The following is a 56,296-nucleotide window of genomic DNA, read 5'->3' on the forward strand; positions in this document are numbered from 1 at the left end:
TGATGGCCTGGAGGTCGCGCACCAGCGCGGGGAACGGGTGCGGGCCCGCCGCAGTGCCGAACACGTAGTTCGTCGTGTCGACGGACGCGACCCAGTCGCGCATGGCGTCGTTGATCGCATCCTTGAGCGTCGCCGAGCCGGACTCGACGGCCACGACCTCTGCGCCCAGGAGTCGCATCCGCGCGACGTTGAGTGCCTGGCGAGCCGTGTCGACGGCACCCATGTAGATCGTGCAGTCGAGCCCGAAGAGCGCCGCAGCAGTCGCGGTCGCGACGCCGTGCTGGCCTGCGCCGGTCTCGGCGATGACTCGCGTCTTTCCGATGCGCTTCGTCAGCAGGGCCTGACCGAGCACGTTGTTGATCTTGTGCGAACCCGTGTGGTTGAGGTCTTCGCGCTTGAGGATGATGCGGGCGCCGCCGGCGTGCGCTGCAAACCGCGGCGCCTCGGTGATGATCGAGGGGCGACCGGAGTAGTCGCGGTGCAGCCGGGAGAGCTCAGCCCAGAATTCATCGTCGGCTTTCGCCGCCTCCCAGGCGCTCGACAGCTCGTCGAGAGCCGCCATGAGGCTCTCCGGGACGAAGCGGCCGCCGAACTCCCCGTAGTAGGGGCCGGAGGCGTTCCGCAGCGATGTGGTGTCTGGGGGCAAGGTGCTCATGCGAGGTGGAAGGTCTCCAAAGTAGTTTCCGGGTTGCCGCCCGTCACGAGCGCCTCCCCGATGAGAACGGCGTCTGCGCCGGCGTCGCGGTAGCGACGCACGTGAGCTGGCTCGAGGACCGCCGATTCGGCGACCTTGACGACATCGTTCGGGTAGAGGGGAGCAAGCTCCCCGAAGAGCTCCGGGTGGAGCTCGAAGGTCGCGAGGTTGCGAGCGTTGACGCCGAGGATCCTTGCGCCGGCGTCGAGACCGCGCAGCAGCTCGTCCTTCGAATGCGCTTCGATGAGCGCCGTCATGCCGAGCTGCTCCGTGAACTCTGCGAGGCGGACGAGCGTCGACTGGTCGAGCCCCGCGACGATTAGCAGGGCCAGGTCGGCCCCGCACGCGCGGGCCTCCAGCAGCTGGTACTCCTCTGCGATGAACTCCTTGCGGAGCACGGGGACGGCGACCGCGTCGCGCACCGCGCGGAGGTCGTCGAGCGAGCCGAGGAACTTGCGCTGCTCGGTGAGCACGGAGATCGCGGCTGCTCCCCCACGTTCGTAAGACGCCGCCAGCACAGCGGGGTCGGGGATGTCGGCGAGGCGACCCCGAGAGGGGCTGGCTCGCTTGACCTCCGCGATGATGTTGACGCGCTCCGAGCGGGCGAGCGCCCCGTACGCATCGAGCGCAGGGGCGACGTCGGAGATTCGAGCCTCGAGGACGCCCGAGGGAGTGCGCTCCCGCCGTTCAGCCGCGTCCTCGAGAGCGCCGTGGTACAGCGACTCGAGCAAGCTAGTGCGCCTTCGGACCGAAGCCGAGACGAGCGAGCAGCGGCCACGCGATGGCCCCGATCACGATCGCGACGACGCCGACCCAGGTGACGATGTTCTGGTCGAACCAGATGCCGAGCGTGCCGACGGTGAAGCCGACGAGCATGATGAGGACTCCGGTCCACGCGGCAACCGAGTGGCCGTGGCTCTCGTGAGGCTCCTGCAGCGGCGCCTCCTGGACCTCTTCGGCCTCTTCGATGCTCGTGGGTTCGTGGGACGTCTTCGCGGCCAGTTCAGTCATGAGGGTGCTCCTTGTCACGTGCGCTGGGATAAGTCTAGCTGGATGCTCGGGAGCCACCCGCGTCGGTGGGGTCGTCGCCGTGGCTCAGCGCATCCCATTGCTCGACACGCTGATCGCTGCCCGCCGGGGCGTCCGCGCGAACGTCACCCGCCGGTTGTCCATTCTCGGGCATCTCGTCGGCCGCTTCCAGTGAAGTCGTCGAGAAGCGCCGTCCACTCGTCGGCCACCGGCGGGCCGTGACGATCGCGAGCACGCCGGCGAAGGCGAGGACGGCGCCGGCGACGACGGCCAGCCATGGCCAGAATCCGACGGAGACCGCTCCGGCGGCGACCGCATCCGCGATCGTCTGCTCGCCCGCGAGTCCCGATGCTGCCGTCACCTCCGGTGCGATGGCCGGGGCCGGGTTGCCGACCGCGACGAAGGACTGCAGCACCAGGACCGCGCCGACGAGCGTGAGCAGCCCGCCGAGCACGTATCTGAACACGACTCCCGCCAGGGCCAGCGCCGCGAGGACGGCGAGGGCAGCCAGAGCGAGCGCCATGACGGCCGGGGCTGCGACGTCTCCGCGGACCTCGCCCGCGAACGTCTGCGCCCCGAGGGACACCTCGAACGAGAACCACACCTGCGACCAGGCGAGGATCGCCAGACCCGCGCCGACGACGATCGCGAGGAGCGTGCCGCGCTTACCGCGCTTGCCGCGCTTGCCCGCAGCGTCAGGCGACGTCATGGGCCGGGAACTCGAGCGCGAGGTCGTCGCCGTCGAAGCAGGTTCTGGTACCGGTGTGGCAGGCAGGGCCGTGCTGGTCGACGCCCAGGAGGATCGTGTCGGCATCGCAGTCGAGCGCGAAGCTCACGAGGCGCTGCGTATTGCCGGAGGTGTCGCCCTTGCGCCACAGCTCCGAACGAGAGCGCGACCAGTAGACGACCCGCCCCTCGGTCAGGGTCATGCGCAGCGACTCCGCGTTCAACCAGGCGAGCATGAGCACCTCGCGGGTGTCGTGCTGGGTCACGACTGCCGGAACCAGGCCGCGGTCGTCGAACGAGACGCGCGAGAGGATCTCGTCGATCTGCCGGGCGGCAACGGGGAACGTGGATGCCGTCATCGGACGCTCCGCCTGACGGTGACTCCTGCTTCGGCCAGGGAGTCCTTCACCTGGCCGATCGTGAACTGCCGGTGGTGGAAGACGCTCGCGGCCAGCACGGCGTCCGCGCCGGCCTCGACGGCGGGAGCGAAGTGCTCGAGCGCACCCGCTCCGCCGGATGCTATGACGGGGACCGTCGCCAGCTCGCGGACGAGGCGGGTCAGCTCCAGATCGAAGCCGGCCTTCGTGCCATCAGCGTCCATGGAGTTGACGAGGAGCTCCCCCGCGCCGCGCTCGATGGCCTCGCGGGCCCAGCTGAGCGCGTCGATCCCAGTGTCTGTTCGCCCACCGTGGGACGTCACGACGAACCCGGACTCGGTCGATGCCGAGCGCTTCACATCCAGCGAGAGGACGAGGACCTGGTTGCCGAACGTCGACGAGATCTCATCGAGCAGCGCCGGCCGTGCGATCGCCGCAGAGTTCACGCCGACCTTGTCGGCGCCGCACGCGAGCAGCACGCGAACGTCCTCGACGCTGCGCACCCCACCGCCGACGGTGAGCGGGATGAAGACCTGCTCCGCCGTCCGCGTGACGAGGTCGTAGGTGGTCCCCCGTCCCTCGCTCGAGGCGGTCACATCGAGGAAGGTGAGCTCATCCGCACCCTGCTCGGCGTAGAGCGCCGCGAGCTCGACGGGGTCGCCCGCATCCTGCAGATCCAGGAAGTTGACGCCCTTGACGACACGCCCCTCGGCCACATCGAGGCAGGGGATGACGCGCGTTGCGAGCCCCGTGGACTTCTGGGCGGATGAGGAGACGGTCATCATCACACCCGGACGGCTTGCAGCGCCGTCACGATGATGGCCTTGGCCCCAGCATCCTGGAGCTGGTCCATGACCTGGTTGAGCTCGTTCTGCGGCACCATGGAGCGCACCGCGACCCAGTCCGAGTCGCGCAACGGGGAGATCGTCGGCGACTGGAAGCCGGGTGTGATCGCCAGAGCCGCGTCGAGCTTCGACGACTCGATGTCGTAGTCCATGATCGCGTAGCGTCGCGCGACGAGCACACCGTCGAGGCGGCCGAGGAGGCGACGCGCAGCGTGCTCCTTCTCCGGCGTCGAGATGAGGACCGCCGTGGATTCGAGGATGACCGGACCGAAGACCTCGAGGCCGGCCTTGCGCAGCGTGCCACCCGTGGAGACGACGTCGGCCACGGCATCCGCGACGCCGAGCCTGATGGCGGACTCGACCGCCCCCTCCAGGGGTACCAGCTCAGCTTCGATGCCCGCCCGGGCGAACCAGGAGCCGAGCAGGCCCGTGTAGCTCGTCGCCACGCGCTTGCCCTGCAACTGGCTGACATCGGTGAACTCGCCGGCGGGGCCCGCGAATCGGAAGGTCGAGTCGCCGAAGTCCAGCGCACGGACCTCCTTGGCGGCCGACTCGGTGTTCAAGAGGAAGTCGCGGCCCGTGATGCCGGCGTCGAGGACACCCGAGCCCACGTAGGTCGCGATGTCACGAGGCCGAAGGTAGAAGAACTCGACGTCGTTGATCGGGTCGATGGCGACGAGCTCACGGCTGTCGCCGCGGCCGCGGTAGCCGGCCTCCTGCAGCATTTCGTTGGCCGTCTCGGCGAGCATGCCCTTATTTGGCACGGCGATGCGAAGCATTGTTGGAACGTCCTTGGTTCTGGGAGTCGTGAATCGGGGTGGGTGCGCGCTGACCGGTGAGGTCACCGGCGTCTGCGCACGTCTCGCGCGGGTCGGTCGAGAGCGGAGAGCTCGTGCCTGCTAGAGGTTGCGGTAGACGTCGTCGAGCGTGAGGCCCTTGGCGAGCATGAGGACCTGCAGATGGTAGAGCAGCTGCGAGATCTCCTCAGCCGTCTCCTCGTCGCTCTCGTATTCGGCGGCCATCCAGACCTCAGCGGCCTCCTCGACGATCTTCTTCCCGATCGTATGCACGCCCGCGTCGAACTCTCGGACCGTGCCTGAACCCTCTGGTCGGGAGGCGATCTTCTCGGAGAGCTCTGCGAACAGCGTGTCGAAGGATTTCACAGGCACAGCGTAGTCGCTTGGCGCCTAGTGCGCGTGCCGGGCATCCGCTGCAGCCGCGCGCAGCGCCGCGATCTGCTCACCGGGATCACCGCGGAACACGGCCGATCCGGCGACGAAGGTATCGGCGCCGTTCGCTGCCGCGAGCTCGATCGTGTCGAGCGAGATCCCGCCGTCAACCTGGAGCCAGGTCTCGAGGCCGTGCGACTTCCTGAGCCTGTCGGCCCTCGCCAGCTTCGGCATCATGTCCGCCATGAAAGACTGACCGCCGAAGCCGGGCTCCACGGTCATGATGAGCAGCTGGTCGAAGTGGGGCAGGATCTCCTCGACGGCGCTGAGGGGCGTCGCCGGGTTGATGGCGATGCCAGCGCGCGCGCCTCGCTCCTTCAACCGCTTGGCGAGGGTCACGGGACTCGTCGCGGCCTCCGCATGGAAGGTCACCGAGAACACGCCCATCTCCGCGAACTGGGGAGCCCAGCGGTCCGGGTCCTCGATCATGAGGTGCAGGTCGAGCGGCACGGGGCTGATCTCCTGCAGACGCTCCACCATCGGCTGCCCGAACGTGAGGTTCGGCACGAAGTGGTTGTCCATGACGTCGACGTGCGCCGCATCGGCTGAGGCGATGCGACCGAGATCTCGCTCGAAGTTGGCGAAGTCGGCGGCCAGGATGCTGGGGTTGATGCGCGCGTTCACGGGGCGATCCTACGGGGTCGGGGTCTCCTGCTGAGCGGGTGCTCGGCGCAGGAGAGCGAGGAACATGGCGTCGGTGCCGTGGCGGTGGGGCCAGAGCTGCACGAGCGTGCCGTCGCCGAGGGGGCGTTCGCCGAGGTCCAGTTCACCGGTCGTCGAGGCGCGGCTCACGATCGCGGCCGCGTCCAGCACCTCAGCGCCAGACAGCCGAACCGCGCGGCGCACGACGCCGGTCGTCTCGGCCTGGTGGGGCGAGCAGGTGACGTAGGCCACGATGCCGCCTGGCTTCACGGTGGCGAGCGCTGCCTCGAGCAGCTGCTCCTGCAGCTGGACGAGCTCGCTCACGTCGCTGCTCTGCTTCCGCCAGCGAGCCTCCGGCCTGCGCCGCAGCGCGCCGAGGCCCGTGCAGGGGGCGTCGAGGAGGACTCGATCGAACTCCCCAGGGTGGCTCTCGGCGAAAGAGCGTCCGTCCTCGTTGGTGACGGAGACGGGAGCCGCGAGCGGGGCGAGCGCCGTGCGGACGAGCCCGGCGCGAGCCGGCACGAGCTCGTTGGCGGTGAGCTTGGCGCCGAGCTCGGTAGCGCTGGCGGCGAGCAGCGCAGCCTTGCCCCCGGGGCCGGCGCACATGTCGAGCCAGCGCTCGCCGGCGAGGACCGGCGCCGCTTCGAGCAGCGCGAGCGTGACCAGCTGCGAGCCCTCGTCCTGGACGCGTGCCCTGCCCGCCTTGACCTGAGGGACCCAGGACGGGTCGCCCGAGGAGAGCGTCAGCCCGCGAGGCGAGACTCGGCCTGGCCCGAGGAGATCGGGGTTCGTCTCGATGAGCTCGTCGGGCGTGTCGAAGCCGGGGAGGGACACGATGCTGACGGCTGGCGACACATTGTCGGCGGCGAGTGTCGCGGCGAGCTCGTCGCCGCGCTCTTCGGCCGCGAGCGAGTCGCGCAATGCGCGCACGATCCAGTCCGGATGCGAGTGGCGCACCGCGAGAGCCTGCTCCTCGCTCTGCCCCGTCGTGATCTCGTCGAGCCACTCGTCGAGTCCGGTGCGCGAGATCTTCCGAAGGATCGCGTTGACGAACCCGGAGGCGCCTCGGGACGCGATGCGGGCGGCCTGCTCGACCGACTCGTTGACCGCAGCGTGACTCGGCGTGCGCATGCTGAGCAGCTGGTGTGCGCCCAGCCGAAGGACATCGAGGATCGGCGGGTCGATATCGCGGACGTCGCGTCCGGAGGCCTCGGCGATGATCGCGTCGTACGTGCCTCGACGACGCAGCGTGCCGTAGGTCAGCTCGGTCGCAAGGCCCGCATCCGACGGGGAGAGCCGTGCCGCCGAGATCCGGTGCGGAAGCAGGAGGTTGGCGTAGGCGTCGTCCTCGTCGACAGCTCTGAGAACCTCGAACGCCACCTGGCGTGAGCGAGTGACCGAGCGACCGGCGGTCGGCTGGTCAGGGCGCCGCCTGCCCTCCGAGGGGCGGCTCCCGCGACGTCCTCCTGCACCGGCCGGGCTCATGCGAGCACCAGCGTCTCGGCATCGCGCCTGCCGCGGAGCCAGTCTCGCGCTGGCATCGGCTTCTTCCCGGCGGGCTGGACCGTGACGAGCTGGAGGGGCTGCGTTCCCGTGCCGACGAAGACGTCCTGGCCGACGACAGCGAGCTGCCCCGGTGCAAGCGGCGGCGCGTCGATGGCCTCGCTCGGGCGTGCGATGCGCAGGATGCGCAACGGCTGTCCGTCGACGTGCGCCACAGCGCCCGGCTCCGGAGTCACGCCGCGGATGTGCGCGTCCACGCTCACGAGCGGAGCCGCCCAGTCGACCGCGGAATCCTGCTTCCGCAGCTTCGCCGCGGTGGTGGGTTCGCCGACCTGCGGTTTGGCGATCAGCGCGTCTTCGCTGATCCCCTGCACCGTCTCCGCGAGGAAGGCCGCTCCCTCCCCCGCGAGGCGCTCGAGGAGCTCCCCCGAGGTCTCGGTCTCGCCGATCGGCGAAGCTTGGGTCGCGAAGACCGGCCCCTCGTCGAGGCCGACCGTCAGCTGGAAGATGGTCATACCCGTCGACGAGTCGCCACGCATGACGGCACGCTGGGCCGGGGCGGCGCCGCGCAGGTCGGGGAGCAGCGAGAAGTGCAGGTTGATCCAGCCGCGCCCGGGCACATCGAGCGTCGCGGCGTCGATGAGCGCCCCGTAGGCGACGATGACGCCGAGCTCGGCATCGAGGCTCGCGAGCTCAGCGGTCACGTCCGGGGACATGCGGTTGCTCTTGATCACCCGAAGGCCGAGCTCCGCCGCGCGGGCCGCCACGGGGGATGGCGTGAGCGCCCTCGCACGACCCACCTTGGCATCGTCGCGCGTGAGGACCGCCGCGATCTCGTGACCGTCGTCCACGAGCGCCTCAAGGCTGGGGACGGCGGTGGATGGGGTGCCGGCGAAGACGAGCCGCATAGCTGGTGCCTCTCGAGGTTGGTGCGAGTGTGGTGCTGGAGCGCGGGTCAGAAGATGCCCGGCGGGTCAAATCGTACGCGCAGGGTCGAGGCGTGCCCGCCGCCGCGACCCGCGACGCGCGGGCGCCGGCTTGTTGCTGCTCGGACGAGCTCGCTCTTCAGCAGCTTCGCCAGCGGGGCGCCGAGCGAGTAGCTGAACTTGAGAACTGCTCGGCTTCCGACCTCCTGGGGCGTCGGTCCGAGGATCTGCATGGCCCCAGCCTGCTTGAGCTCGGCGGAGGCCTCGACGGTCGCGATGGCGTGGCGGACTTCCTCGTCGCTCCCGGAGATGGCGGCGACGCGAATCGCCGGTGGGAAGTGGAGATCGCGCCGCTCCTCGAGCTCGCGCGTCGAGAAGGCTGGCTGCTGCCAGGTGCGGAGCGCGTGCGCTGCCGGATTGTCGGCTCCGACGATGACGACCTTGGCGCCGCCCGACGCCAGCGCCGCAGCGTTCGACCATCCGCGGAGCGCGTCGACGCCAGCGTCGAGGCGCTCCTGAGCGAGCGAGCGCTCCGTGTCGAGCAGGACGATGCCGGCGTAGCCGGAGCTCGGAACCGGCTCGGCGCCGCGCGTTGCCACGACGAGACAGGGGCGGTCGTCGATCGTCACGGTCTCTGAGGCTCCATCGGCCACGACGACACGAGTGCCGGGGAAGGCGCGTCCGAGCTCCTCTGCGGTCCGCTCCGCGCCGAGTGACGTGTTCCGGAGGCGCCGGTCGCCGCACTCGGGGCACTGCCACTCGGGATGGAGGGCGTCGCACACCCTGCAGGAAGGGGGCGCTCCCGGACGCGAGTACTCGAGGGCTCCGCCGCAGACCGTGCAGCGAGCTGGCGTGCGACACCTGGCGCAGCTGAGGCTCGGGATGTAGCCGGCACGCACGACCTGGAGCAGCACCGGCCCGTGCTCGAGCGCGCGCCTCGCCTCCTGCCAGGCGAGCGCCGGGATGCGCGCGTGCGCCGCCGGGGTCTCCTCGGCGAGTGCCTGGCTGCCCGAGATGACCTTGGGAGCCTCCGGTCGCGCGAGCGGCACCGGAGTGAGCCACCGCATGCCCACGAGGCGGGCGACCTCCAGGCTCGGGGTGTGCGCAGCGAAGATGAGCGTGAGCGACTCGCGCTCAGCGCGGAGCAGGGCGACATCGCGGGTGCTGGCGTATGGCGCGAGCTGCTCGGTGAAGCTCTCGTCGCCGTCGTCCCAGACGAGCACGGCCCCGAGGTTGGAGGCCGGAGCGTAGATGACGCTCCTCGTGCCGACGACGACACCCGGTGTCTCGTCGAGGCAGGCGAGGAACGCCGCGTAGCGGTCGGCGGGCTTGGCGCGGGTGTCGAGGCGGCGGACCCGCCCGGCATCCAGGAACCTGCCGAGCGCGCGCAGGGCCAGCTCGACGTCGCGGTAGTCGGGGACCGCCAGGATGACGGACTGCCCGGCGGCGACGCGAACCGCTGAGATCGCTGCGAGGGCGAGGAGCGAGCGGGGAACTCCCCCGTCGACGCCGACCGGGGCGTCGACCGCGAACCTCGCCGCCGGACCCCGTCCGAGCAGTTCGGCTGCCTCTGCCCCGTACATGGGAACGAGCGTCGCCTCCGGGACATCGTGGACCTCGTCCGCTGTGGGCGCGGTCTCGTCGGCATCGCTCGACGGCGCGTCCTCACCGCCAGGAGCTCCCGCCGTCGCTGGAGCTGCCTGGGCGCGTGCCTCCAGCCAGCGCTGCTCGACGCGCACGGACCTCGCCGGGATGGCGAGGCGCAGCACGTCCGCCGCGCATCCGGCCTGCCGGTCGGCGACGGCCCGGGCGAGGCCGGCGATCTCGGGCGTGAGTACCCTGGCAGTCGAGACGAGCTCGATGATCGGCGCGAGCTTGCCCGTGTACTCGGCGACTCGCTCGACGGCCACAACGAACCCCTGCAACTGGCGGTTCGAGGTGCGAAGCGGAACCGCAACCCGCATTCCGACGCCGATGCTCCCGCGCAGCTCGACGGGGATCTCGTATTCGAGCTCCCGGTCGAGCTGCGGAAGCGGGGAGGCGACGACGACGCGTGCGACCCTCGGCAGGGTGTCGTCCACAGCTGGCTCTGCGATCAGAGACCAGCGGCTCGGCGGAGCTCCTCGGCCCGGTCGGTGCGCTCCCACGTGAAGTCGGGCAGCTCGCGACCGAAGTGGCCGTAGGCGGAGGTCTGGGCGTAGATCGGGCGACGCAGGTCGAGGTCCTCGACGAGCGCACCTGGGCGGAGATCGAACGTCGAGAGGATCGCCTCGATGATCGTGGCGTCCGCCACCGTGCCGGTGCCGAAGCTCTCGACGTAGAGGCCGACCGGCTCAGCCTTGCCGATGGCGTACGCGATCTGCACTTCGAGGCGATCGGCGAGTCCCGCCGCGACGGCGTTCTTCGCCACCCATCGCATGGCGTACGCGGCCGAGCGGTCGACCTTCGAGGGGTCCTTGCCGCTGAAGGCGCCGCCACCGTGGCGCGCCATGCCGCCGTACGTGTCGACGATGATCTTGCGTCCGGTCAGGCCAGCGTCGGCGCGGGGCCCTCCGTCGATGAAGCTGCCTGACGGGTTGACGAGGAAGGTGGGCTCGGCGTCAGCGAAGCCGTTGCGCTCCAGCACCGGGCGGACGACGTGCCTGATGACGTCTTCGCGGATCTGCGCCTGCTCGAGACCAGGGTCGTGCTGCGTGGAGACCACGACGGTCTCGATGGAACGGGGCACGCTCCCCTCGTAGCCGACGGTGACCTGCGTCTTGCCGTCTGGGCGCAGGTAGGCGACCTCGCCGGACTTCCGGACGGCCGCGAGCTGCTGCGCGAGCTGGTGCGCGAGGTGGATCGGCAACGGCATGAGGGCGTCGGTCTCTCGGGTCGCGTAGCCGAACATGATGCCCTGGTCTCCCGCGCCCTGCTTGGCGATCGCGTCTTCCGAGCTCTCGGAGCGGTGCTCCAACGAGGTCGTCACGCCCTCGCCGATCTCGGGAGACTGCTCTCCGACCGAGATCGAGACGCCGCACGAGGAGCCGTCGAAGCCGACGTCGCTCGACGTGTAGCCGATCTCGCTGATGGTGCGCCTGACGATGCCGGCGATGTCGGAATACGCCTTGGTCGTGACCTCACCGGCGACGTGCACCTGGCCCGTCGTCACGAGCGTCTCGACGGCGACGCGGGACGCCGGGTCCTGGGTCAGGAGGTCGTCGAGGATGCGGTCGGAGATCTGGTCGCAGATCTTGTCAGGGTGACCCTCGGTGACCGACTCAGAGGTGAACAGGCGAAGAGAAGACAAGAAGAACCCCTTGCGGTGAGTGTTGCGGCTGCTGGTTGGCGACGCCGGCGTGGCTAGACGTTGGCGAGCAGGTCCAGGATGACATCGGCCACCGACATCTTGTCGCCAGTGTGACGCGAGACAACGTCGCCAGACGCTGCGAGGATGAAGACCGAGTTGTCGTCCGACTGGAAGCCGAGGCTCCAGCCGACCCTGTTGACGACGAGGTAGTCGCATCCCTTCCTCGCGATCTTGGCCCGACCGAGCTCGAGGAGCGCAGCGTCGTCGGTCTCCGTCTCGGCCGCGAAGCCGATGATGACCTGATCGGCACCACGTGACGCGGACAGATCCTGCAGGATGTCGGGGTTGCGGGTGAAGGTGAGCGTCAGCTCCTCGCCCGCCTGCTCCTTCTTGATCTTGCCCTCGGCGACGGTCAGTGGCCGGTAGTCCGCGACCGCCGCGGCCATGATGACGACATCGTGACGTGGGGCGATCTCGGCGCAGGCCTGCGCGAGCTGCTGCGCGCTCGAGACGGTGACGAGCTTGACCCCGTCGGGTGGCCGGACCTCCGCGTTGGCGGCGACGAGGGTGACCTCAGCGCCACGCGCGAGGGCACGCTCAGCGAGAGCGAAGCCCTGCCTCCCGCTCGATCGGTTGCCGATGAACCGCACGGGGTCGAGCGGCTCGCGGGTGCCTCCTGCAGTGATGAGGACGCGCCTCCCGCGGAGGTCGCTCACCAGTTCCGCCTCGCGGCGGCGTCGACGTTCGCCGCGTCCGGCGCTCAGGATCGTCGCAACGATCTCGGAGGGCTCCGCCAGGCGACCTGGCCCGGAGTCGTTGCCGGTCAGCTGTCCGTCGGCCGGACCGACGAGCACCACTCCACGTGCGTCGAGACGGGCCGCGTTGGCCTGCGTCGCCGGGTTGAGCCACATCTCCGTGTGCATGGCTGGCGCGAGGATGAGCGGGGCCGTCGACGCCAGGATCGTCGTGCCGAGCAGATCGTCGGAGAGACCGGCGGCGATCTTCGCCATGGAGTTCGCGGTCGTCGGCACGACGGCGATGACATCAGCCTGCTGGCCGAGCGCGACGTGCCGAACCTCAGCGACGTCGTCGAAGACGTCGGTTCGAACGGGATTTCGCGAGATGGCCTCGAACGTCGGACGGCCCACGAACCGCAGCGCGGACTCCGTGGGCACGACGTCGACGTGATGGCCGAGGAGAACGAGATCGCGGATGACCTGCACCGCCTTGTAGGCGGCGATGCCGCCCGTCACGCCGATGACGACGCGCATCGGCTGCCCGTCAGACGCATCGGTCTGGTGGGCGGCAGCCGGATGCGCGCCAGCGATCTCGCTCACGGTCGTGCTAAGCCTGCGGTGCGTCGTCTTCGAAGTTGATCTCGTCGTCGAAGACGATGACGTCGTCCGGCGTCTCGAGCGGACGCGCCTCGACCATGACGATCTTCTGCTCGTTGATCTCGTGCAGCGCGATCGAGAGCGGCTTGTCGTCGATCGAGGAGTCGATCAGCGGGCCGACGTTCTGGTAGATCGCACCGTCGTGGAGGTCGGAGTAGTAGTCGTTGATCTGACGCGCGCGACGCGATGCGAAGATGACCAGCTGGTACTTGTTGTCGACGCGCTGCAGCAGCTCGTCCATGGGCGGGTCAATGATGCCCTTGGGCTTCTCAATCATGCGTGCTCCTTGTTCAGTCCCAGATGTTCGACTACGCGTGCCGCAGCCTCAGGCACGGAGTCGTTGACGACCAGTGCATCGAACTCGTCCTGGGCGGCGAGTTCGATCTTCGCGGTTTCGAGGCGCCGAGCCTGTTCTTCGGGTGATTCCGTGCCGCGCCCCACGAGGCGCCGCACGAGCTCGTCCCAGCTCGGAGGCAACAAAAATACCAGTCTAGCCTCAGGCATGCGCGATCTGACCTGTCTGGCGCCCTGAATGTCGATTTCGAGGAGGACGGATCGGCCGGAGGAGATGGCTTCGTCGATGGGGCCGCGCGGAGTGCCGTACCTGAAGGCGTTGTGGACGGTCGCGTACTCGAGAAGCTGCTCCTGGTCGACGAGCCGGTCGAAGCCGGCGTCGTCGGTGAAGTGGTAGTTGACGCCGTCGACCTCGCCGGGCCGGGGTGAGCGCGTCGTGGCGGAGACGGAGAGCTCCACTTCTGGGTAGTGCTCGCGGATGTAGTTGGCGACCGTGCCCTTGCCGACTGCCGTGGGGCCAGCCAGGACCACGAGGCGATTCCCCGTGCTCTGCGCACCGAGTCGCTCCTCCAGGAAGGCGCGGAGGCGGATGCGCTGGTTGCGGCCGAGCCCCCCGAGGCGCTTGGACGGCGAGATGGCCAGCTCCTCGAGGATGCGGGCCTGCTTGGTGGCTCCGATGTGCGGGATGCTCAGCAGGAACTGGGTCACGCGCAGCGAGTGCTCGGCTGCGTGTTCCGGGGACTGGCTCGCGTCGAGCACCGAGATGGGGCTGCGAGCGCCGGTCGCGAGCGCTCGTTTGACCTCCGCCCGGGCCTGGCGGGCGAGGACCGCGGCCCTGGAAGCGGCGACGCGGTCGACGGGGGGTGGCACCTGGGTCATGAGAGGGCGTTCTCCAGCTCTGCGGTCTGCTGGTCGATGGCGCCGGCGATGCCATCGGGTCCTGCAGCCAGGACGCTCCGGGAGACGTTCACGATGAGTGATTCGGTGGCTGCACCGAACGTGCTTCTGATCTGCGCGAACTCGGCCCCCTGGTGGCCGAAGCCCGGAGCGAGGATCGGGGTACGGGGTGCGCCGCCGAGGGCGGGGAGGTCGACGCCGAGGGTGTCGAAGTCGACGGTGCCGCCGAGGACGACCCCGACCGAGCCGAGGTCACCGCTCGCGTGCTGCGCGTTCCAGGCGACCGCACGATTGGCGATGCCTCCCGCGACGGTCTCACCGCGCTGCGTTCCACGATCACGGCGAGCCGTCTGGATCGAGGTCGACTCTGGGTTCGACGTCGCAGCGAGCACGAACAGCCCCTTGCCGAGCCGCTCGGCGAGCTCGAGCGCCGCGGCGAGCGAGTCGAAGCCCTGGTAGGGGTTCACCGTCATCGCGTCGGCCTCGAGCGGAGACCCCGCTTCGAGCCAGGCCTTCGCGTAGGCCTCGAGGGTCGTGCCGACGTCGCCGCGCTTGACGTCGGCGATCACGAGCAGGCCCGCGTCCCGAGCCGCCGCGAGGACGGACTCGAGCGCCGAGAACCCCGCAGAGCCGAAGCGCTCGAAGAAGGCGATCTGCGGTTTGACGACGCCGACGCGCCCGGCAGCGGCCTCGACGACGCGAAGGCCGAACTCCTCGGCTCCGGTCGCGGTGTCGGGCAGCCCCCACGAGGCGAGCAGGAACTCATGCGGATCGATGCCGACGCAGAGTCGGCCCCGCTCCTCCACGGCGTGCTGGAGTCGCGGGCCGAACCCGCCCACTCCAGCACGCGACGCCATCGCTGCAGTCAACTAGCTTTCCCCCCTCTGGGTGTTGTACTCCTGCAGGCTCGTGACGGTGAATCCGCTGCGGAGAGCGGAGAGGGAGCCGACGGCGGCGGAGAGCTCCGAGATCGTCGTGAAGATCGGCAGGTCGGCGGAGACCGCAGCCATGCGGATCTCGTAGCCATCGGCTCGAGACGCCCGGCCGGATGGGGTGTTGATGACCATGTCGACCTCTCCCCCGTGGATCATGTCCACGATGTTGCGGTCCTGGCCCGGCGTCGTTCCATCCGGAGAGTCCGGGGTGAACTTGCCGACGACCTTCGCCGAGATGCCGTGGCGGGCGAGGACTGCTGCGGTGCCCTCGGTGGCGGCGATCGAGAACCCGAGTTCCACGAACTTCGCGACGGGCAGGACGATGGCGCGCTTGTCGCGGTCGGAGACGGATACGAAGACCGTGCCCGACTTCGGGAGGCCACCGTAGGCGGCGAGCTGGCTCTTCGCGAAGGCGGTCGGGAAGTCCGTGTCGATGCCCATGACCTCGCCGGTCGAGCGCATCTCCGGGGAGAGCAGCGAGTCGACGATGCGGCCGTCCTTCGTGCGGAAGCGCTTGAACGGGAGCACTGCTTCCTTCACCGCGACGGGACTCGACGCAGGCTGGTGCGTGCCGTCCTGCTCGCGCAGGAGGCCTTCCGCCTTGAGCTCCGCGATGCTCACGCCGGTCATGACGCGTGCGGCGGCCTTGGCGAGCTGGGTTCCGAGCGCCTTGGAGACGAAGGGCACGGTCCGGGAGGCACGCGGGTTGGCCTCGAGCACGTAGAGCTTTCCTCCGGAGAGGGCGAACTGGACGTTGAGCAGGCCGCGCACCCCGACGCCCTCCGCGATGGCCAGTGTCGCGTCGCGGACGTTGTTTAGGACGGCGCTCGAGAGCGTGACGGGAGGCAGCGTGCAGGCCGAGTCGCCCGAGTGGATGCCCGCCTCCTCGATGTGCTCCATGATGCCGCCGATGTAGAGCTCGTCGCCGTCGAACAGCGCGTCGACGTCGATCTCGGTCGCCTCGTCGAGGAAGCGGTCGACGAGCAGCGGGTGGGCGGGGCCGACGATCGCCTGGCCCTCGATACGCGAGAAGTAGTCACGCATCTGCTCGGCGTCGTAGACGATCTCCATGCCTCGGCCACCGAGCACGAAGCTCGGGCGGACGAGGACCGGGTAGCCGATGCCGGTGGCCACTTCGAGCGCGCCGTCGAGGTCGGTCGCCGTGCCGTTCTCCGGGGAGATCAGGCCAGCGCGGTCGAGGACACCCGAGAACAGGCCGCGTTCCTCCGCGAGGTCGATGGCGGCGGGGCTGGTGCCGAGGATCGGCACGCCAGCGGCCTCGAGGCCCTTCGCGAGGCCGAGTGCCGTCTGACCGCCGAGCTGCACGACGACGCCGAGCAGCTCGCCTGCTCCGCGCTCGACCTCGACGATCTCCAGCACGTCCTCGAGCGTGAGCGGCTCGAAGTACAGCCGGTCGCTCGTGTCGTAGTCGGTCGAGACCGTCTCCGGGTTGCAGTTGATCATGATGGTCTCGAAGCCGGCGTCCGAGAGTGCGAACGACGCGTGCACACACGAGTAGTCGAACTCGATGCCCTGGCCGATCCGGTTCGGGCCGGAGCCGAGGATGATGACCTTCCGCCGGTCGCTCGGGGTGACCTCCGACTCCTGGTCGTAGCTGGAGTAGTGGTAGGGCGTGAATGCGGGGAACTCGCCGGCGCACGTGTCGACCGTCTTGAAGACCGGGCGCACGCCGAAGTTGTGGCGGATGGCGCGGACCTCGTCCTCGCTGAGCCCGCGCAGCTCGGCGATCTGCGCGTCCGAGAACCCGTGTCGCTTTGCGTTGCGGAGGAGCCGCGCGTCGACGACGTCGGCGGAGGCGATCTGATCGGCCACCTCGTTGATGAGCACGATCTGGTCGATGAACCAGGGGTCGATCGCCGTGGACTCGAAGACCTGCTCCGGCGTCGCACCCTTCCAGAGCGCGCGCTGGACGTTGACGATTCGGCCGTCGGTCGGGACCTTGATGATCTCGAGCAGTTCCTCGACCGAAGCCTCGTCGGCAGCCCAGGTGAAGGAGGACCCTCGCTTCTCCAGCGACCGCAGCGCCTTCTGCAGCGCCGTCGAGAAGTTGCGGCCGATGGCCATGGCCTCGCCGACCGACTTCATGGTCGTCGTCAACGTCGTGTCGGCGGCGGGGAACTTCTCGAAGTTGAAGCGCGGCACCTTGACGACCACGTAGTCGAGCGTCGGCTCGAAGCTGGCGGGCGTCACCTTCGTGATGTCGTTCGGGATCTCGTCGAGGCGGTAGCCGATCGCCAGCTTGGCGGCGATCTTCGCGATCGGGAAGCCCGTGGCCTTCGAGGCGAGCGCCGACGAGCGGGAGACGCGCGGGTTCATCTCGATGACGATGATGCGGCCGTTCGAGGGGTCGATGGCGAACTGGATGTTGCATCCGCCCGTGTCGACGCCGACGAGGCGGATGATCGCGATGCCGATGTCGCGAAGGCGCTGGTACTCGCGGTCGGTGAGCGTGAGGGCCGGGGCGACCGTGATGGAGTCGCCCGTGTGGACGCCCACCGGGTCGACGTTCTCGATGGAGCAGACGACGACCGTGTTGTCGGCCGTGTCGCGCATGAGCTCGAGCTCGTATTCCTTCCAGCCGAGGATCGACTCCTCGAGGAGCACCTCGCCGGTCGGGCTCGACTGGACTCCATCGGCGACGAAGCGGATCAGGTCCTCTTCGTTGTAGGCGAAGCCCGAACCGAGGCCGCCCATCGTGAAGGACGGCCGCACGACGAGCGGGTAGCCGAGGTCCTCGGCGAAGCCGATGGCCTGCTCGACGCTCGTCGCGATGTGCGAGCGCGCGACCTCTGCGCCGGCCTCGATGACGAGGTCCTTGAAGATCTGGCGGTCCTCGCCGCGGCGGATGGCCTCGACCTTGGCGCCGATGAGCTCGACACCGTGGCGCTCGAGGATGCCCTGCTCATGGAGGGCGATGGCGGCGTTGAGCGCCGTCTGTCCGCCGAGGGTGGGGAGGATCGCGTCGGGGCGTTCCTTGATGATGATCGACTCGATGATGTCGGGGGTGATCGGCTCGACGTAGGTGGCGTCTGCGAAGTCCGGGTCGGTCATGATCGTCGCGGGGTTCGAGTTCACGAGGATGACGCGGACGCCCTCCTCGCGGAGCACTCGGCAGGCCTGCGTGCCCGAGTAGTCGAACTCGGCAGCCTGGCCGATGACGATGGGGCCGGAGCCGATGACGAGGACGCTTGAGATATCTGAGCGCTTTGGCATGCTTACGCGTTCTCCTGGCCGTTGGTGTGGGTGGATGGGGAGGCGAGGTGCTCGAGCACCATCTCCCTGAACTGGTCGAAGAGCGGCGCGGAGTCGTGGGGGCCCGCCGCCGCCTCTGGGTGGAACTGCACGCTGAACGCCGGGATGTCGAGGCAGCGGAGGCCTTCGACGACCTGGTCGTTCAGTCCGATGTGACTCACCTGGGCGCGCCCGAAGCCTGCTGGCGTCTCGACGGGCCCGTCGAGCGGTGCCTGGACCGCGAAGCCGTGGTTCTGCGCGGTGATCTCGATGCGTCCCGAGAACGTGTCCACGACGGGCTGGTTGATGCCGCGATGCCCGAAGGGGAGCTTGTAGGTGTCGAACCCGAGTGCGCGGCCGAGCAGCTGGTTGCCGAAGCAGATGCCGAAGAAGGGAGTCCCGTCGCGGAGGACGTTGCGGAGCAGCTCGACGTGGGCCTCGCTCGAGGCAGGGTCTCCCGGTCCGTTCGAGTAGAAGACGGCGGTCGGTGCGAGCTCGCGGAGCTGCTCGATCGTCGTGGCGTGCGGGAGCACGTGCACGTCGAAGCCGCGTTCGGCGAGCGCCTTGATCGTCGCGGTCTTGATACCGAGGTCGATGATCGCGACGGATCCGATGCGCTCGGTTCCCGTGGAGGGGTGCACGACGGCCTCCGGCGTGGAGACGAGGTCGCTGAGGTTGCGTCCCGCCATGGTCGGCTGGGAGCGCACCTTCTCGAGCAGGGTGACGTCGTCGGCCGCGGCCGCGTCTCCCGAGAAGATGCCGCCTCGCATCGAGCCTTCGCTGCGGATGCGGCGCGTGAGCGCCCGAGTGTCGACACCGGAGATGCCGACGATGCTCGTCGACGTCAGCGCGTTCTCGAGGGTGTCCTCTGCGCGCCAGTTGGAGACGACGCGGGAGGGGTCGCGCACGACGTAGCCGTCGACCCAGATCTGGCGCGACTCCATGTCCTCGTCGTTGACGCCGGTGTTGCCGATGTGCGGAGCCGTCTGCACGACGATCTGGCCCGCGTAGCTCGGGTCGGTCAGGGTCTCCTGGTAGCCGGTCATGCCTGTCGAGAAGACGACCTCGCCAAGCGTCTCGCCGACGGCGCCGTAGGCGTCGCCCTCGTATCGCGTGCCGTCCTCCAGAACGAGCACGGCGGGAATTGGTGGCGTCATGAGGACTCCTCGGTCGTGGGGGCTGGTGTCAGCTGCAGCGAATGCAGCGCGGTCTTGAGCTGTTCGCGCGCCGTGGCGTCGACAACTCGGAGTGAAGTCTCGACGCTCACGCGCGGGTTCGCGTGCTCGTCGGCGGGCAGGAGCCAGCGGATGATCGTCAGGCCGCCGTTCTCGACTACGCGGTCGATCGTGACGGTGCCGTCGATCGTCGCCTCGATGTCTCCCGCTGGGATGAAGAAGGCGCGTTCGCCGGCGATCCGGACGACTGGCCCCTCACGGAGCACGGTGACCTCCGCTCGTCCTCGGAAGCCGAGCGGGGGCACGACGATCCGGTCAAGCGCGTCGCCCGTGCGGCTTGTCGAGACGTAGTGGACGTCGTGCCAGTGTCCGAGCGGCTGCTGCGTCGAGTGCGGCGCTTCGAGGGGCGACGAGAAGCCGGCCTGCCCTCGCACGCGGCGTCGCCAGCCGAGCCACATGAGCACGACGATGATGAGGAAGGCGACGATCGTGAGCGTCGCGGGGAGTACGCGATCGTCCATCAGGCGAGGTCCTTCGCTCTGGCCTTGGCGGCGTCAGCGGCACCCTCGGCGGACAGCAGCGCGCCATCGTCCAAGGTGCGTGTGCCCCGGTAGACCGTGTGGACGACCCGGCCGGGCAGCGGCATGCCGAGGAAGGGCGAGTTGATGCTCTTCCCGCCGAGCGAGTCCGTCGTGAAGTCGGCGGTGGGAGCGGGGTCGTAGAAGACGAGGTTGGCGAGCTCGCCGGCCGCGACGGGGCGGCCTGAGATGGCATCGCCGCCGATTCGGGCTGGGGTCTCCGACATGATCCGGGCGACGTCCGCCCACGTGAGCGCGCCGGTGTCGACCATGGTGTGCTGCACGACGCGCAGGGCTGACTCGAGGCCCACCATGCCCATCGCAGCCTGATCCCACTCGGTCTCCTTGGCGTCAACCGGGTGCGGTGCGTGGTCGGTTGCGACGATGTCGATCGTGCCGTCGGCGAGCGCCTCGCGCACGGCGATCACGTCGTCCTGGGTGCGCAGCGGCGGGTTGACCTTGAACCTCGCGTCGTAACCGCGGACGAGCTCCTCGGTCAGCAGGAGGTGGTGAGGCGTGACCTCCGCAGTGATGTCGATGCCTCGCGACTTGGCCCAGCGGACGACGTCGACGCCCTCCCTGGTCGAGACGTGGCAGACGTGGAGGCGCGACCCGACGTGGTCGGCGAGGAGCGCGTCGCGCGCGATGATCGATGATTCGGCGACGGCGGGCCACCCGCCGAGACCGAGCTCTGCGGAGAGGGGGCCCTCGTTCATCTGCGCGCCGGCCGTGAGGCGCGGGTCCTGCGCGTGCTGTGCGACGACGCCGCCGAAGGCCTTCACGTATTCGAGTGCGCGGCGCATGATCAGGGGGTCGAAGACGCACTTGCCGTCGTCCGAGAACACCCGGACCTCGGCGTTCGACTGGGCCATCGCCCCGATCTCCGAGAGCTGCTCTCCCCCGAGCCCGACCGTGACGGCGCCGATCGGTCGCACGTCGGCGTAGCCGGCGGATCGGCCGAGCGCCGCTACCGCCTCGACGACGCCGGCGGTGTCCTGCACCGGTGAGGTGTTCGCCATTGCGAACACCGTCGTGTAGCCGCCGAAGGCCGCTGCGCGTGTGCCGGTCAGGACGGTCTCGCTCGACTCGAAGCCCGGCTCGCGCAGGTGGGTGTGGAGGTCGACGAGCCCGGGGAGCAGGACGAGTCCCTCGACATCGATCACGCTCTCCACGCTCTCGACGCCGATCGTGCCGGCCGGCGCGACCTCGGTGATCGTCGTCCCGCTGACGAGGACGTCGACGGGGTCGACGCCAAGCAGCTGGGCGCCTCGGTACAGCGTGGTCATGGTGCCTCTCTCGTTTCCTTGGCCCTGGTTCACGAGCCGCTCCCCGCACGTTCGCCTGAGCAGAGCACGTAGAGCGCTGCCATGCGGACGGCGACGCCGTTCGCGACCTGCTCGAGCACTGTCGACTGCGGTGAGTCGGCGGCGATGGAGGATATCTCCAGGCCTCGGTTCATCGGGCCCGGATGCATGACCATCGTAGTCTCGGGCAGGCTTCGGAAGCGGGCCTCGCCGAGGCCCCAGTTCTTCGCGTACTCCCTGGTGTTCGGGAAGAACGCGTCGTGCATCCGCTCAGCCTGGATGCGCAGGAGCATGACCGCGGTTGGCTTGGTCGCGAGCGCGCCGTCGAGGTCGCTCGTGATGGTCGCTGGCCAGGCCTCCGTGCGGACCGGGACGAGCGTCGGGGGTCCGACGAGCGTGACCTCGGCGCCGAGCGTGGTCAGGAGCCAGACGTTCGACCTGGCGACACGGGAGTGCAGGATGTCGCCGACGATCACGACGTGGCAGCCGTCGAGGCCCTTGCCGCGTGCCGCAGCGCGCCCGTGGACACGTCGGCGCAGCGTGAAGGCGTCGAGCAGGGCCTGCGTCGGATGCTCGTGCATCCCGTCGCCGGCGTTGAGGATGGGGGCGTCGATCCAGTCGCGCTCGGCCAGCAGCTGCGGGGCCCCGCTCGAGGGGTGCCGGATGACGACGGCGTCGGCGCCGATGGCCTTGAGGGTCTGGGCCGTGTCCTTGAGCGATTCTCCCTTCGAGACGCTCGAGCCCTTGGCCCCGAAGTTGATGACATCGGCGGACAGGCGCTTCTCGGCTGCCTCGAAGGAGATCCGCGTGCGCGTCGAGTCCTCGTAGAACAGGTTGACGACGGTGATACCGCGCAGGGCGGGGAGCTTCTTCACCTCGCGGTCGCCGACGTCGGACATGTCCTCGGCCATGTCGAGGAGCATGATGGCGTCGTCGCGCGACATGCCCTTCGTGGAGAGCAGGTGCTTCATGCGCGAGCTCCGTCCGTGATGACCACGCGGTCGCCGCCGTCGAGCTCGGTGAGCTCCACGCCGATTCGCTCGCTCCGTGCGGATGGCAGGTTCTTGCCCACGTAGTCGGCGCGGATGGGCAGCTCCCGGTGGCCTCGGTCGACGAGCACGGCCAGCTGCACGGCGCGCGGGCGGCCGGTATCGCTCAGCGCGTCGAGCGCAGCGCGCACGGTCCGACCCGAGAAGAGCACGTCGTCGACGAGCACGATCGTCTTGCCGTCGATGCCGCCGACGGGGATGTGCGTCGGCTGCGAGACGCGCGCCGGGCCCCTCCGCAGGTCGTCGCGGTACATCGTGACGTCGAGAGCACCGGCGATATCGCCGGCTTCGACGTGGGTTCCGTTCGAGGCCTCGAAGCCAGCGATGAGGCTGGCGAGGCGCTTCGCGAGAGGAACTCCGCGGCTCGGGATGCCGAGCAGGAGCAGGTCCTTCGACCCGCGGTTCTGCTCGAGGATCTGGTGCGCGATGCGCACGAGGGCTCTGTGAACGTCGTCGTGATTCAGCACGGTTCGCTGGGACACGTCGACCTCCTTCCCCGCCTCACTGGACGGTGTTAAAGGATGTCTGGACTGGAGCCGCCGGGACTGCAGGCGAGCTGCAGGGGATCCGGTCGGCCGGAACCCGACTGGGGCCTGGGCCTCCACCGCTCTCGCGGCATCGACCCAGGCCACCAGCCTAGCACCGGGCTACTGCTCGCTGATGCGGCCGAGCACTCCGTGGATGAACTTGCCCGACGCATCCGTCGAGTACTCGCCAGCTGCGCTGACCGCCTCGGTGATGGCGACCGCAGCGGGGATCTCGTCGTTGTACTTGAGCTCCCAGATGGCGACCCTGAGGATCGACCTGTCGAGGGCCGGCATGCGCTCGAGCGTCCAGTCGCGGGCCGTCTCGACGATGTAGCCGTCGATCTCGTCGGCGTGCTCGATGACGCCGAGCACGATCTCCCTGGCGTAGCGCCAGCTCGCGGCGCGGTCGGGCTCATCTGCTGCCCGTTCTGCTTCCTGTCCGAGGAGCTCCGGAATCGGGGTCCCCCGCACATCCGACGCGAACAGGATGTCCATGGCGCGCTTGCGCGCCTTCGTGCGCGCGCTCACTAGTCGTTGACGCGGCCCAGGTAGTCGCCCGTGCGGGTGTCGATCTTGACCTTGGTGCCGGCGTTCAGGAAGAGCGGGACCTGGATCTCGGCACCCGTCTCGACGGTCGCAGGCTTCGTGCCGGCGTTCGAGCGGTCGCCCTGGAGGCCCGGCTCCGTGTACGTGATCTCGAGGACCACGGACGGCGGGAGCTCGATGTAGAGCGGCTCGCCCTCGTTGAGCGCGATCTGCACGCTCTGCTGCTCGAGCATGTACTTCGCGGCGTCGCCGACGATCTTCTCGTCGAGCGTGATCTGGTCGTAGTCGCTCTGGTCCATGAAGACGTAGCCGTCTCCGTCGCGGTAGAGGTACTGGAAGTCGCGCCGGTCGACGGTCGCGGTCTCGATCTTGGCGCCAGCGTTGAACGTGCGGTCGACGGTCTTGCCGCTGACGACCTGCTTGAGCTTGGTGCGCACGAACGCACCACCCTTGCCGGGCTTCACGTGCTGGAAGTCGATGACCTGCCAGAGCTGTTTCTCGATGAGGAGTACAACGCCGTTCTTGATGTCTGCCGTAGTTGCCATGGAAGTTTCTCCGTGTCCATCCCGCGGTGCTGCGGGATTCTTCAGTTATTGGCACCTGGTTGAGGTACGCGCGAGCTGTCGGCGCGAGGCGTTTGCCCCAGCGGCCCCGGAGAAGTCTAGTGCAGGGTCTCTGGAGAGGGCCTCGTCGCCTCGCTCATCGCCCGAATGGCCTCGAGCGCGGCGAGGTACGAACCTGCGCCGAGCCCTGCGACGACGCCGGTCGCGACCGGCGAGATGACACTCGTGTGACGGAAGACCTCACGAGCGTGGGGGTTCGAGAGGTGCACCTCGATGAGCGGGGTGCCGGTCTCCGTCACGATGGAGACCGCATCGCGCAACGCGATCGAGTAGTGCGTGAGGGCTGCGGGATTCAGGATGACCGGGGTGCGTGCGTCGGCCGCCTCGTGCAGCCACTCGACGAGCTGCCCCTCGAAGTTCGACTGGCGGGCATCGATCTCGACGCCGCTCCCCGCTCGCTCGCGGAGGAGTTCGATGATGTCGTCCAGGGTCTGGGTGCCGTAGGTCTTGGGCTCGCGGGTGCCGAGCCGGTTGAGGTTCGGGCCGCCGAGGACGAGGATGCGCATGCCGGCCAGTCTAGCGATCGGCCTCAGGCGTACGCGGCGGTCGGCGCCACCGAGGCGTCTGCGGTGATCAGGCCGTTGCTGATGAACGCGTTCCACACCCCGTTGTCGTCGACGCCCGTCGTGACCTGGTCAGCGTGGGCCTTGATGGCGTCCGGGGCGTTGCCCATGGCGATGCCGATGCCCGTGACCTGGAGCATCTCGACGTCGTTGATGCTGTCGCCGATGCCGATCGTGTCAGCCGGGTCGAGATCCAGGATCCTGCAGACCTCGAGAATCGCGCTCCCCTTGTTGACGCCGAGCTGCAGGAGCTCCCCGCTTTGGGGACCGAGAACCGGCACGGTGGCGTTGATGACGTCGAAGCGCCCCGCGAAAGCGGCGCGGATCTCGGCGATCGACGTGGCCGCGCTCAGGAAGCACATCTTGCCGATGTCGTCGCGCAGCACCTCGCCTCCATTGTCGAAGAACTTCTCGAACTGCAGCTCGCCGTCAGACTCGACGCGGTTCGAGTCGGCGACCTCGGCCGCGAGGAGTTGGCGCAGATGCGCGCGGAACCCCGGGCTGGCGACGACGGCGGCGTCGCTCTGCACGTAGAAGTCGATGCCGGCGCCCGTGAAGAAGTCGATGGCGAACGCGGCGTCCTCGAGGGACATGGTCCGCGAGACGCGGGTCTCGCCATCGAGCCAGACGAAGCTCCCGCCGGCGCTCACGATCCCATCGAAGCCGAGGTCGAGGATCTGCGGGTAGATCTCGCCGCGGGACCGGCCGGTGCAGATGAAGAGCAGGTGTCCCGCGTCCCGGGCTCGGGACACGGCTTCGACGGTCGAGGGCTGGATGTGCTCCCGCTCGTCGATGAGCGTGCCGTCGATGTCGAGGAAGACGATGCGCCTGGTCAACTGTGGATCCTCCTGCTCGATGGATGCGGTCACTGCGTCTGCGTCCCGCGCGAGCGAGGCATGCCGTCAGGTCCGCCGTCCAGGCTAGACGATGTCGCGAGCGGTCCCGGCCGAGCATGCTGGCGCGGCTGCTCGCCTGCCCGTAGCCTCGAATCCATGACCGCGGAACCTGGACCAGCCACCGAGGAGCCGGCGCTGCTGCCGACGGTCGCGCAGGCCACCTCCGCGCTGATGGCGAGCTGGCCCGCTCTGGATGAGCGGCGAATCGGCGGATGGCGCCTCGGATTCGCAGAGGGATTCACGAGGCGCGCGAACAGCGTGTGGATGCTCGGCCCGGCCGAGGACACACAGCTCGCGCTCGGCGCCGTCGAGGAGGCGTATCGCGTTCGTGGACTCCCCAGCCAGTTCCTCGCGACGGGGTCGGCGGATGCCCGCGACGTCGCGGCCCTCGAGGCGTTCGGCTACTCCCCCACGCTGACGGGCAGGATCCTCGGCCGCTCGCTTCGCGGCGGAGTACCGGCAGCTCTCGAGGGCGAGTCGGGCGGCGGCGAGTCGTCCGGCGACCTCGTCGCGGTCACGCAGGCTGGTCCCGAACTCCCCCCGGACTGGCTCGACGCCTGGCTCAGCTGGAGCGACCGCAGACTGGCGCGCGACCGGCGCCTCGCCCCGCGCATCCTCAGCTCAGGAGGGTCGAGCTTCCTCGGCGTCCGGCAGGAGAGAACGCTTGTGGCGCTCGCTCGGGTCACCGTGGTCGACGGCACCGGGGTCATCGACTGCCTGGTCACCCAGAGCGCACACCGAGGGCGAGGCCACGGTCGGCTGCTCCTGCGCCATGCCCAGCAGGAAGCGGCTCAGCGCGGTGCGACCTCCTGCCTCGCGATGGTGGTCGAGAGCAACGCCGTCTCCCGGCGGCTGTTCCACCGAGCAGGCTTCACGGCGCTGAGCTCGTTCACCTACCTGCAGGCGCCGGAGCGCGTGAGCTGCTGCTGACCGGCGGCCGGCGCAGACCTAGCTCGCGATCTCCTGGTACGCGGCGAACAGCAGGCTCTCGTCCGGCGCCTGCATGATCGTGGGACGGCCGAGCCCGTCGAGCACGACGAAGCGCAGCATGGCTCCGCGAGCCTTCTTGTCCCGACGCATCGTCGCGAGGAGCGTCTTCCAGCGGCCGGCCGGGTAGCTCGTGGGCAGGCCGAGCAATTCGAGGATGGACTTGTGTCGATCCGCCGTGGCGTCGTCGAGGCGCCCCGAGAGGCGGGCCAGCTCGGCGACGAACGCCATGCCGATGGAGATGGCGGCGCCATGACGCCATTGGTACCGTTCCGCGTTCTCGATGGCGTGGCCGAGCGTGTGCCCGTAGTTGAGGATCTCGCGCAGGCCCTGCTCGGTGAAGTCCTCGCCGACGACCCTCGCCTTGACGCGGATCGCGAGCTCGAGCACCCGCAGGAACTCGGGCGTGGTCGGGTCGGTCGCGCGCTCCGGGTCGCGCTCGATGATGTCGAGGATCTCGGGCTCGGCGATGAAGCCGGCCTTCACGACCTCGGCGAAGCCGGCCAGCAGCTCGTTGCGAGGGAGTCCGGCCAGGATCTCCGGGTCGATGACGACCCCCGCCGGCGGGTGGAAGGAGCCGACGAGGTTCTTGCCCTCGTTGGTGTTGAGGCCCGTCTTGCCGCCGATGGCCGCGTCGACAATGGCGAGCACCGTCGTCGGCATGTGCACGACCTTGACACCCCGGAGCCACGTCGCGGCGATGAAGCCGCCGATGTCGCTCGTCGCTCCCCCGCCGATCGTGATGACCGCGTCGGACCTCGTGAAGTCGGCCTGGCCCAGGATCTGCCAGCAGAACGCCGCGACCTCGATGCGCTTCGCTCCCTCGGCATCCGGGATCTCCGCGATGAGCACCTGGTTGTACTCGCCGACAAGCTGCTCGCGCACCCGCTCGGCGACATCCGCCAGGTGGGGCGCGTGCACGATCAGGACCTTGGCGACGCCCTCCCCGAGGAGGCCGGGGATGACCGCAGCCGCCTCGCGGAACTGACCAGCCCCGATGATGATGTCGCCGTGGGCGCCGGGAACCTCGATGATCTCAGGCAACGTCGCTTGGTCCTTCCTTGGTCTGCTGCTCCAGCCACTCCGCGATGTCTTCGACGACGCGGACCATGGGCCGGAATGAAGTGTCGAACGTCGCATCCGCGAGACGTTCGTAGGTCTCGCGGCGTGCTTCGTAGATCTGGGTCCAGCTCTCGATGCCCGTGATGAGCGGGCGCTTCGCGTTGCCGGTGATGCGCTCGGCGATAGCGGCGGGAGTCGCCGTCAGGAGGATGACGGTGTGCCCGCCGAGGCGGGACTGGGTCTGCGCATCCATCACGGCACCACCACCGAGCGACAGGACCTCGGTGGTCTCGAGGTGCTCGGCGATGACGTCCCGCTCGAGACGCCGGAACTCGGCCTCCCCGTGCTCGACGAAGATCTCGGGGATCGCGCCGTGGCGCGCGACGATCACCTTGTCGGTGTCGACGTAGCTCACGTCCAGCACCTTGGCCAGGCGTCGGCCCGCCCTCGACTTGCCCGCGGCAGGCGGGCCGATGAGCACGACGCTCATACGCGCCACTCGCTGAGCGAGTCCCCCATCGGCGTCTCGTCGACGGGACCGGCCTGCAGCTCGGCCTCGGAGACGGACTCGCTCGACGTGCGCAGCAGCGGCGGGATGCTCGCGAGGTAGCTCTCGATATTTCGCTTCGTCTCGCCGACGGAGTCGCCCCCGAACTTCTCGAGGATGGAGTCGGCGATCGTGAGGGCCACCATCGCCTCGACGACGACACCGGACGCTGGGACCGCGCAGACGTCGGAACGCTGGTGGTGCGCAGCCGCATCCGCGCCCGTCGCCACATCGACGGTGTGGAGGGCCTTCGGGACGGTCGCGATCGGCTTCATGCCGGCCCGGACTCGGAGCACCGTGCCGGTCGCCATGCCGCCCTCGATGCCACCTGCACGGTCGCTGGAGCGGACGATGGAGCCGTCGCGGACGTACAGCGGGTCGTGCGCCGCGGTGCCTGGACGACGTGTGGTCTCGAAGCCGTCGCCGACCTCAACCCCCTTGATCGCCTGAACGCTCATGAGCGCCTTCGCGAGTCGCGCGTCGAGGCGGCGATCCCAGTGCACGTAGGAGCCGATGCCGGGCGGCAGGCCCCAGACGAGCACCTCGGTCACGCCACCGAGCGTGTCGCCGCTCTTGCGGACCTCATCGATGAGGGCGACTGCGGCAGCGGAGGTCTCCTCGTCGAACACGCGAACCGGATCCGCGTCGATGGCGGCCAGGTCGCCGTAGGCGGGCAGCGGCGCGTCCTCGGGCACACGGACCGTCCCGATGGCGAGCGTGTGGCTCAACGTCGTGATCCCGAGCTCCGAGAGGAAGCGCTTCGCGATCGCGCCGAGCGCGACACGCGCCGCCGTCTCGCGTGCGCTCGCGCGCTCGAGGACCGGGCGCGCCTCGTCGAAGCCGTGCTTCTGCATGCCGATGAGGTCGGCGTGCCCCGGTCGCGGGCGCGTGAGCTTCGCACCGCGTCCCGTGTCGAACACAGCCGCGTCGACCGGCTCGGGGCTCATGACCTCGACCCACTTGGGCCACTCGGTGTTGCCGATCCGGATGCCGATCGGCGACCCCATCGTGAAACCGTGCCTGACGCCGGCGGACAGCGTGAGCTCGTCCTGCTCGAACTTCATTCGTGCGCCTCTGCCGTGGCCGAGCTTCCGGCGGGCGAGGTCGGTGCGGAGATCGTCGAGGGAAAGCGGGACACCAGCTGGGAGTCCCTCGAGGATCGCAAGGAGTTCTGGGCCGTGGGATTCCCCGGCCGTGAGCCATCGAAGCATTGGACTATTCTGACACGCGCAGCGCGGCGGTTCGCATCGCCGAGCGAACCTCGGCCTCCCTGGGGAGGACTTCCGACTCATCACGGCCGGTGAAGAGCCGAACCTGCACGAGTGCCTGGGCCAGGAGGAGCTCGAGTCCCGAGACCACCTGACCACCGGCGGACTGCCAGCGCGTCGCGAGCTTCGTGGGCCACGGGTCGTAGAGCACGTCGAAGAGCACCGCCCCCTGCACCCACGATGCGTCGATGCCGACGTGGTCCCGGTCTCCCGGCACGGTGTTGACGACGAGCTCCGCGGCGCGCGCCTCGGGGGGAAGCGCGTCGAACGCAGCGAAGGTCAGCACCTCGACCTCGACCCCCAGCGAGCGCGCGAGCGCCGCCATGCCCTGCGCTCGTTCCGGCGCTCGGACGACGATGGAGAGCTCGGTCGCCGCCAGCGAGGGCAGCGCTGCGATGACGGCGGCCGCCGTACCGCCAGCGCCGAGCAGCCGCACCCGAGGAGCCGAGAGGACACCTGCCTCGTTGAGCGCCGCGACGAAGCCCGTCACATCCGTGTTCCACCCTCGAGCCGGGGCGCCCGCGTCCGCCCCGTCGAAGACCAGCGTGTTGACGGCGCCGATCTCCGATGCGGCGGGCGCGAGCGTGGAGGCGAACGCGCGAGCCTCGTGCTTCAGGGGCATGGTCACGGAGAACCCGCGCCATCCCTGCCCCCTCGACGCGAGGAAACCCGCCAGCCCACCCTGCGGCACGTCGAAGCGCTCGTAGCTCCAGTCGAGACCGAGGACCTCGTACGCGGCCGAGTGGATCGCTGGAGACTTCGAGTGCCCGATCGGAGACCCCAGGACGGCGAGCCTCGTCGAAGCCTCACCCATATTCGGGGTGCTCGGCCATCCACGCCAGCCACTTGGCGACCGCGACCTCGTGCTCCTCGAACGTCTCGGAGAAGATGGTCTCCCCCGTGTCGAGGTTCCAGGTCACGAAGTACACCCAGGGGCCGTCCGCAGGGTTCACCGCCGCGTCGATCGCGATGTCGCCGGGGTTCGAGATGGGGCCGACCACCATCCCGGGATGCACATAGGTGTTGTAGGCGTTCGCCGCGTCGGCGCGCTCGGCATCGCTCGTCGAGACCCGGTGCGTGTTGCCCGTTCCGTAGGCGACCGTGGCGTCCGACTGGAGGAGCATGCCCATGTCGAGTCGGTTCAGGAAGACCCTCGAGACCTTGTAGTAGTCCTCTCTGAGCCCGGCTTCCTTCTGGATGAGCGAGGCGAGGCGCACCGTGTCCCAGCGGGCTTCCGGAGCTACTCCGTGCTCGTCGAGCGACTGGAACATGCGATCCACCAGGGTCTTGAGCACCGTCGTGGCGTCGACGCCCGGATCGAAGCTGTAGGTCGCCGGGAACAGGAAACCCTCGAGGGTCGTGGCTTCGGCAGGGAGGCCGAAGTTCGCGGGAACCGCGGCGGCCTCGAGGTCGGCGACGGGGATGCCGACGCCGCCCTCGATGAGGGCGTAGACGTCCTGGAGGGCGGTCCCCTCCGGGATCACGACCGTCGACTCCTGACGGTTCGCGGGGTCGAGGAGCGACACGAGCGCTGATTCTGCGCTCATCTCCTCCTGCATGCCGTAGCTGCCCGGGATGAACACCGGGTCCTCGGGCTGGGCCAGCACCTCATCCACGAAGGCACCGGAGGTCTTCACGATGCCCACGTCGGCGAGGCGCTCTCCGATCGAGGTCCCGGTGTCGCCGGACTCGATCGTGAAGGCGAGCTCCGTGCCGTTTCCCGACCCCTCGAAGTCGGCGGAGGCGGCGCCGCCGCCGAAGATGCTGCGCAGCTGCGACCCGAACCCGAACCACACGACCGCCGCGCTCACGGCGACGACGACCACGAGCACGAGGATGACGAGCAGACTCCGCTTGCCACGGCGTGCCGCGGTCGACTCGCGGCGTCGGCTGCCGCCTGCCCTCCGCGGGCTGGCAGCACCGGCATCCGTTGCCGGGGCCGCCTCGTCGGAGAAGAGATCGCCGAATGGGTCGTCAGGTGTAAAGCGCTTTCGTCCGTCGTGGCTACTGGGGGTCTGGTTGTCCGACAGAGTCCTGATCCTTTCGGGAGAGGAGCTCACCCGGTGCACGTCCGGATTGGCGCTCCGCGTCGAGCGAGGTTTGCAAGATGACCACTGCGGCCATCTGATCGATGATGTGTCGAGACCTGGAGGCCTTCCGGCCGACGTCTCGGAGCTGGCGGCTTGCACTCACCGTCGTCAGACGCTCGTCCACCAACCTGAGTGGCACCGGAGAGCTCGACGCGATCTGCTCTGCGACGGCCCTCGCGTCGGCGGTCGAGGCGGTCTCCGCACCCGACAGCGACAGGGGCAGTCCGACGACGATCTCGATGGCGTCGTACTCGGCGACGAGTTCCGCGATGCGCCTGGCGTGCGCGTCGCCCTTGGCGCCGTCGCGCGGCACGGTCTCGAGGGGGGTGGCGAGCATGCCGTGCGGATCACTCCGGCTGACGCCGACGCGGGCCTTGCCCACGTCGACGCCGAGTCGGGTGCCGATCCGGAACTCAGTCATTCGCCAGTGCTGAGCGGATGGCGGCAAGCGCGTCGTCGAGCCGTTCGACGTCGGTGCCGCCGCCCTGGGCGACATCCGGCTTGCCGCCGCCGCCGCCACCGAGGATCGGGGCGGCGATACGGACCAGAGCGCCTGCCGCTGCACCGGTGTCCCGGGCAGCGGCGTTGGTCGCGACGAGCACGATCGGCTTGCCGTTCGAGGCGGCCCCGAGGGCGACGACGGCCGGGCGCTCGCCGAGCTGCTCGCGGACGGCGAGCGCCAGCGAGCGGAGCTCATCGGCACTCCGAACCTCACCGAGGTGCTTCGCGACGAGCACGACGCCCCCCGCGGTGCTCGCCTCGGCGGCAAGAGCCGGTACGCGCTGCATGGCTTCCGCCGCCTCGAGCTCCGCGATGCGCTTCTGCGCGGTCTTGAGGCTCGCGGCGAGGTCCTGCACGCGATCGGCAAGCTGCTCCCGCGGCGCCTTCAGGCTGCTCGTGAGCTGCGAGACGATGGCGCGCTCGACGGCAAAGTCCGCGAAGGCGTCGCGGCCGACGAGTGATTCGATGCGCCGGTTGCTGGAACCGACGGATGACTCGCCGATGAGGTTCACGATCCCCACCTCGGAAGAGCTGCCCACGTGGGTGCCGCCGCAGAGCTCGCGCGACCACGGTCCGCCGATGTCCACCATCCGCACGCGGCTGCCGTACTTCTCGCCGAACAGGGCGCGAGCCCCCAGGGATTTCGCTTCGTCGAGGTCCATCTCCCGGGTCGAGACGACATGGTTGGCGCGGATGGCGTCGTTCACGATGCCCTCGAGCTCGGCTCTCGTGTCGACCGTGAGCGCCTGGCTCCAGGAGAAGTCGAGCCGCAGGTAGCCGGCCTTGTTGTAGGAGCCGGACTGGTGGGCGTCTGGCCCGAGGACGTCGCGCAGCGCGGCGTGCAGCAGGTGCGTCGCCGTGTGAGCCTGGTTGGCGCTGCGTCGGTAGGCGGGGTCGACGATCGTCTCCACTCGGTCGCCGACAGCGACCTCGCCGGAGACGACGGTGACGGTGTGGCTGACGAGTCCGGCGATGGGACGCTGGACGTCGACGACGTCGGCAACGAGTCCGCGGGCTGCGGAGGTGATCTGGCCGGAGTCGGCCTCCTGTCCCCCGGACTCCGCGTAGAGCGCGGTGCTCGCGAGGATGATCTCCACCTGCTGACCGGCGCCTGCGCTGGCGGCGGGGACGCCGTTGACGATGAGACCGAGGACCTCGCTCTCGTGGGCGAGATCGGTGTAGCCCACGAACGTCGTCTCGCCGAGCGAGCGGAACTCGCTGTAGACCGAGACGTCGGCGAGGGCCGAGCGCTTGGACTTGGCATCCGCCTTCGCCCGCGTGCGCTGCTCGCTCATGAGGCGCTCGAAGGCCTCGCGGTTGACGCTGACCCCAGCCTCCTCGGCGATCTCGACAGTCAGGTCGATGGGGAAGCCGAAGGTGTCGTGCAGCTTGAACGCGGTCTCACCGGAGAGGTGCTGCACGCCGCTGGCCCGCGTCTCGGTGACCGCGGTGTCGAGGATCGCGGTGCCGGCCGTGAGCGTCCGGAGGAAGGTCTCCTCCTCGGCGTACGCGAGGCGCGAGATGCGCGGGAACTCATCGACGAGCTCCGGGTAGGCGTCCTGCATGGCGTCCTTGGACGCTGGGAGCAGCTGCGGCAGGCTCGCCCCCTCGAACCCGAGGAGGCGCATGGCGCGAACGACTCGACGGAGCAGGCGACGCAGGATGTAGCCACGTCCTTCGTTGCCCGGCTCCACGCGGTCGGCCATGAGCATGAGCGACGAGCGCACGTGGTCGGCGACGACGCGCATCCGCACATCGTCGGTGTGCACCGCGCCGTAGCGCTTGCCGGAGATCTCGGCGGCCTTGTCCAGCACGGGCCGAACCTGGTCGATCTCGTACATGTTGTCAGCGCCCTGCTTGATGAACGCGATGCGCTCGAGACCCATGCCCGTGTCGATGTTCTGCTTGGGGAGGTCGGCGACGATCTCGTAGTCGTCCTTCGTCGTGCCTGCGCCTCGCTCGTACTGCATGAAGACGAGGTTCCAGATCTCGACGTAGCGGTCGTCATCGGTGGCGGGGCCGCCGTCGACGCCGTACTCGGGGCCACGGTCGAAGAAGATCTCCGAGCAGGGGCCAGCGGGGCTGCCTGGGCCTCCGGCCGACCAGAAGTTGTCCTTCATCCCGAGGCCCTGGATGCGGTCGTCGCTGAAGCCCGTCACCTCGCGCCAGATGCCGCGAGCGACGTCGTCCTTCTCGTACACCGTGATCCAGAGGTCTTCCGGCTTGAAGCCGAGACCGCCGGAGCTCTCCGGAGAGGTGAGGAGCTCCCAGGCGAACTCGATCGCGCCCTGCTTGAAGTAGTCGCCGAACGAGAAGTTGCCGCACATCTGGAAGAAGGTTCCGTGCCGAGGTGTCTTCCCGACCTCTTCGATGTCGTTGGTCCTGATGCACTTCTGCACGCTGACGGCGCGATCGAACGGAGGCGGCACGATCCCGGTGAAGTACGGGATGAACGGCACCATGCCGGCGATCGTGAACATGATCGTCGGGTCGTCGCTGACGAGGGGCGCGGAAGGGACGACGGTGTGCCCGCGCTTCTCGAAGAAGTCGAGGTAGCGGCGACGGATCTCAGCGGTTTGCATCGTGCGGTGTGGCTCTTTCTCTGGCGACGGGCGACGGAGGTCGCCCAGGCGACGGGGGATGTGCTGGTCGCGCTACTTGATGTCGGCGATGGCCGCGGAGAGGTCCTGCGTGCGGGCCCGGTAGCCCTCGGCGACGGCCTCGGTGAACTCGTCGACGCGACCGTTCACGCCGGCGAAGAACTTGCGCCCTGCCGGAGTCGAGTTGACGAGGTGAGCGAGGGCGAACCCCGCGGCGATGCCGCCGATGATGCTGAGTGCTGTGCGCATGCGAACTCCTGTGAAGAGGGGTGAGGGGGTCGGACTGGTCAGCGCGTAGCGCGCGGCTTCGGCTTCTTCGGGGTGCTCTTCGGCGTGGACTTGACCTTGGACTTGGTCGGCCCGTCGCTCTTGAAGCTCGAGATGCCGGCGCGGACTGCCGCGGAGAACCCGGCGAGCTTGATGAGGGGGCCGCCGACGCTGGCGGCGGTGAGCGCGACGAGGCTGGAGACGTTGCTCGTCGTCTCGGACACGTGGGTGGTGATGCTGTCGATCTTCGCGAGCTGCTTGTTGGCCTCGAGGACGGTGACCTGCGTCTCGGCGAGCGTCGGGGTGATCGCATCGACGGACTCGCGGATGCCGCTGCGCACCTCGTCGAGGACGCCGCCGAGCTTCAGCAGAGGTACCGCGAGCAGAAGGACGAGGACGAGGAAGACTCCGGCCGCGATGAGGCCGGCGATGTCGCCACCAGACATGGTGCTCCTTACTGAGTGCAGCGAGCTGCCGCACGGATAGACGAACGGGGCTGCCGCACGGATAGACGAACGGGGCTGCCGCACGCGTAGACGAGCGGCACAGTGCCGCAGGACAGACAAAGGGGCGGGCCATCTTGCGATGACCCGCCCCTATGCTAGTTGGCTCTCGCGGCTCGGACTGTCCCGAACTGCCAGTTCCGGCGAACCGGAGCGCCTGCTTGGCTAGCGAGCAGCGTAGTACTCGACGACGAGCTGGACTTCACACGTCACCGGGACCTCGACGCGCTTCGGACGGCGCACGAGGCGCGCCTGGAGCGTTGCGAGGTCGACATCGAGGTACGCGGGGACCTTGGGGAGGACGTCCGCGTGGCCACCGGCTGCGGCGACCTGGAAGACCTCGAGGGCCTCCGAGCGCTGCTTGACCTGGACGAGCTGTCCCGGCTTCACGCGGAAGCTGGGGCGGTCGACGAGCTTGCCGTCGACGAGGATGTGGCGGTGCACGACGAGCTGACGAGCCTGTGCCGTGGTGCGGGCGAAGCCCGAACGCAGGACAAGCGCGTCGAGGCGCATCTCGAGCAGCTCGACGAGGTTCTCACCCGTCAGGCCTGCCGCGCGACGCGACTCTTCGAAGACGATGCGAAGCTGCTTCTCGCGGAGCCCGTACTGGGCGCGCAGACGCTGCTTCTCGCGCAGACGGACGGCGTAGTCGCTGTCGGTCTTGCGACGCGTGCGGCCGTGCTCTCCCGGTGCGTACGGGCGCTTCTCGAGCGCGCGCTCTGCCTTCGGGGTGAGTGCGATGCCGAGTGCGCGGCTGAGGCGCACCTTGCTGCGTGAACGTGAGGTCTTGGACACAATTGCCTTTCGAGCGAAGTTTGGCGCGCGTGAGCGCGCAGAAATGAAGTTGCTCTCCGCCAAGGCCATGCCCCGGCGTCAAACTTGAGCAGTGTCGCGCGTGCGTCGGCTACAGACTGCACGCCTTGCTCTCGGACGCGCAGCCGCACGCAACCCCGGGAGGTAGACCGAGAAAGACTAGCACAGCCGCAGCCGCACTCAGAGTCCTGGCTTCGTGATGGCCCGCAGCTTCTCGAGCCTCGCGGCGATCTCCCGCTCTTCTCCGAACCGGGTCGGCGAGTAGTACTCGCGCTGGCTCAGCTCGTCGGGGAGGTACTGCTGCTCGGAGACCCCCCGTGCGTCGTCGTGCGGATACCGGTAGCCCTTGCCGTGGCCGAGGCGCTTCGCCCCGGCGTAGTGCGCGTCCCTGAGGTGCTTCGGCACGCGGCCGATGCCGCCCGCCTTGACGTCGGCGATCGCCGCGTTGATCCCCGAGTAGGCAGCGTTCGACTTCGGGGCAGTCGCCAGGAAGACGGTCGCCTGCGCGAGCGGGATGCGTCCCTCCGGCATGCCGATGAGCTGGACGGCGTCGGCCGCGGCCACGGCCATCTCGAGCCCCCGCGGCTCTGCGAGGCCGATATCCTCGCTCGCGAGCACGATGAGCCTGCGGGCGATGAAACGCGGGTCCTCCCCCGCGACGATCATGCGAGCCAGGTAGTGGAGTGCTGCATCTGGATCGCTGCCTCGCACCGACTTGATGAAGGCGCTGATGACGTCGTAGTGCTCATCGCCGTCCCGGTCGTAGCGGAGCAGCGCCTGGTCAGAGGCACTCGAGACGATCTCGGCATCGATCGTCGTCTGCTCGGAGGCCTGAGCGGCGGCCGCCGCCGCTTCCAAGGTCGTGAGCGCTCGTCGTGCGTCGCCGGAGGAGAACTGCACGATCGCGCGCTTGGCGTCATCCGCCACCTCGAAGGCGCCGCCGAGGCCGCGCTTGTCAGTGGTCGCGCGGTCGAGCAGCTCGATGAGGTCTGCCTCGTCGAGCGGCTGCAGGGTGAGCAGCAGGCTCCTGGAGAGGAGCGGACTGATGACCGAGAACGAGGGGTTCTCCGTGGTCGCCGCGACGAGCGTGACCCAGCCGTTCTCCACGCCGGGAAGCAGCGCATCCTGCTGCGCCTTGGTGAACCTGTGGATCTCGTCGAGGAACAGCACCGATTGGATGCCGTACAGGTCACGTTGGGTGAGGGCCTCATCCATCACCTGCCGCACGTCCTTCACGCCGGCGGAGATGGCGGAGAGCTGCGTGAATCGCTTGCCGGAGGTGTGCGCGATGGCCTGGGCGAGGGTCGTCTTGCCCGTGCCGGGTGGCCCCCAGAGGATCACGGACGTTCCCGCACGCGTGTCCTGCTCGGGTGAGGCGAGGGCGCGCAGGGGTGAGCCGGGGCGCAGCAGGTGCCGCTGACCCACGACCTCGTCGAGGGATCTCGGGCGCATCCGCACCGCGAGGGGCGCAGTTGTGCCCGCAAGGCTTGGCGCGTCACCTGTCATGAAGCCCGATGTTAGTAAACTCCCCTCTGGTGCCTGCACGGCATGCTGAAGACAAGCGAATGAGGCACAGTGGCAACTTCGGACAAGAACTCCCGCGAACAGCGTCGGCGGACCCGCGAGTACGAGGCGCGCGTCGCCGTCCACGAGCGCGGCGTCCGGCGCCGCAGCCGAGACAACCGCACATGGACGATCGCTCTTGTCGTGGTCGCCCTCGTCGTCGGCGCACTGCAGGTCTTCTACTTCACGGGCGGTCCAGGAGCGCCAGCCCCCGCCGCGGACGAGACGACGTCCCCGGCGGCCACGCCGTCCGGTGAGGTACCGGACCCGGCCCTGGCAGAGGGACGCACCTGGACGGGCGAGATGACCTTCAACGGCGACCTCACGCTGGGCATCGAGCTCGATGGCGCAGCCGCCCCGCAGGCAGTGGCGAACATGGTCTCGCTCAACGGCCAGAACTACTTCACCGACACCTCCTGCCACCGACTCACGACCGAGGGGCTCTTCGTCCTGCAGTGCGGCGACCCGACAGGAACGGGGACCGGCGGGCCCGGCTACAGCTGGGGTCCCATTGAGAATGCGCCGGAAGACGGCGTCTACCCAGCAGGCACGATCGCCATGGCTCGCCAGGGCGGCAACGCCGAGAGCATGGGCAGCCAGTTCTTCATCGTCTACGAGGACACCATCCTCCCGGGCGATGCCGCGGGCGGCTACACCGTTATGGGAAAGGTCACGGGCGGCCTGGACGAGTTCATCGCGGGGATCGTCGAGCCGGGTGTCGACCCGGCTTCCGGCGGCGGCGACGGCGCTCCCGTGGCGCCCGCCGTCATCACCTCCCTCTCCCTGCAGTAGCGGATCGAGCGGGCCGCCTGCCGGAGCGGGACGGCGAGACTGGGCATGCCCTGGTGAACGAAACGCCCGCAGTGTCCTAGCATGGGGAGTCAGTCGCGCAAGCTGCGCAAACGCCTACCGTGAGGGAATACTCGCCATGTCTGCACTCCCCCAGAATCCGTGGGGCCGCGTCGAAGAAGACGGCACCGTGTACGTGATCGAAGATGGAACTGAGCGCAAGGTCGGCCAGTACCCCGATGGCACGACAGAGGAAGCCCTCGCGTACTTCGTTCGCAAGTTCTCCGACCTCGAAGGCCAGGTGTCTCTCCTCGAGCAGCGCGTCAAGAACGGAGCCCCGGCCTCTGACATCGCCAAGTCCGCCAAGCACCTCAGCGCACAGCTGAGCGACGCGAACGCGGTCGGCGACCTCGCCGCCCTCCGTTCGCGCCTCGAAGCGCTCGGCGGCACCGTCAGCGAGCTCACCGAGCAGCAGCGCGAGGCGCAGCAGGAAGAGATCGCCGGGGCGCTCCAGGAGCGCGAGGCGATCGTGGTCGAGGCTGAGCGCCTCGCCGCCCAGCCTCCTGCTTCCATCCAGTGGAAGCAGACGACGGCCAGCATCGACGAGCTCTTCGCGAAGTGGAAGACCCACCAGCAGGACGGCCCCCGGCTCCCGAAGGCCGAGGCCAACGCGCTCTGGAAGCGATTCCGTGGCGCGCGCAGCACGCTCGAGCGCGAGCGCCGGGCCTTCTTCGCGGAGCTCGACGCGAGCCACAAGACGGCTCGCGATGCCAAGACGAAGATCCTGGAGCGGGCTGAGGCGCTTGCCCCCCGCGGCGCCGACGGTGTCGCTGAGTACCGCAGGCTCCTCGACGAGTGGAAGGCAGCGGGCCGTGCGGGCCGCAAGTACGACGACGCGCTCTGGAACCAGTTCAAGGCAGCCGGAGATGTGCTCTTCCAGGCCAAGGGCGAGGTCGACGCAGCAGAGAGCGTCGAGTACTCCGCCAACTACGAGGCCAAGGCTGCTCTTCTCGAAGAGGCGACCCCGATCCTCCAGCTGACCGACCGCCGGGCGGCGCGAGAGAAGCTCGCCGACATCCAGCGTCGGTGGGATGAGATCGGGCGTGTGCCCCGCGAGAACTTCAAGGCCACGGAAGACCGCCTTCGTGCCATCGAGCAGCATGTGCGCAAGCTCGACGACGATCACTGGCAGAAGTCCAACCCCGAGCGTCAGGCCCGGAGCCAGGGCATGCACAGCCAGCTGACCGAGGCCATCGAGAAGCTCGAGGCCGAGCGCGCCGACGCTGAGGCGCGGGGAGACAAGCGGGCGGTCAAGGAGGCCGAAGAGGCCCTCGAAGCCCGCCGCGTCTGGCTCGCGGCCATCGGCAGCTGAGTCTGAGCGTCACTCCACAGCAGTCGAGACCGTCTGCCGTGTGAGCCATGAAGTGGGGCAGGATGCGAGCGTGCATCCTGCCCCACTTCGTCTTCTGCCCTTCGCCGAGCTCCAGGTCATGGAGCGGGACGGTGAGATCTTCCGCTTCGGCCACGCGTGTGCCGTGGGGTACGCGTCGATCGCCGGGCAGCTCACGGCGGAGGACCGGGCTTCCACGCTCGCGCGCCTCGTGACCGGCAGCTGCGCCGTGGGTGGCGCGTCAGCGATCTGGGTGCATGCGGGCGGCCCTGCGCCGCAGCAGGTCACGCTGGCGTCCCCGCGTGGTGCGCGACCGCCGCGGCGTCAACGGTCGGGCGTGAGGTACAGGTCCACTGCTCCGCCGCCGGAGGCCGTTGTGCTCGTCGGCGGCGTCCGGGTCGTCCGAGCCGATCTCGCGCTCTTGGATCTCCTGCACGACCCGGAGAGCAGCCAGGCGTCGATCGATCACGCGGTGCGGCTGCTCGCCAGGGACCCGGTGGAGCTCCTCGCTGACTATCCCAGCCACCGAAGGCCGTTCGTCTCCCTCGCGAGGGACCGCGCGACGCTTGCCCGCTGTGCGAACGCTACTGCGTCTTGACCCGGTACACGTCGTAGACGCCGTCGATCCTGCGGACGGCGTTGAGCACACGGTCGAGGTGCGTGGTGTCGCCCATCTGGAACGAGAACTTGCTGATGGCGAGACGAGCCTTCGAGGTGTGCACGGTTGCGGAGAGGATGTTGACGTGGTGCTCGCTCAGCACGCGCGTCACGTCGCTGAGGAGTCCCGAGCGGTCGAGCGCCTCGACCTGGATGTTCACGAGGAACACGCTCGAGGAGCTGGGGGCCCACTGGACCTCGATCATGCGCTCGGGCTCGCGCCGGAGGCTCGCGACGTTGTTGCAGTCCGCGCGGTGCACGGAGACGCCCTGGCCGCGTGTGACGAAGCCGAGGATGTCGTCACCGGGCACCGGAGTGCAGCACTTGGCGACCTTGACGAGGATGTCCGGTGCACCCCGGACGAGGACGCCGGAGTCGCTCGTGGTCGGGATCGTCGTGCCGGGGGTGAACTGCGGCGCCTCATCCGCGGCGGGGACGTCCTGCTCCTGGCGGAGGGCTGCCTGCAGCTTCTCCATGACCGACTGGGTCGAGACGTGCCCGTCGCCGACTGCGGCGTAGAGGGCGGTCACGTCGAGGTAGCGGAGGTTCGACGCGACCGAGGAGAACGCCTCCTGAACGTGGTCCTTGTTCAGCGGGAGACCGGCCTTCCGCAGCGCCTTGGCGACGGAGTCCTTCCCCTGCTCGATGGCCTCGTCTCGGCGCTCCTTCGAGAACCACTGCCTGATCTTGTTCTTGGCTCGGGCGCTGGCGACGAAGGTCAGCCAGTCCTGCTTCGGTCCGGCATCCGGGTTCTTCGAGGTGAAGACCTCGACGACGTCGCCGTTCTGCAGCTTCGAGTCGAGGGGCAGGAGACGCCCGTTGACCTTCGCGCCCATGGTCCGGTGACCGACGTCGGTGTGGATCGAGTACGCGAAGTCGACGGGAGTGGCCCCAGCGCTCAATCCGATGACCTTGCCCTGGGGCGTGAAGACGTAGACCTCCTTCGCGCCGAGGTCGAAGCGGAGGGAGTCGAGGAACTCTCCAGGGTCGGTGGTCTCCTGCTGCCAGTCGCTCAGGTGCTTGAGCCACGCCATCTCGGTGCGGGTCTCGTCAGCCTTGTCCTGCTTGCCGGACTGGGCGTTCTGCTTGTACATCCAGTGCGCCGCGACGCCGAACTCTGCGCGGCGGTGCATCTCGATCGTGCGGATCTGGATCTCGACGGGTTTGCCGTCCGGTCCGATCACCGTGGTGTGCAGCGACTGGTAGAGGTTGAACTTGGGTGTCGCGATGTAGTCCTTGAATCGCCCTGGCATGGGTGTCCACCTGGCATGGATGGCTCCGAGGACGCCGTAGCAGTCGCGCACCGAGTCGACGATGAGGCGGATCGCCGTGAGGTCGTAGATCTCGTCGAAGTCGCGGCCCCGCACGATCATCTTCTGGTAGATCGAGTACAGCTCCTTGGGGCGCCCGTAGACGTCGCCCCGCATCTTCAACTGCCGGAGGTCCGACTGCACCTCGGCGATGACCCGCTGTACGTACTTCTCGCGCTCGGGCTGCCGGTGGGCGACGAGGTTCTTGATCTCGGAGTAGATCTTGGGATTGATGACGGCGAAGGAGAGATCCTCGAGCTCGTTCTTCATCGCCTGGATACCCATGCGGTGCGCCAGGGGCGCGTAGATCTCCAGCGTCTCCTTCGCCTTGCTCTTCGCCTTCTCCGGGGACATGAAGCCCCACGTTCGAGCGTTGTGCAGACGGTCGGCGAGCTTGATGACGAGGACGCGGATGTCCTTCGACATCGCCACGACCATCTTGCGCACGGTCTCTGCCTGCGCGTTGTCGCCGTATTTGACCTTGTCGAGCTTCGTCACGCCGTCGACGAGCATCGCGATCTCGTCGCCGAAGTCGGATCGAAGCTCGTCGAGCGTGTAGTCGGTATCTTCGACGGTGTCGTGGAGGAGCGCGGCCGCCACGGTGATCGAGCCGATGCCGAGATCGGCGAGGATCTTCGCGACGGCGACCGGGTGCGTGATGTAGGGCTCGCCGCTGCGGCGGAACTGCCCCTCGTGGGCGTCCTTCGCCACCTCGTAGGCCCGCTGCACGAGTGCCGTGTTCGCTCGAGGATCGTGCTTTCTGAGCGACTTGAGAATCGGCTCGAGGACGTGCACCGGCTGCTTCGCGAACATTCGCGGCATTCGCCAGCGCAACGAGGAGACTTCACTCATGCAGCACCTCCATATGCATCATCACCCTGGCCTGCGTGGGTACGCGGACCAGGGTGATGACAAGTTATCACCGTGCGGGGTGTCCTCAGGACGCGGAGGCCTTGGGCGCCGGCTCGGACTCCGAGGCGGCTGCCGCTTCGTCGTCTTCGGCGTCCGCATCGGCCTCGTCGCGCTCCTTGAGCGTGCGCGCGCGAGCCGCGAGGATGCGCTTGTCCGTACGGGCGATCTCCGGCTCGCGTGAGCGCAGCGCCGCGTAGAGCGGGCCCGCGACGAAGATCGTGGAGAGCGCTCCGACGAAGATTCCGATGAACAGGGCCAGGGCGATGTCCCGCAGCGTGCCCGCACCCATGAGGAAGGCGCCGATGAACAGGATCGCTCCGACCGGGAGCAGCGCCACGACCGAGGTGTTGATCGAGCGCACGAGGGTCTGGTTGATGGCCAGGTTCACGAGCTCGCCGAAGGTCCGGGAGGACTCCGCGTTGTAGTCCTCGGCGTTCTCACGGATCTTGTCGAAGACCACGACGGTGTCGTAGAGGGAGTAGCCGAGGATGGTGAGGAAGCCGATGACGGCCGCGGGGGTGACCTCGACGCCGGTGACGGCGTAGACGCCCGCCGTCACGACGAGGTCGTGGGCGAGGGCGACGAGCGCCGCGATCGACATCTTCCAGGTGCGGAAGTACAGCGACATCAGGATGGCGGCGATCGCCACGAAGACACCGAGGCCGATCACCATCTGACGGGTGATGTCCTGCCCCCACGATGGCCCGATCGTGGACAGGTTGACGTCCTCGACAGGCACGGAGTACGCCTCGGCGAGCTGCGCGCGAAGCTCAGTGTTGGCGTCCTCGGAGAGGGCGTCGGTCTGCACGCGGATTCCGCCGTCGCCAAGGACCGCGACCTTCGCGGGGGTCGCCGTGAACTCGGCGGCGGCCGCGATGGCCGGCTCCTGCTCGTCGGTCGCCGGCTGCGAGACCAGGAACTCGGAGCCACCGGTGAATTCGATGCCGAGCTCGAGGCCTCCGCGGAGGATCGGCACGAGGATCGAGATGAGGACTGCGATTCCCGCGATGGAGAACCAGATCTTCCGTCTGCCGACGAAGTTGAACGAGCGCTCCCCCGTGTACAGGTCGTTGCCCAGGGTCTGGAACTTGCTCATCAGGCTTTCTCCCCATTGCTCGTGGTCGACGTCTGATCGGCATTGGCCGATCCGGCCGCCACGAGGTCATCGCCGCCGGCCTTCTTGGCGGCTTCTGCCTTGCGCTCGGCGAGCGTCTGTCGGCGCTCGGCCTCGCGTGTTGCGCCGCGCTTCTTCTGCTCCGGGGTGCGGAACGTGCCGCGGCCGCGGTACACAGCGCCGAGCGATCTGGGATCGAGGCCCGAAGCGGGGTGTCCGTCCGCGAAGAACGGGGTCCGAGCGAGCAGGCGCATGAGGGGGTGGGTGAAGAGAGTGACCACGATGATGTCGATGATCGTCGTGATGCCGAGTGTCAGCGCGAAGCCGCGCACGTTGCCGACGGCCACGAACAGGAGCACGATGGCCACGAGGAAGTTGACGGCGTCGGATGCGAGGATCGTTCGGATGGCGCGTGTCCAGCCGCCCTCGACGGCCGAGACCAGCCCCTTGCCGTCTCTCAGCTCATCCTTGATGCGCTCGAAGTAGACGATGAACGAGTCGGCCGTGATGCCGATGGCGACGATGAGGCCCGCGACACCCGCCAGCGAGAGCCTGTACCCCTCTTGGTTGGAGAGATACGTGACGACGATGTAGGTCAGGGCCGCGGCGATGACCAGCGACGCGACGGTCACGAGTCCGAGCGTGCGGTACTGGAACAGCGAGTAGACGACGACGGCCGCGAGCCCGATGAGACCGGCGATGAGGCCGTTCACGAGCTGCGAGCTGCCCAGGGTCGCCGAGATAGTGGAGGTCGACTGCGCGACGAAGTTGAAGGGCAGCGCGCCGAACTTCAGCTGGTCGGCGAGGGCCTTGGCGCTCTCCTCGTTGAAGTTTCCTGAGATCTGCGGCTTGCCGTCGGTGATCGCCGCGTTGGTGGTCGGAGCCACGATGACCTGGTTGTCGAGCGTGACGGCGAAGCGGTTCTGGTTCTCCGTCAACCCGACGAGTCGCTCGGTCACGGCAGCGAACTCCTGCGTGCCCTGCGCATCGAACTCGATGTTCACGGCCCACTGGTTGGTGGTCGCGCCGGTGCTCGTGGTCGTGAGACCGCTCGTGGCGTCCGCGATGCGCTCACCGGTCACCTCGACCGGCCCCAGGACGTACTTCTCCGTCCCGCTGTCGTCGCAGGTGATGAGCGGCTGGGTCGGGTCGATGTCCGCAGCGGGTGCGAGGTCGGCGCAGTTGAACTGCAGGAAGTCGACGTACATCTGCTCGGTGACCCAGTTGAGGTCGCTCGCGTTCGTCGGCTCCGCGGTGGGCGTCGTCGAGAGCTCCTCAGGCAGCTGGTCGGCCGGGATGGCCTGGCTGTTCGCGGCCTGGTCCGCGACGAGCACGGCACGGAACTCGAGCTTGGCCGAGTTCTCGATGCGGTCTCGCGTGAGCTGGTCCATCTCACCTGGGACGGAGACGACGATGTTCCGACCGCCCTGGGTGGTGATCTCCGCCTCGGAGACGCCGGACGCGTCGATGCGCTGGCGGATGATCGAGACCGCCTGCTGCATCTGCTCGGACGACGGGTCTGCCTGGCCCTCCGGCAGCTGCGCCGCGAGCACGACCTGGGTGCCACCCTCGAGGTCGAGCGCGAGGCGAGGCGTCCACTGACCGCCTTGCGTGGCGACGGCCAGCCAGTTGAGGCCCACGAGAGCAAGGATGAGGATCAAGAGCCACGTGAGCGTGCGCCAGGCGCGCTGGACGATGCCAGCACCCCGACCACGACGCGCCGATGACGTTGTCGACTTCGCCAAGAGAGTTCTGCCTTCTGACCTCAAGACGAGGCCCGTGCGTGAGAGGTGAGGGAGTCGCCTACGCCTTGTTGATGTTCGGTCCGGACTCGGACCCGTTGTCGCTGTCGCGACGCTCGGACTCAGCCTCGGCCTCGAGCTCGGGACGCTCTTCGACGGCCTCGTGCTCGGAGAGCGCGGAAGCGTCGTCCGGGACGGCTGGTGTGAGGATGTTCGCGACGGTCATCGAGTGGACGCGAAGGCGAGTGCCCGGCTCCGACTCGATCGTCGTGATGTTGTTCTCCTCGTCGATGTCGACGATCGTGCCGTAGACGCCGCTCTGCGTCATGACATCCGCGCCGATGACCGCGCTGCTGCGCATCTCCTGCTGCTGCTGGGACCTCTTCTTGTTGCTGCGCCACATGAAGAAGATCATGACGCCGAGGAGGACGAGGGGAAGGAGAAGCGTGAGATCCATTGTGGGTGCCTTTCTGGCAGTCCGTACTACGACTATGCACGCCCGGAACGACGGCAAACGCATCTAGTGTACGTCGCGGTCGTCCGGATGTCGCTCAGCAAGAGCTGGAGGGGTGAAGCTGGTTCCTAGATGTCGAGAGCTGACCGCTGGGGTGCTCCCCCGCCAGGGAGGGTGCGCCCGAGGTGCGCGTAGGCCTGCTGCGTTGCGACGCGGCCCCTCTGCGTGCGGGTGACGAGGCCGGTCCGGACGAGGAAGGGCTCGACCACGCTCTCGACGGTCTCCGCCTCCTCGCCGACGGAGACGGCCAGCGATCTCACGCCGACCGGTCCCCCGGCGAAGCGATCGATGAGCGCTTGCAGGACGGCGCGGTCGAGGCGGTCGAGGCCGAGCGCGTCCACGTCGTAGACCAGGAGTGCGTGCTGCACGGCCTGCTCGTTGGCGTCGGTCTCGTGGACGAGGGCGTAGTCGCGCACTCGCCGGAGGAGTCGGTTCGCGATTCGCGGTGTGCCCCGGCTCCGGGTCGCGATCTCGGCGAGCGCCGCGTCGTCGACGCGGAGGTCGAGCAGGCGGGCCGCACGGGCGAGGACCCGTTCCAGCTCGGCGTCCTCGTAGAACTCGAGGTGCGCGGTGAAGCCGAAGCGGTCGCGAAGCGGGTTCGGGAGGAGGCCCGCTCGGGTGGTGGCGCCGATGACGGTGAAGGGGGCCAGCTCGAGCGGAACGCTCGTGGCGCCTGCGCCCTTGCCGACCATGATGTCGATGCGGTAGTCCTCCATGGCGAGGTACAGCATCTCCTCGGCCGTGCGCGCCATGCGGTGGATCTCGTCGATGAACAGCAGCTCACCCGGCACCAGGCTGGAGAGGACGGCCGCCAGGTCGCCCGCGTGCTGCAGCGCGGGACCGCTCGTGAGCCGAATGGGCTGCCCCGTCTCCTCGGCGACGATGAGAGCCAGCGTCGTTTTTCCGAGGCCAGGGGGGCCCGCGAGCAGGATGTGGTCTGGGGTGCGACTCTGCAGGGCGGCTGCCTTGAGGAGCAGCTCCAACTGCACTCGCACCTTCGCCTGGCCGACGAACTCGGCGAGGTTCGCCGGTCTGAGGGCTCCCTCGAAGGCGATCTCCGCCTCGGACTCGGGTGCTTCCGGGATGTGCGAGGCGTCGGTCACGATCGGCTCCCAGCCGGCCCGAGCAGCTTGAGTGTGGCCCGCAGCAGCTTCGCGACGTCCTGCTCTTCACCCTCGAGCGCCTTCGCGGCGTCCTCGACCGCGGGCGAAGCCTGCCGTTCTGCGTAGCCGAGGCCGAGCAGCGCTTCGACCACGTCGCGGCGCACCGCCGCCGCTCCGCTGTCGGAGGACGGCTCCCCCGTGGTCGTGCCCGGGGCAGGCGCGAGAGCGATCTTGCCCGCGAGCGAGAGGATGATGAGCTTGGCGGTCTTGGGGCCGATGCCGCTCACTGCCGTGAAGGCCTTGACGTCCTCTTCGCTGACCGCACGGGCGACCTGTTCCGGCTCGAGATGAGCGAGCACGCCGAGCGCGGACTTGGGACCGACTCCGGTGACCGTGATGAGGTGCTCGAAGATCTCGAGTTCCTCGGGTCGCTGGAACCCGTACAGGGTCCAGGCGTCTTCGCGGACGACGAGGTGCGTGCGCAGCAGCACCTCGGTGTCGAGGCGGAGCTGCAGGGCATGCGCTGGGGTCACGAAGACCTGGTAGCCGACACCCGCGGCCTCGATCGTGACCGTTGTGGCGGTCCGGTACAGCACCTGGCCGCGGAGGGAAGCAATCACCGGTCTACCGTACGCGGCGGCCGCGGGATTTCGCGGCACGCTCGGCGGCGAGCCACGCGCTCTGCGCGGTTGTCGGCGCGTCCGCAGGCCGCCCGGCTGACGCGACGGCTCGCTGCGCTGGCGTCTGGCCCCTCGCGGGCTTGAGGGCGTCGAGCGGGGATTTCCAAGCCGAGCAGATGGCGAGCGCCAACGCGTCGGCGGCGTCGGCCGGCTTGGGGATGTCGTCGAGTCGGAGGATGCGCTGCACCATCGTGCCGACCTGCTTCTTCTCGGCTGAGCCGTAGCCGGTGACGGCGGCCTTGACCTCCGACGGGGTGTGCAGGACAGCGGCGATGCCCCGACGTTCCGCCGCGACGAGGATCACTCCAGAGATCTGGGCGACCCCCATGACGCTCGGGAGGTTCTGCTGGGCGAAGACGCGCTCCAGGGCGATGGCATCCGGCTTGAACTCGTCGAGCACGGCCTCGATGCCGTCTGCGAGGAGTCGGAGGCGCCGCTGCAGCTCATCTCCGGGAGCTGATGTGACCACCGAGACGTGCACGAACTCGACACGCTGTCGGCCGTGCGCGTCGACGATGCCGAGGCCGCAGCGCGTGAGGCCGGGGTCGATGCCCAGGATTCGCCGCGGCACTCGGACTACTCGTCGTCTTCGGAGAGCTGCTGCTGCACCTCGGCGGAGACGTCGATGTTCGTGAAGATGTTCTGCACGTCGTCGCTGTCCTCGAGTGCGTCGATGAGGCGGAACACCTTGCGAGCGGTGTCGGCGTCGGCCTCGACCTTGACGTTCGGCACGAACTCGGCGTCGGCGGAGTCGTAGTCGATGCCAGCGGCCTGCAGGGCCGTGCGTGCGCCGACCATCTCGCTGGCATCCGTGCGGATCTCGAACACGTGCCCGTGGTCGATGACCTCCTCGGCGCCGGCGTCGAGGACGACCTCGAGCACGTCGTCCTCGGTGGGGGTCTCCTCGTGGGGGACGACGATGACGCCCTTGCGCTCGAAGTTGAACGCAACTGAGCCCGGGTCCGCCATGTTGCCGCCGTTGCGGCTCATTGCCGTCCGCACCTCGGCCGCCGCGCGGTTCTTGTTGTCGGTGAGGCACTCGATGAGCAGCGCGATGCCACCGGGGCCGTATCCCTCGTACATGATCGTGGTGTAGTCGATCGACTCGCCCGTGAGGCCCGCGCCGCGCTTGACGGCCCGGTTGATGTTGTCGATCGGGACGCTGGTCTTCTTCGCCTTCTGGATGGCGTCAGCAAGCGTGGGGTTGCCAGCGATGTCGGCGCCGCCGATCTTCGCCGCGACCTCGATGTTCTTGATGAGCTTGGCGAACGACTTCGCGCGACGCGAGTCGATGATGGCCTTCTTGTGCTTGGTCGTCGCCCACTTGGAGTGTCCGGACATCTGTTCTCCGTTGTTCTAGCGCGTCTCACCTGCGGTGGGCGCCTGCTGCTGTTCGTATGCACGCTGACACCGTGGCCCGAGAAGTGGACGCCACTGGTCGCCGTCGGCGAGCGGTCTCTTCGTCTAGTTTACGCGTGCTCCGGCCAAGCACCCGCGAGGAACACAGCAAGTGCGCGTTCGAGGGCCTCGATGTCGGCGATCGCGGCCAGCTCGCGGGCCGAGTGCATGGAGAGGATGGGGATGCCGACGTCGACGGTCGAGATGCCGAGCTCGGTGGACGCGATCGGGCCGATCGTCGAACCGCACGGCAGCGAGTTGCTCGACACGAAGGCCTGCACGGCCACGCCGGCGTTCTGGCAGACGCCGGTCCAGAGTGCGCTCCCGCGCGCATCTGTGGCGTAGCGCTGGTTCGCGTTCAGCTTGAGCAGGGTCCCTCGGCCCGCGATGGGCCGGGTCTCGTCGTCGTGCTTCTCCGGGTAGTTCGGGTGCACGCTGTGGCCCAGGTCGCTCGAGACGAGCCACGAGGCGGCCAGCGCTCGCCGCTGCTGGGCGGGACCTGCGCCGAGGCCCTCCTGGATGCGAGCGAGCACGTCGCCGAGGAACGGGCCGGCCGCGCCTGAACGGCTCGCGGAACCCACCTCTTCGTGGTCGAAGGCCGCGATGACGGGGATCACGCCACTCGGCACGGTCTCGACGAGTGCCGTCGTCGCGGCGTGGACGCTGACGAGGTTGTCGAGGCGAGCCCCGGCGAACAGCGCCTCGCCGTGTCCGAAGAGCTGGGCGTCCTGGGCATCTGCGAGGAAGAGGTCGAAGCCCGTGATCGAATCCGGGTCGACCCCGGCGTCGGATGCTAGCGCCGCCACGACGCCTCCCGCCGCCTCGAGACCGAGGACGGGGTGGGTGTGGCGCTGCGGGTCGAGGACGAGTCCGCGCTCGTTGACGCCACGGTCGAGATGGATCGCGAGCTGCGGGATGCGCGCGATGGGTCCTGAGGCGGCGAGCACGGTGGTGCCGTCAGCGAGGGCGAGACGGCCCGCGACGCGCAGCTCGCGGTCGAGCCAGGAGTTCAGCAGTGGCCCGCCGTAGACCTCGACCTCGAGGCGCTGCCAGCCCTTCGATGTCGACTCCGGGTTCGGCTTGAGCTTGAACCCAGGCGAGTCGGTGTGCGCTCCGACGATCGCGAACGGCGTGATCGGCGACGTGGACTCCGGCACTCGCCACGCGATGACCGCTCCGTCGCGGACGACGACGTAGCCGCCGGCCTCCTGCGGCCACTCATCGCGCTCGTCGAGTGACGTGAAGCCGGCATCCTCGAGCCGCCGTGCGACCTCAGCTGCCGCGTGATAGGAGGAGGGGGCATCACGGATGAAGGCCGCGAGGGAATCGCTGACCTGCTTGCTCCTGGCTGCCTTGCTCGGACGGCGTCTCGCCATGTTCTGCTCCTGGTTCTCTGTCGAATCGGTCGGTGCGTGGCGTCGTTCAGCCGGCGTGCTCGGCGACCCGGTCGAGGAAGTACCTGTGGAACCGGGTCTCGCCGTTCATCTCGGGGTGGAACGACGTCCCGAGGAGGTTGCCCTGCGCGACGGCGACTACTCGACCGTCCGGCAGCGCCGCCATGACGCGGGCACGGCTCCCGACGGCATCCACGACGGGGCCGCGGATGAAGGTGGCGTGAACGGCCGGCTCGCCCAGCTCCGGAACCTCGATCTGCGTCTCGAACGACTGGTTCTGCGAGCCGAAGGCGTTCCGTCGCACCGACACCTCGAGGCCGCCGAAGCTCTGCTGGCCCCTGATCGCGTCGACGACGGTGTCGGCGAGCATGATCAGGCCGGCGCACGTGCCGAAGACCGGCATCCCTGCTGCGATTCGATCCTGGATGGGCTGGGCGATGTCGAAGATCCGAGACAGCTTGTCGATGACACTCGATTCGCCTCCGGGGATCACGAGCCCCGAGACTGCCTCGAGCTGCGCCTGGGTCCGCACGAGCACCACCTCGGCGCCGAGGTCCGTGAGCACCTGCTGGTGCTCACGGACGTCGCCCTGCAGGGCGAGGACGCCGACTACGGGAGTCGCCAACGCCTCGCTACCAGCCGCGCTCAGCGAGACGGTGCGGGGCTGCGAGGTCGGAGACGTTGATGCCGACCATGGCTTCGCCGAGTCCGCGCGATGCGGCAGCGATCACGGCAGGGTCGTCGAACGCGGTGGTCGCCTTCACGATGGCGGCCGCGCGCTGGGCCGGGTTGCCCGACTTGAAGATGCCGGAGCCGACGAAGACACCGTCTGCGCCGAGCTGCATCATCATCGCGGCGTCGGCCGGGGTCGCGACGCCACCCGCGGTGAAGAGCACGACGGGCAGCTTGCCGGTCTCGGCGATCTCGCGCACGAGTTCGTATGGAGCCTGGAGCTCCTTCGCGGCGACGTAGAGTTCGTCGCGGGTCATGGACGTGAGGGCGGCGACCTCCCCGCGGATCTTGCGGATGTGCTTGGTCGCCTCCGATACGTCGCCCGTGCCGGCCTCGCCCTTCGAGCGGATCATGGCGGCGCCCTCGTTGATGCGTCGCAGCGCCTCACCGAGGTTCGTGGCGCCGCAGACGAACGGCGTCGTGAACTGCCACTTGTCGATGTGGTTGACGTAGTCGGCGGGGCTCAGCACCTCGGACTCGTCGATGTAGTCGACGTCGAGCGCCTGCAGCACCTGCGCCTCGACGAAGTGCCCGATGCGAGCCTTCGCCATGACGGGGATGGAGACCTCGGCGATGATGCTCTCGATGAGGTCGGGGTCGCTCATACGGGCGACGCCGCCCTGCGCGCGGATGTCGGCCGGGACGCGCTCGAGGGCCATGACGGCGACAGCGCCGGCATCTTCGGCGATGCGCGCCTGCTCCGCGGTGACGACGTCCATGATCACGCCGCCCTTGAGCATCTCCGCGAGGCCGCGCTTGACCCGGTTGGAGCCTACGGTCCCGTCGGCGGCGACGAGGGGGGCAGTGCTTTCGCTCATGATGTCCTTACTTTCCGCGTGCAGAGAGTGCATGGCGGTTCGGAGGTGAATTGGCTCAAGTGTAGACGCGCGTGCGTCCCGGCTTGATTGGGCGAATGCCCAATGAAATCGCGGTCGATCAGGCCTTCGGCCAGGCGTCGGCGAGGGCCTGGCGGGTCTCGCCGAGCAGCGATGGGAACGCCTTCGTCTTCGCGATGATCGGGAAGAAGTTGGCGTCGAACTGCCAGCGAGGCACGATGTGCTGATGCAGGTGCCCGGCGATGCCAGCTCCGGCCAGACGACCCTGGTTCATCCCGATGTTGAAGCCGTCGACGTTCGAGACGGCGCGGAGCACACGCATCGCGGTCTGCGTCAGATGCGCGATCTCGAGCACCTCGGCCTCGGAGGCCTCGTCGTACATCGCCACGTGCCGGTACGGGCACACGAGGAGGTGACCGGAGTTGTACGGATAGAGGTTCATGACCACGAACGCGTGCTCGCCCCGGGCCACGATGAGCGACTTCTCGTCGTCCATCGTGGGCCCGACGCAGAACGGGCAGGCATCCTGTGCGGGGTCCTGACCATCCTGGATGTACGCCATCCGGTGCGGTGTCCAGAGCCGCTGGAAGGAGTCGGGCACCCCGGCGAAGTCAGCCGAGCGCTCGATGTCGAGGCCGTCGAGCTCGCCTTCGGGGAACCCGAGCGCGCTCATGCCAGGTCTTCTGCCGTGTTCACGAGCAGGTGCTCGTCGACGGCGCCGCGGACGAGGCGGATCGCGTCCTCGATCGGAACGCCGTTGCGCTGGGTTCCATCGCGGAAGCGGAAGGAGACCGTCTTCGCGGCGCGGTCGTCCTCGCCGGCGATGAGCTGGAACGGCACCTTCGCCTTGGTGTGGTTGCGGATCTTCTTCGGCATGCGATCGTCGGACGCGTCGAGCTCGGCTCGCACGCCGTGGGATCGCAGCTCGTCGACAATGCCCTGGAGGTAGTCGCCGTACTGCTCCGCAACCGGGATGGCGACGAGTTGCACGGGCGACAGCCAGACTGGGAAGGCACCGGCGTAGTGCTCGACGAGCACGCCGAAGAAGCGCTCGATCGAGCCGAAGAGGGCGCGGTGGATCATGACGGGACGCTGGCGCGTGCCATCCGGAGCCGCGTACTCCATGTCGAAGAGCTCTGGCAGGTTGAAGTCGAGCTGGATGGTCGACATCTGCCAGGTGCGGCCGATCGCGTCGCGCGCCTGCACGGAGATCTTCGGACCGTAGAACGCGGCTCCGCCCGGATCGGGGACCAGGTCGAGACCGGACTCGGTGGCGACCTCCTCGAGCGTGCGCGTCGCCTCCTCCCACGTTGCGTCGTCGCCGACGAACTTCTCGGGGTTCTTCGTCGACAGCTCGAGGTAGAAGTCGTCGAGGCCGTAGTCCTTGAGCAGCGAGAGCACGAACTTGAGGGTGCGGGTCAGCTCGTCCCGCATCTGGTCGCGCGTGCAGTAGATGTGGGCATCGTCCTGGGTGAAGCCGCGTGCGCGGGTCAGGCCGTGCACGACGCCGGACTTCTCCATGCGGTAGACCGTGCCGAACTCGAACATCCGCAGTGGCAGCTCACGGTAGGAGTGCGCGCCCTGGTTGTAGATCAGGTTGTGCATCGGGCAGTTCATGGGCTTCAGGTAGTAGTCCTGGCCCTGCTTGGTGACGTTGCCCGCCTCGTCCACTTCCTCGTCGATGCGCATCGGCGGATACATGCCGTCTCGGTACCAGTCGAGGTGCCCGGAGATCTCGTAGAGACGCCCCTTCGTGATGTGCGGGGTCGAGACGAAGCTGTACCCCTCCTGCACGTGGCGCTTTCGCGAGTGCTCTTCCATCTCGAGCTTGATGATCCCGCCCCTGGGATGGAACACCGGCAGCCCGGATCCGAGCTCGTCCGGGAAGCTGAACAGGTCGAGCTCGCGGCCTAGGCGACGGTGGTCGCGCTTCATGGCCTCCTCGATGCGCTCCTTGTAGGCCCGCAGCTCGTCCTTCGTCGGCCAGGCCGTTCCGTAGATGCGCTGGAGCTGCGGGTTCTTCTCGGACCCGCGCCAGTAGGCGGCCGCAGAGCGAAGGATCGAGAAGCCATTGCTGAGCATCCGGGTCGAGGGGATGTGTGGCCCCCGGCAGAGGTCCTTCCAGTAGACCTCTCCCGTCTTCGCGTCGACGTTGTCGTAGATAGTGAGCTCACCAGCGCCCACCTCGACCGACTCGTTGTCGGCGTTGGCGCCGCTGCCCTTGAGTCCGATCAGCTCGAGCTTGTAGGGCTCGTCGGCGAGTTCGGCCCGTGCCTCATCGTCGGTCACGACCCGACGCACGAAGCGCTGCCCCTGTCGCTGGATGCGCTGGGCTTCCTTCTCGATGGCCTTGAGGTCTTCCGGCGTGAACGGGGTCTCGACGTCGAAGTCGTAGTAGAAGCCGTCGGTGATGGGCGGTCCGATGCCGAGCCGCGCATCCGGGTTGATCTTCTGCACGGCCTGCGCGATGACGTGCGCGGCCGAGTGGCGGAGGATGCTGAGTCCGTCGGCGCTGTCGATCGTCACCGGTTCCGCGATCGCCCCGTCCGGCACCACGGTGGCGAGGTCGACGAGCACACCGTCGAGCTTCATCGCGACGACGGAGCGGTCTGTGAAGAGCTCGAATCCGGTGGTCGTCGCGCCGCCGTTCTCGTGCGGGCGGGTTTCGGTCTCGAGGTCAACGGGATCGCTGGTCACGATGCTCCTTCTCGTTAGGCATGAACAAGCGACCACTTTATCGCGCGACTGCCTCCGCACGGCGCACGGAACCCGCTCCCTGAGGAGCGGGACGCCTAGTTCTTCCGACGTCCCTCGCGGGGCGTGAACGTGCCGATGTCCTCGGGCGCGTCAGAATCGGAGGGTGTCGCCGAGGGACGGGGGCCTCCGCTTGCCGACTTCGCGTCACCGGCGCCGGCTGAGGCCTTGGCTTCCGACTCGGCCTTGCCATCCTTGCCGAGCGTGTCGACCAGGCTGTTCAGGGCCAGGAGCGCCAGGCGGATCTTCTGGTGGTGTCGGCCCTCGGTCTTGACGTCGAGCTTCTCGGCGAGCTTCACCGCCTGATTCTTGATGACGCTCTCTCGCCCGGTCACGACCTTCTTCAGGCCCGTGTGGACGGCCTGGACGCGCGCGCCAGAGTTCGCGGACTCCCGCATCCGCTCACCCCTCGCTGAACCCGTGGTGTCGCCTGCGCCGCTGCCCGTCGAAGCCATGATTCCTCCAAGTGCGCCGACCGGCGCGATCCGTGATTGCATCAAGATACGCGCAATCGCGATACATCGCGTGTGAAGACGCTGGGTGACGACTCGCACAGATACACAGCCAACAAGGCAGCTCCTCCCGCTAGCCTGAAGTCAGCGATCGGCGCACTGCCTTTGGCGAACGAAACAACCAAAGGTTGCCGACCGAGGGGATCCTCACATTACGACTTCATCTTCTGCGCTCCCCCAGGGCATCGGCCGGATCCGTACCACCAAGCCCCGCACCCCGGGAGCGAAATCCGTCACGCAGAGCTACAGCGCCGTGTCGAAGGTCATCCGCGAGATGGGCCTCCTCAAGCGCACTCGCTGGTTCTACGGGATGCTGGCCGCTGGTCTCCTCCTCGCACTGGGCGGAGCCATCACCGGGTTCATCCTGCTCGGCGACAGCTGGTTCCAGCTGCTCATCGCTGCCGCCCTCGGCGTCATCTTCACGCAGTTCGCCTTCATCGCCCACGAGGCGTCGCACCGACAGGTGCTCGAGTCCGGCCCGGGCAACGACCGCCTCGGTCGTTTCCTCGCTGCTGGTGTCGTCGGCATGAGCTACAGCTGGTGGATGACGAAGCACACGAAGCACCACGTGAACCCGAACAAGATGGGCAAAGACCCTGACATCGACTTCGACACGATCTCCTTCACGGAGGAGGACGCTCGGAAGCAGACCGGCCTCCTCGCACTGATCACGCGGAAGCAGGGCTACCTGTTCTTCCCGCTGCTCACCTTCGAGGGCTACAACCTGCATTTCCGCTCGATCAAGTCGCTCTTCACTCGCCAGCCCATCAAGGGACGCTGGATCGAGTTCACGATGATCACGGTCCGCTTCGCGATCTACCTCGGAGCCATCTTCTGGCTGCTCCCCCTCGGCATGGCGTTCGCCTTCATCGCCGTGCAGATGGCCGTCTTCGGCGTCTACATGGGCGCATCGTTCGCCCCGAACCACAAGGGCATGCCGATCATCCCGGCCGACGTGAAGATGG

The 56,296-nt window shown here is 68.5% G+C and carries 57 protein-coding genes (2 of these 57 running past the window's edge); 5 read left to right on the forward strand and 52 right to left on the reverse strand.

The window, feature by feature from the left end:
• The 27 genes from trpB to ITJ61_RS02480 form a co-directional block, all read right to left on the reverse strand.
• Positions 1-655 carry the 5' portion of a tryptophan synthase subunit beta gene (trpB, locus tag ITJ61_RS02350; RefSeq protein ID WP_104241255.1) on the reverse strand. It extends 590 nt beyond the left edge of the window, so 655 of the gene's 1,245 nt are visible here — the first part of the coding sequence; it begins with the start codon at positions 653-655; the stop codon falls past the left edge of the window.
• Positions 652-1,425 (reverse strand): indole-3-glycerol phosphate synthase TrpC, encoded by a 774-nt coding sequence (trpC, locus tag ITJ61_RS02355; protein WP_194685339.1) that lies wholly within the window; start codon positions 1,423-1,425, stop codon positions 652-654. The genes trpB and trpC overlap by 4 nt, the downstream gene beginning before the upstream one ends.
• Position 1,426: 1 nt before the next feature.
• The gene (locus ITJ61_RS02360; protein ID WP_146080203.1) at positions 1,427-1,705 is read right to left on the reverse strand and encodes an HGxxPAAW family protein; all 279 of its coding nucleotides are present in this window, start codon (positions 1,703-1,705) and stop codon (positions 1,427-1,429) included.
• A gap of 34 nt (positions 1,706-1,739) precedes the next feature.
• On the reverse strand, positions 1,740-2,432 hold the full coding sequence (locus ITJ61_RS02365) for a Trp biosynthesis-associated membrane protein (protein WP_181064964.1): 693 nt from the start codon (positions 2,430-2,432) through the stop codon (positions 1,740-1,742).
• A complete protein-coding gene (gene hisI / locus ITJ61_RS02370) occupies positions 2,419-2,808 on the reverse strand; it encodes a phosphoribosyl-AMP cyclohydrolase (protein WP_104306634.1) in 390 nt (129 codons plus the stop codon). The genes ITJ61_RS02365 and hisI overlap by 14 nt, the downstream gene beginning before the upstream one ends.
• Complete coding sequence (gene hisF, locus ITJ61_RS02375) at positions 2,805-3,608, reverse strand: imidazole glycerol phosphate synthase subunit HisF (RefSeq protein ID WP_104306635.1); 804 nt, start codon at positions 3,606-3,608, stop codon at positions 2,805-2,807. Before hisF ends, hisI begins: the two co-directional genes overlap by 4 nt.
• Before the next feature lie 2 nt (positions 3,609-3,610).
• A complete protein-coding gene (gene hisG, locus ITJ61_RS02380; RefSeq protein ID WP_104306636.1) occupies positions 3,611-4,450 on the reverse strand; it encodes an ATP phosphoribosyltransferase in 840 nt (279 codons plus the stop codon).
• A 120-nt stretch (positions 4,451-4,570) separates the two neighbouring features.
• Positions 4,571-4,834 (reverse strand): phosphoribosyl-ATP diphosphatase, encoded by a 264-nt coding sequence (locus tag ITJ61_RS02385; RefSeq protein ID WP_104241260.1) that lies wholly within the window; start codon positions 4,832-4,834, stop codon positions 4,571-4,573.
• A gap of 24 nt (positions 4,835-4,858) precedes the next feature.
• On the reverse strand, positions 4,859-5,524 hold the full coding sequence (gene rpe, locus ITJ61_RS02390; protein WP_104241261.1) for a ribulose-phosphate 3-epimerase: 666 nt from the start codon (positions 5,522-5,524) through the stop codon (positions 4,859-4,861).
• A 9-nt stretch (positions 5,525-5,533) separates the two neighbouring features.
• Complete coding sequence (locus ITJ61_RS02395) at positions 5,534-6,922, reverse strand: RsmB/NOP family class I SAM-dependent RNA methyltransferase (RefSeq protein WP_323744291.1); 1,389 nt, start codon at positions 6,920-6,922, stop codon at positions 5,534-5,536.
• Between the two features lie 101 nt (positions 6,923-7,023).
• The gene (locus ITJ61_RS02400; RefSeq protein ID WP_194685341.1) at positions 7,024-7,953 is read right to left on the reverse strand and encodes a methionyl-tRNA formyltransferase; all 930 of its coding nucleotides are present in this window, start codon (positions 7,951-7,953) and stop codon (positions 7,024-7,026) included.
• A gap of 47 nt (positions 7,954-8,000) precedes the next feature.
• Positions 8,001-10,052, reverse strand: coding sequence for a primosomal protein N' (locus ITJ61_RS02405; protein ID WP_194685342.1), 2,052 nt, complete (start codon positions 10,050-10,052; stop codon positions 8,001-8,003).
• 14 nt (positions 10,053-10,066) lie between these two features.
• Positions 10,067-11,260 carry a methionine adenosyltransferase gene (gene metK, locus ITJ61_RS02410; protein ID WP_194685343.1) on the reverse strand — a complete coding sequence of 398 codons (1,194 nt, stop codon included), beginning with the start codon at positions 11,258-11,260 and terminating at the stop codon, positions 10,067-10,069.
• A gap of 53 nt (positions 11,261-11,313) precedes the next feature.
• Positions 11,314-12,531, reverse strand: coding sequence for a bifunctional phosphopantothenoylcysteine decarboxylase/phosphopantothenate--cysteine ligase CoaBC (gene coaBC / locus ITJ61_RS02415; RefSeq protein WP_104242053.1), 1,218 nt, complete (start codon positions 12,529-12,531; stop codon positions 11,314-11,316).
• A 73-nt stretch (positions 12,532-12,604) separates the two neighbouring features.
• Positions 12,605-12,931: a DNA-directed RNA polymerase subunit omega gene (gene rpoZ, locus ITJ61_RS02420; protein ID WP_068484449.1), complete on the reverse strand. Its 327-nt coding sequence runs from the start codon at positions 12,929-12,931 to the stop codon at positions 12,605-12,607.
• Positions 12,928-13,827: a guanylate kinase gene (gene gmk, locus ITJ61_RS02425; RefSeq protein WP_104298784.1), complete on the reverse strand. Its 900-nt coding sequence runs from the start codon at positions 13,825-13,827 to the stop codon at positions 12,928-12,930. The genes rpoZ and gmk overlap by 4 nt, the downstream gene beginning before the upstream one ends.
• Complete coding sequence (pyrF, locus tag ITJ61_RS02430; RefSeq protein ID WP_104241267.1) at positions 13,824-14,702, reverse strand: orotidine-5'-phosphate decarboxylase; 879 nt, start codon at positions 14,700-14,702, stop codon at positions 13,824-13,826. Before pyrF ends, gmk begins: the two co-directional genes overlap by 4 nt.
• A 12-nt stretch (positions 14,703-14,714) precedes the next feature.
• Positions 14,715-18,014, reverse strand: coding sequence for a carbamoyl-phosphate synthase large subunit (gene carB, locus ITJ61_RS02435; protein WP_104306640.1), 3,300 nt, complete (start codon positions 18,012-18,014; stop codon positions 14,715-14,717).
• Between the two features lie 2 nt (positions 18,015-18,016).
• Positions 18,017-19,189, reverse strand: a complete 1,173-nt coding sequence (carA, locus tag ITJ61_RS02440; protein ID WP_104341043.1) for a glutamine-hydrolyzing carbamoyl-phosphate synthase small subunit — start codon at positions 19,187-19,189, stop codon at positions 18,017-18,019.
• Positions 19,186-19,728 carry a hypothetical protein gene (locus ITJ61_RS02445; protein ID WP_194685344.1) on the reverse strand — a complete coding sequence of 181 codons (543 nt, stop codon included), beginning with the start codon at positions 19,726-19,728 and terminating at the stop codon, positions 19,186-19,188. Before ITJ61_RS02445 ends, carA begins: the two co-directional genes overlap by 4 nt.
• On the reverse strand, positions 19,728-21,071 hold the full coding sequence (locus ITJ61_RS02450) for a dihydroorotase (RefSeq protein ID WP_194685345.1): 1,344 nt from the start codon (positions 21,069-21,071) through the stop codon (positions 19,728-19,730). Before ITJ61_RS02450 ends, ITJ61_RS02445 begins: the two co-directional genes overlap by 1 nt.
• Positions 21,072-21,100: 29 nt before the next feature.
• Positions 21,101-22,060, reverse strand: a complete 960-nt coding sequence (locus ITJ61_RS02455; protein ID WP_104241272.1) for an aspartate carbamoyltransferase catalytic subunit — start codon at positions 22,058-22,060, stop codon at positions 21,101-21,103.
• A complete protein-coding gene (pyrR, locus tag ITJ61_RS02460) occupies positions 22,057-22,620 on the reverse strand; it encodes a bifunctional pyr operon transcriptional regulator/uracil phosphoribosyltransferase PyrR (RefSeq protein WP_104241273.1) in 564 nt (187 codons plus the stop codon). The genes ITJ61_RS02455 and pyrR overlap by 4 nt, the downstream gene beginning before the upstream one ends.
• A 165-nt stretch (positions 22,621-22,785) precedes the next feature.
• Entirely contained in the window at positions 22,786-23,193 is a 408-nt protein-coding gene (nusB, locus tag ITJ61_RS02465) for a transcription antitermination factor NusB (protein WP_068484434.1), read from the reverse strand.
• The gene (efp, locus tag ITJ61_RS02470) at positions 23,193-23,756 is read right to left on the reverse strand and encodes an elongation factor P (protein ID WP_104241274.1); all 564 of its coding nucleotides are present in this window, start codon (positions 23,754-23,756) and stop codon (positions 23,193-23,195) included. Before efp ends, nusB begins: the two co-directional genes overlap by 1 nt.
• 116 nt (positions 23,757-23,872) lie before the next feature.
• Entirely contained in the window at positions 23,873-24,340 is a 468-nt protein-coding gene (aroQ, locus tag ITJ61_RS02475) for a type II 3-dehydroquinate dehydratase (RefSeq protein ID WP_104306642.1), read from the reverse strand.
• Positions 24,341-24,363: 23 nt separating this feature from the next.
• A complete protein-coding gene (locus ITJ61_RS02480; protein ID WP_194685346.1) occupies positions 24,364-25,233 on the reverse strand; it encodes an HAD family hydrolase in 870 nt (289 codons plus the stop codon).
• Between the two features lie 156 nt (positions 25,234-25,389).
• Here ITJ61_RS02480 and ITJ61_RS02485 point away from each other — a divergent pair, with 156 nt between their 5' ends.
• Positions 25,390-26,223, forward strand: a complete 834-nt coding sequence (locus ITJ61_RS02485; RefSeq protein ID WP_194685347.1) for a GNAT family N-acetyltransferase — start codon at positions 25,390-25,392, stop codon at positions 26,221-26,223.
• 18 nt (positions 26,224-26,241) lie between these two features.
• Here ITJ61_RS02485 and aroB read toward each other — a convergent pair whose 3' ends face one another.
• From aroB to ITJ61_RS02540, 11 genes are all read right to left on the reverse strand, one after another.
• Positions 26,242-27,324 carry a 3-dehydroquinate synthase gene (aroB, locus tag ITJ61_RS02490; RefSeq protein ID WP_228496571.1) on the reverse strand — a complete coding sequence of 361 codons (1,083 nt, stop codon included), beginning with the start codon at positions 27,322-27,324 and terminating at the stop codon, positions 26,242-26,244.
• Entirely contained in the window at positions 27,317-27,832 is a 516-nt protein-coding gene (locus ITJ61_RS02495; RefSeq protein WP_104241279.1) for a shikimate kinase, read from the reverse strand. The genes aroB and ITJ61_RS02495 overlap by 8 nt, the downstream gene beginning before the upstream one ends.
• The gene (aroC, locus tag ITJ61_RS02500; RefSeq protein ID WP_104241280.1) at positions 27,829-29,100 is read right to left on the reverse strand and encodes a chorismate synthase; all 1,272 of its coding nucleotides are present in this window, start codon (positions 29,098-29,100) and stop codon (positions 27,829-27,831) included. Before aroC ends, ITJ61_RS02495 begins: the two co-directional genes overlap by 4 nt.
• 4 nt (positions 29,101-29,104) lie before the next feature.
• The gene (locus ITJ61_RS02505) at positions 29,105-29,971 is read right to left on the reverse strand and encodes a shikimate dehydrogenase (protein WP_104241281.1); all 867 of its coding nucleotides are present in this window, start codon (positions 29,969-29,971) and stop codon (positions 29,105-29,107) included.
• Positions 29,964-31,217: an endolytic transglycosylase MltG gene (gene mltG / locus ITJ61_RS02510; protein WP_181059351.1), complete on the reverse strand. Its 1,254-nt coding sequence runs from the start codon at positions 31,215-31,217 to the stop codon at positions 29,964-29,966. The genes ITJ61_RS02505 and mltG overlap by 8 nt, the downstream gene beginning before the upstream one ends.
• The gene (gene ruvX / locus ITJ61_RS02515; protein ID WP_104241282.1) at positions 31,162-31,668 is read right to left on the reverse strand and encodes a Holliday junction resolvase RuvX; all 507 of its coding nucleotides are present in this window, start codon (positions 31,666-31,668) and stop codon (positions 31,162-31,164) included. Before ruvX ends, mltG begins: the two co-directional genes overlap by 56 nt.
• On the reverse strand, positions 31,661-34,330 hold the full coding sequence (gene alaS, locus ITJ61_RS02520) for an alanine--tRNA ligase (RefSeq protein ID WP_194685349.1): 2,670 nt from the start codon (positions 34,328-34,330) through the stop codon (positions 31,661-31,663). The genes ruvX and alaS overlap by 8 nt, the downstream gene beginning before the upstream one ends.
• 72 nt (positions 34,331-34,402) lie before the next feature.
• Entirely contained in the window at positions 34,403-34,597 is a 195-nt protein-coding gene (locus ITJ61_RS02525) for a Na+ dependent nucleoside transporter N-terminal domain-containing protein (protein WP_104241284.1), read from the reverse strand.
• A 38-nt stretch (positions 34,598-34,635) separates the two neighbouring features.
• Entirely contained in the window at positions 34,636-35,061 is a 426-nt protein-coding gene (locus ITJ61_RS02530; RefSeq protein WP_104241285.1) for a DUF948 domain-containing protein, read from the reverse strand.
• Between the two features lie 222 nt (positions 35,062-35,283).
• Positions 35,284-35,913 (reverse strand): 30S ribosomal protein S4, encoded by a 630-nt coding sequence (gene rpsD, locus ITJ61_RS02535; RefSeq protein ID WP_104241286.1) that lies wholly within the window; start codon positions 35,911-35,913, stop codon positions 35,284-35,286.
• 198 nt (positions 35,914-36,111) lie between these two features.
• Positions 36,112-37,437 (reverse strand): replication-associated recombination protein A, encoded by a 1,326-nt coding sequence (locus ITJ61_RS02540; protein WP_104241287.1) that lies wholly within the window; start codon positions 37,435-37,437, stop codon positions 36,112-36,114.
• Positions 37,438-37,506: 69 nt separating this feature from the next.
• Between ITJ61_RS02540 and ITJ61_RS02545 the strand changes: the two genes are divergently transcribed.
• The 3 genes from ITJ61_RS02545 to ITJ61_RS02555 all read left to right on the forward strand — a co-directional run bounded on the left by ITJ61_RS02545 (position 37,507) and on the right by ITJ61_RS02555 (position 40,271).
• Positions 37,507-38,286 carry a peptidylprolyl isomerase gene (locus tag ITJ61_RS02545; RefSeq protein WP_194685350.1) on the forward strand — a complete coding sequence of 260 codons (780 nt, stop codon included), beginning with the start codon at positions 37,507-37,509 and terminating at the stop codon, positions 38,284-38,286.
• A 136-nt stretch (positions 38,287-38,422) separates the two neighbouring features.
• Complete coding sequence (locus ITJ61_RS02550; protein WP_104241289.1) at positions 38,423-39,655, forward strand: DUF349 domain-containing protein; 1,233 nt, start codon at positions 38,423-38,425, stop codon at positions 39,653-39,655.
• Positions 39,656-39,695: 40 nt separating this feature from the next.
• Positions 39,696-40,271, forward strand: coding sequence for a hypothetical protein (locus ITJ61_RS02555; RefSeq protein ID WP_228496573.1), 576 nt, complete (start codon positions 39,696-39,698; stop codon positions 40,269-40,271).
• Here the strand turns inward: ITJ61_RS02555 and ITJ61_RS02560 are convergent.
• From ITJ61_RS02560 to ITJ61_RS02625, 14 genes are all read right to left on the reverse strand, one after another.
• Positions 40,258-42,492, reverse strand: coding sequence for a RelA/SpoT family protein (locus tag ITJ61_RS02560; RefSeq protein ID WP_104241291.1), 2,235 nt, complete (start codon positions 42,490-42,492; stop codon positions 40,258-40,260). The genes ITJ61_RS02555 and ITJ61_RS02560 overlap by 14 nt on opposite strands.
• 85 nt (positions 42,493-42,577) lie before the next feature.
• Complete coding sequence (secF, locus tag ITJ61_RS02565) at positions 42,578-43,648, reverse strand: protein translocase subunit SecF (protein ID WP_104241292.1); 1,071 nt, start codon at positions 43,646-43,648, stop codon at positions 42,578-42,580.
• The gene (gene secD / locus ITJ61_RS02570; RefSeq protein ID WP_228496575.1) at positions 43,648-45,411 is read right to left on the reverse strand and encodes a protein translocase subunit SecD; all 1,764 of its coding nucleotides are present in this window, start codon (positions 45,409-45,411) and stop codon (positions 43,648-43,650) included. Before secD ends, secF begins: the two co-directional genes overlap by 1 nt.
• A gap of 58 nt (positions 45,412-45,469) precedes the next feature.
• Positions 45,470-45,865 (reverse strand): preprotein translocase subunit YajC, encoded by a 396-nt coding sequence (yajC, locus tag ITJ61_RS02575; RefSeq protein WP_181057836.1) that lies wholly within the window; start codon positions 45,863-45,865, stop codon positions 45,470-45,472.
• 125 nt (positions 45,866-45,990) lie between these two features.
• Positions 45,991-47,025 carry a Holliday junction branch migration DNA helicase RuvB gene (gene ruvB, locus ITJ61_RS02580; protein ID WP_104298771.1) on the reverse strand — a complete coding sequence of 345 codons (1,035 nt, stop codon included), beginning with the start codon at positions 47,023-47,025 and terminating at the stop codon, positions 45,991-45,993.
• On the reverse strand, positions 47,022-47,645 hold the full coding sequence (gene ruvA, locus ITJ61_RS02585) for a Holliday junction branch migration protein RuvA (protein ID WP_104298770.1): 624 nt from the start codon (positions 47,643-47,645) through the stop codon (positions 47,022-47,024). Before ruvA ends, ruvB begins: the two co-directional genes overlap by 4 nt.
• Positions 47,646-47,649: 4 nt before the next feature.
• Positions 47,650-48,276 carry a crossover junction endodeoxyribonuclease RuvC gene (gene ruvC / locus ITJ61_RS02590; RefSeq protein ID WP_194685352.1) on the reverse strand — a complete coding sequence of 209 codons (627 nt, stop codon included), beginning with the start codon at positions 48,274-48,276 and terminating at the stop codon, positions 47,650-47,652.
• Between the two features lie 5 nt (positions 48,277-48,281).
• A complete protein-coding gene (locus ITJ61_RS02595; RefSeq protein ID WP_194685353.1) occupies positions 48,282-49,046 on the reverse strand; it encodes a YebC/PmpR family DNA-binding transcriptional regulator in 765 nt (254 codons plus the stop codon).
• Positions 49,047-49,174: 128 nt separating this feature from the next.
• Positions 49,175-50,479, reverse strand: coding sequence for a M18 family aminopeptidase (locus tag ITJ61_RS02600; RefSeq protein WP_194685354.1), 1,305 nt, complete (start codon positions 50,477-50,479; stop codon positions 49,175-49,177).
• 46 nt (positions 50,480-50,525) lie between these two features.
• Positions 50,526-51,122, reverse strand: coding sequence for a pyridoxal 5'-phosphate synthase glutaminase subunit PdxT (gene pdxT / locus ITJ61_RS02605; protein WP_194685355.1), 597 nt, complete (start codon positions 51,120-51,122; stop codon positions 50,526-50,528).
• A 7-nt stretch (positions 51,123-51,129) separates the two neighbouring features.
• On the reverse strand, positions 51,130-52,047 hold the full coding sequence (pdxS, locus tag ITJ61_RS02610) for a pyridoxal 5'-phosphate synthase lyase subunit PdxS (RefSeq protein ID WP_104241300.1): 918 nt from the start codon (positions 52,045-52,047) through the stop codon (positions 51,130-51,132).
• Between the two features lie 118 nt (positions 52,048-52,165).
• Complete coding sequence (locus tag ITJ61_RS02615) at positions 52,166-52,738, reverse strand: HIT family protein (protein WP_104241301.1); 573 nt, start codon at positions 52,736-52,738, stop codon at positions 52,166-52,168.
• Entirely contained in the window at positions 52,735-54,657 is a 1,923-nt protein-coding gene (gene thrS, locus ITJ61_RS02620) for a threonine--tRNA ligase (RefSeq protein ID WP_104242059.1), read from the reverse strand. The genes ITJ61_RS02615 and thrS overlap by 4 nt, the downstream gene beginning before the upstream one ends.
• 200 nt (positions 54,658-54,857) lie before the next feature.
• The gene (locus ITJ61_RS02625; RefSeq protein WP_104308677.1) at positions 54,858-55,274 is read right to left on the reverse strand and encodes a hypothetical protein; all 417 of its coding nucleotides are present in this window, start codon (positions 55,272-55,274) and stop codon (positions 54,858-54,860) included.
• A 241-nt stretch (positions 55,275-55,515) separates the two neighbouring features.
• Here ITJ61_RS02625 and ITJ61_RS02630 point away from each other — a divergent pair, with 241 nt between their 5' ends.
• Positions 55,516-56,296: the 5' portion of a fatty acid desaturase family protein gene (locus tag ITJ61_RS02630; RefSeq protein ID WP_258063165.1), read on the forward strand. Its footprint extends 299 nt past the window's final position; the window shows 781 of its 1,080 coding nt (coding positions 1-781); it begins with the start codon at positions 55,516-55,518; the stop codon falls past the right edge of the window.

The organism is Pseudoclavibacter sp. VKM Ac-2888, assembly GCF_015351285.1.
GTDB lineage: Bacteria > Actinomycetota > Actinomycetes > Actinomycetales > Microbacteriaceae > Pseudoclavibacter.

Bases quoted from the DNA above. Each gene is read 5' to 3' on its own strand.
- rpoZ (WP_068484449.1), bottom strand. From the start codon at position 12,931: ATGATTGAGAAGCCCAAGGGCATCATTGACCCGCCCATGGACGAGCTG.
- aroQ (WP_104306642.1), bottom strand. From the start codon at position 24,340: ATGCGCATCCTCGTCCTCGGCGGCCCGAACCTCAACCGGCTCGGCACC.
- ITJ61_RS02450 (WP_194685345.1), bottom strand. From the start codon at position 21,071: ATGACCACGCTGTACCGAGGCGCCCAGCTGCTTGGCGTCGACCCCGTC.
- coaBC (WP_104242053.1), bottom strand. From the start codon at position 12,531: ATGCGCGTCGTCATCGGCGTGACGGGCGGCATCGCCGCCTACAAGGCG.
- gmk (WP_104298784.1), bottom strand. From the start codon at position 13,827: ATGACCCAGGTGCCACCCCCCGTCGACCGCGTCGCCGCTTCCAGGGCC.
- thrS (WP_104242059.1), bottom strand. From the start codon at position 54,657: ATGAAGCTCGACGGTGTGCTCGTCGACCTCGCCACCGTGGTGCCGGAC.
- ITJ61_RS02540 (WP_104241287.1), bottom strand. From the start codon at position 37,437: ATGACAGGTGACGCGCCAAGCCTTGCGGGCACAACTGCGCCCCTCGCG.
- ITJ61_RS02625 (WP_104308677.1), bottom strand. From the start codon at position 55,274: ATGGCTTCGACGGGCAGCGGCGCAGGCGACACCACGGGTTCAGCGAGG.
- efp (WP_104241274.1), bottom strand. From the start codon at position 23,756: ATGGCAACTACGGCAGACATCAAGAACGGCGTTGTACTCCTCATCGAG.
- pdxS (WP_104241300.1), bottom strand. From the start codon at position 52,047: ATGAGCGAAAGCACTGCCCCCCTCGTCGCCGCCGACGGGACCGTAGGC.
- ITJ61_RS02495 (WP_104241279.1), bottom strand. From the start codon at position 27,832: ATGAGCGTCGTGCTCATCGGCCCGCCTGCCGCGGGCAAGTCGAGGGCG.
- hisG (WP_104306636.1), bottom strand. From the start codon at position 4,450: ATGCTTCGCATCGCCGTGCCAAATAAGGGCATGCTCGCCGAGACGGCC.
- alaS (WP_194685349.1), bottom strand. From the start codon at position 34,330: ATGCAAACCGCTGAGATCCGTCGCCGCTACCTCGACTTCTTCGAGAAG.
- secF (WP_104241292.1), bottom strand. From the start codon at position 43,648: ATGAGCAAGTTCCAGACCCTGGGCAACGACCTGTACACGGGGGAGCGC.
- pyrF (WP_104241267.1), bottom strand. From the start codon at position 14,702: ATGGCGTCGCGTGCTGGAGTGGGCGGGTTCGGCCCGCGACTCCAGCAC.
- hisI (WP_104306634.1), bottom strand. From the start codon at position 2,808: ATGACGGCATCCACGTTCCCCGTTGCCGCCCGGCAGATCGACGAGATC.
- carB (WP_104306640.1), bottom strand. From the start codon at position 18,014: ATGCCAAAGCGCTCAGATATCTCAAGCGTCCTCGTCATCGGCTCCGGC.
- ITJ61_RS02400 (WP_194685341.1), bottom strand. From the start codon at position 7,953: ATGCGGCTCGTCTTCGCCGGCACCCCATCCACCGCCGTCCCCAGCCTT.
- ITJ61_RS02445 (WP_194685344.1), bottom strand. From the start codon at position 19,728: ATGGACGATCGCGTACTCCCCGCGACGCTCACGATCGTCGCCTTCCTC.
- ITJ61_RS02560 (WP_104241291.1), bottom strand. From the start codon at position 42,492: ATGAGTGAAGTCTCCTCGTTGCGCTGGCGAATGCCGCGAATGTTCGCG.
- hisF (WP_104306635.1), bottom strand. From the start codon at position 3,608: ATGACCGTCTCCTCATCCGCCCAGAAGTCCACGGGGCTCGCAACGCGC.
- ITJ61_RS02600 (WP_194685354.1), bottom strand. From the start codon at position 50,479: ATGGCGAGACGCCGTCCGAGCAAGGCAGCCAGGAGCAAGCAGGTCAGC.
- ITJ61_RS02365 (WP_181064964.1), bottom strand. From the start codon at position 2,432: ATGACGTCGCCTGACGCTGCGGGCAAGCGCGGCAAGCGCGGTAAGCGC.
- ITJ61_RS02595 (WP_194685353.1), bottom strand. From the start codon at position 49,046: ATGTCCGGACACTCCAAGTGGGCGACGACCAAGCACAAGAAGGCCATC.
- ITJ61_RS02615 (WP_104241301.1), bottom strand. From the start codon at position 52,738: ATGAGCGCGCTCGGGTTCCCCGAAGGCGAGCTCGACGGCCTCGACATC.
- carA (WP_104341043.1), bottom strand. From the start codon at position 19,189: ATGACGCCACCAATTCCCGCCGTGCTCGTTCTGGAGGACGGCACGCGA.
- ITJ61_RS02530 (WP_104241285.1), bottom strand. From the start codon at position 35,061: ATGTCTGGTGGCGACATCGCCGGCCTCATCGCGGCCGGAGTCTTCCTC.
- ITJ61_RS02360 (WP_146080203.1), bottom strand. From the start codon at position 1,705: ATGACTGAACTGGCCGCGAAGACGTCCCACGAACCCACGAGCATCGAA.
- ITJ61_RS02550 (WP_104241289.1), top strand. From the start codon at position 38,423: ATGTCTGCACTCCCCCAGAATCCGTGGGGCCGCGTCGAAGAAGACGGC.
- aroC (WP_104241280.1), bottom strand. From the start codon at position 29,100: ATGCTTCGATGGCTCACGGCCGGGGAATCCCACGGCCCAGAACTCCTT.
- ITJ61_RS02485 (WP_194685347.1), top strand. From the start codon at position 25,390: ATGACCGCGGAACCTGGACCAGCCACCGAGGAGCCGGCGCTGCTGCCG.
- ITJ61_RS02505 (WP_104241281.1), bottom strand. From the start codon at position 29,971: ATGGGTGAGGCTTCGACGAGGCTCGCCGTCCTGGGGTCTCCGATCGGG.
- ruvX (WP_104241282.1), bottom strand. From the start codon at position 31,668: ATGACTGAGTTCCGGATCGGCACCCGACTCGGCGTCGACGTGGGCAAG.
- ITJ61_RS02525 (WP_104241284.1), bottom strand. From the start codon at position 34,597: ATGCGCACAGCACTCAGCATCATCGGCGGCATCGCCGCGGGGTTCGCC.
- yajC (WP_181057836.1), bottom strand. From the start codon at position 45,865: ATGGATCTCACGCTTCTCCTTCCCCTCGTCCTCCTCGGCGTCATGATC.
- ITJ61_RS02455 (WP_104241272.1), bottom strand. From the start codon at position 22,060: ATGAAGCACCTGCTCTCCACGAAGGGCATGTCGCGCGACGACGCCATC.